Consider the following 42165-nt stretch of genomic DNA (forward strand, 5'->3'; position numbering starts at 1 on the left):
CGCGGGTTCTGCGCTTAAAGCGTTAGAAGGCGAGAAAGAGTGGGAAGATAAGATTGTTGAGCTTGCAAACGCACTTGATACTTACATCCCAGAGCCAGAGCGTGACATCGATAAGCCTTTCATCATGCCTATCGAAGACGTTTTCTCAATCCAGGGTCGTGGTACAGTTGTAACTGGTCGTGTTGAAGCTGGTATCATCCGCATCAATGACGAAGTAGAAATTGTTGGTATCAATGATACAACTCGTTCTACTTGTACTGGTGTTGAAATGTTCCGTAAGCTTCTAGACGAAGGTCGTGCTGGCGAAAACATCGGCGCACTTCTACGTGGTACTAAGCGTGAAGACGTTGAACGTGGTCAAGTACTAGCTAAGCCTGGTTCAATCAACCCACATACTACATTCACTTCAGAAGTATACGTACTTTCGAAAGATGAAGGTGGTCGTCATACTCCATTCTTCAAAGGTTACCGTCCACAGTTCTACTTCCGTACAACTGACGTAACGGGTGACGTACAGTTACCAGATGGCGTAGAAATGGTAATGCCTGGTGATAACATCAAGATGACAGTAACGCTAATCGCGCCAATCGCGATGGATGAAGGTCTTCGTTTTGCTATCCGTGAAGGTGGTCGTACTGTAGGTGCTGGTGTTGTAGCAACTATCGTAGCGTAATTATTAGCCTAGCTAATTTTTACCAAAAAACCCGAGCTTAGTCTCGGGTTTTTTAATGCCTAAAGAAAAGTGTTTAGTTTTCAGCTTGTAGTAGCTCGGTGTTAAATTTAGAGGGTTACGTTTGGCTTTAAGTTTAAGTAATTTATATATAATTAAAGTATAAAAAAGCACGACTTTAAGCCGTGCTATTAATTAAACTCTTTGACAGATCAGACAATTGAGAACTTTTACAGCTTAGTGTTTTTTCGCATATGCTTCAGCTTGCTTCCATGCTCTTAGTGTATTGCCACTTAGGATTTTTTTAATATCTGTATCGCTGTAGCCTCTATCCATTAGGCCTTGTACTAAGTTTGGATAACTAGATACATCCTTCAAGCCAATTGGTAGTGAATCGCCAACGCCATCGTAATCAGAACCAATACCAACATAATCTATGCCAATCAACTCTACAACGTGATCAATATGGTCAAGTACTTGTGCAAGGCTTGCAAACGGATATGGGTTTTTAGCACGGTACGCAGCATCAAAATCGTTGCTTAACTTAGTGCCTTCTTTTTTAGCAGACTCTTTTGTGCTTTTTAATTGCTTGCCCCAACTACCTGCTTTAGCGGTAACAAAGCTTGAGCCAAAGTTAATTTGAATAACGCCGCCATTTTCTTTAAGTGCCAATAGCATATCGTCATTCATATTACGCTCAAAGCCAGGCGTGTATTTACGAAGTGATGAATGTGAGGCAATTACGGGTGTTTTAGATATATCCATAACCTGATAAAACGCATCATCAGAGATATGCGATACGTCGATTAGCATACCCATATTATTCATTGCAGTGACTAGTTCTTTACCAAATGGGCTTAAGCCTTTCCATTTACGGCGTATATCGTAAGACGAATCCGAAATATGGTTGCTTTGCGAGTGCGCTAGCGTGATGTAGCGAATACCACGGTCGTAAAAGTGCTGAAGGTTTTTCATATCGCCTTCAATTGGAGAGCCGTTTTCCATACCCATCGCTATAGAAAGCTTACCTTGTTTAAATTGCTCTTCTATATCTTTAGTTGAGCTTGCTATAGCAAACTTATCGGGTGCGCGCTGGGCTATGGCTTCCATACTATCAATAAGTTGATTAGCTAATTGGTAGCTTTTTCCTTTACCTTCAAATTCCAAATGCGCAGGAATATAAATCGACATAAACGGGGCATTTAAGCCGCCTTTTACTGCGCGAGGGTAGTCAAAATCGCCATCAGTTGTCGCTTTAGTTACATCAGCCCACGTATCGTGAATACGGTAAGGAACATCAATGTGGGTGTCGATTAAAATGGTGTCTTTAGCGAGTTTAATTGCCTTGTCAGATGCTGTTATTGTTTGTTCTGCTTGGGCTTGGCTAGTTAAAGCTAGTGATATGGCTACCACTAGAGTGCTGAGTTTTATCATGTTTTGGCTCTTTGGGTAAAAAGCCATTGTGTACGTTCAATTCAAAAGTTACAAGTACTACGCCTTAATCAAACGACTGTGCTTGATGCTCTTCACTTTGTAGCGCTTTAAATTCGCCTTTTGAAATTATAGTTACAGACTCGTGTAATTCTGAGAAAAACACCATCGCTTCGCCATTTTTAAGCTGCAGCTTTACTTGGCTTACTTTAGATTCGATGCTTGCTTCTACTTCACCGTAGTCAGTGCCTTCACGTAGAACATAGCTTTCTATTAAGTTGTATAGCGTATCTTTATCGAGTTGTTCAAAAGGGATGATCATTACTGCTTTTTACTCGCTTTATTTAAAACATGTTCCCCAAAGTAACTGGGTACGGCTTTCTCTAGCCAAAAAATAGGCTTAAACGGATTTTTTCCACTAATGAAACCAACGTGACCGCCTTTTTCTGAGATGCGCAGCGTAACATGCTCGCTCACATCTTGCCTACTAGGCACCGCTTTAATAGAAAGCATTGGGTCATCTTTTGCGTGAATAATTAATGTAGGCACAGCAATATGCTTTAAATATGGCATCGCACTGGCTTGACGATAGTAATCGTGAGCGTTTTCAAAGCCATGCAAAGGAGCAGTTATATGGTTATCAAACTCTAATAGGTCGTCAATGTTCATTAATTGATCGGTAGTGATAGATATTTGCTGCTTAATTTGTGGCAACTTACGTTGCATCGACTTTTTCATGCGATCGAGCAAATACTTTTGATAAATTTTACCTAGGCTTTTACGAATTACATCGCTTGATGACGATAAGTCATAAGGAGCAGATACCACCGCAGCGGCGTTTAAAGGGCATGCTTGTGCTTGTTCACCTAAGTATTTAGCAAGTACGTTACCGCCAAGAGAAAAGCCAACGGCAACCATAGGTCTATTTGGATATTGTTGCTTTAGATGATTAATAAAAAAAGCTAAGTCGGCGGTATCACCACTATGATATGCGCGAGGCAAGCGATTTACTTCGGTTGAGCAATTTCTAAAGTGCATAAGCACAACTGCATAACCTTGCTTTTTTAATGCCTTCATCATGCCTTTAGCGTAAAAACTATTTATATTACCTTCAAGGCCATGAAGGACTATAGCAAGAGGTGCAGTTTCGTTATGCGGAAGTGACCAGGCAAGCTCAATAAAATCGCCATCGGGCGTATCAAGTTGCTCAAGTTCGTAGCGAGTGTGGTGAAATGGGCGGAAAAAACGCGGCATTATGGTTTGAACGTGACGGTTTGTCATCCACCATGCGGGTTTAAACTTATGGATCATGTTTGTACTACACACTTTGCAAAAACGAATCGCTAGTGTACCAAAAAGAATAAAAAGCGCCTAATTAGTAACGAATTAGGCGCTTTGTGCGTCGTGCTTAATTTTGTTCAGGAACTTCTGCATCGTGTATTTTTTTCAAAAAGAAAAAAGCAAAAAAGATACACAGAGAAACAACAATAGTTAAAAATCCAAATGACATAAATAAAACAGGATCTGTAAAAAAGTCTCTAAAAAATACGTTCATGAGTTGTTCCCCTCGTTGTTGATGGGTTAATCATAGGCCGACTTAGGAGCGATTGATGTGATCGAGATCAAGTTATTTACACAAGCAGATATAGGAGCGAAGCTAAGTTGATTTAGATCATGCTTTAAAGGCTAATAAGTTATTACCGAAGAGCTGTCTACGCTAAATAATGAACACCTAGCAATTATGCTTTTCAATTACTCTAAAAGTGTTGGCTTCTAAGCTCTATATGATCAATTGGTCTAAAGATCTTTTTACCCAAAGGGAAAAGCGTGAGAAGCAAATGAGGAAAGACGCAAAACCGCTTCTAAGAGTCTATATTTATAGCAGACAGTAATTTAGTTTTTATTTCCCTCTAAAAGCACAGCATCTCTTACTCTTTCCGTGAGTAATTTATCTACCCGTGAAACGATTTAATACGCTGATGGGTGACCTTGCAGCCCTCTATGCCGCACCTAAAGTCATGTGCGCAAAATCGGTTTGCATAGGGCTCAGTGCTTTAGCGCCTTCCAAAAAGTGTAGTGTGTTTAATTTTCCTTGGGGTCAATGGGCACGACATAGACGTACATACGCGGTGTTTTTTTATCCAGATAAGTACCTACATACACCACGTTTTCAGCTCTGTGTTTTTCTTTAAGCTAAGCAAACGAATCATAAAACAATTATCCTGGTCTTTGCTTACATTAATTTGGGGTCTGCGTTGGGTGTGTCTTGCTTACGAAAAGCGTGTGACGTTGGCAGGCGAATAGCGTCCTTGGATTTTAACTTTTGTGTTCGAAAAATAACAAAATTCATCGGTAACTCGTTGCGAAAAAATGTGAACATAGATTAATATATGTGGACTCTCTAAATAATTTTTGAAAGCTCCGCTAAAACTGTGGCTCGTACCCCTCTTAAGTCAGGTGTGAAAGGTAGCGGGAAATGGCAACGAAAAAAGATGATATCACGCAATTATGCGATGCTATTAATGTGGATTTAGAGGGTAAAAAACACATCAATTCTATGCCAGTTTAAAGAGGAGGAGAATTACGCCCCTGCAGACAAAAAAGAGGCCCTCGAAAAATGGTTAGCTTAAGAAAATAATTTAGAGCTTCCTGTTTGAGTGTCGAGAAAAAATAAATCATGAAATGCAGTGTTATTTCGCACTGACAGGATGAAAAATCACGGTTAACTCATTAAGAGCTATGTATAACACGCCTTAGTACAATGAAAAGTCGAAATGAGGGGATTTAAATTGACAGTTTCAAGCAATTCTATGATAGCTTTTACTTTTAATGGAAATAAATAACAAGGAGTTGAATATGATATGTCCAGATATCAGTGAATTGGAGTTTTCTGAACGTGGAAAATTGGCAGTAAAGGAAATAAGAAGAATAAAGGATGTTAATCAATGGCTTAGCTCTGCTATTGTAGTTGGTACCTTTGCAAATATTTTTGCCGGTAATGGTATGATAAAAAGTCATTATAACCTTACTCAAACTGATTTTAATTCTTTTAATAAGGCATTACGAGATTCCCCTAGTATTGCTAGGAAAACAATAAAAACGATATCAGGTCTTCAAGCAATTCGAGCTAAAACAGGTAAAGAAAGACAATTTTGGAAAGCCGTATATAACGGTTGCGTGGCTGCAAAATGAACTATTTAATTTGTTTTTTTCTGTGTTTACATCATTTTTTACATATGCGGATACGTCTGAGCAAACCCTTAAAGACTATCTGACTGTTCAATATCATAACTCAATGAAAGCGTATGAGCTTAAGCTTGAAAAGTGCCAAAAAACTGAAGAAGTTATAACCCCTGATGACGTAAAGCATATTTCTGATGATTGGAACGTGATTAGTGCTGTTTTATCTTATCATTATGCAAAGGTTCAAGATTTATGCACGCATGATGAATTGGAGCAATTCACAGTACTTTCTGCAAAATTGCAGGCTTTAGAAAATAGCGATAAGCTAATACTTGATAAGTATAATCAGTTAATTATGGCTATACCTCTATCCTACGAACGAACTAAGGCTGATTATTTTATTTTACCTGAAGGTGTACGCGAGCAGTTTTCAAATTTAGAAAAGCTAAACAGACCATTTAACCTGATGGAGACAATGGAAAATTTTGATTTATAAAATTAAATATTCATTTTAAATTGAGCGTTTTTTTAAATTTTAATGAGAGGGTTGCGAGTGAGCGACCTCTTTTTATTGTTTTATAACTGATTGCTAAATTACTTCTCTGGTTTAATTTATCAACTGATGCCCTGATAGCTCGACTATTTAACACTTCAAACGTTGGATGCCTATCAAAAATCTCTAGCGCAGACTTGAAATCATCAAGATAGATAACACGTTCGCCATAGATACTAAATTTCATGAGTAGCTTATACAAGCGTATTGAGTGAGATGATTGTAACTCAGCTGAATGCCTCAGTTTATATGTCGTAAATCTATTTTTAAACTACGGATATACTTAAGGGATTCATCTGTCCATGTAATAACGACAGCGCCTCTCTTTGAAACAGCTCACTTATAAGCCTTTTGCACAAAGAGAAAAAAGATAAGTTAGCCGAGCATTAGCTATGTACTTTTCTAAAGCGCAGCGCGGCTTTAAGTCATACTAATCTAACATACAGCTTAATATTATTAGACTTTATCACTTCCAACATTTCAAACTCATTTACTGCTTCAATCAATATATGTTGCTGTTGTTTTTCAAGCTTTAGCTCAGTGCTTAGTAATTCTGCGCGTATTGTGGCGTAATCACTTATTGTATTCTGGTTAGTTTTTAAATAGCTGCGTGCGGCGCGCAGGGGTTGTAATACGTGAGTATCAAACTCACTAACTACTTGCGTTAACTCATTTAGCTGCTGGGTATTAATACTTAAATTTAATGAGTCTAAATAAAGCAGTAATAAGCATAAATTGACGTTTTTTCCTTGCTGGTTTTGTAGTGCCAGCAAGGTTGTTTGTTGCTCAGGCTTTGCGTACAAGGTGCACGCAAACTGCCAAAAATGGTCGCTATTGAGCAAGTTCATCGGCGAATGCCTGCTCTTTTTCTTCCATTTCTTCAAGTGCCATAAGTAGCTCTTCTTCAACGTCGTTAAGTTTAGGCGTAAGCGTTGCTTGCTTGGCTAATAACTCTTTAAGTTTGGCTTTGTTATCGTCGTTGTAGAGTTCGTTATCACCTAAGGTCACTTCCACTTCACTTAATTCAGCGGTGAATTTATCGAGTTGCTTTTCAAGCTTTTCAATTTGCTTTTTAAGTGGCTGAGTGGCTTTTCTAAACTCAGCCTCTAAGCGTTTTTGCTCTTTACGGTTAACACCTGGATTTGCTTTAGGCTCGTCGCTTTGCTGCGCTTTAACCGCTTCTTTATTGGCATTGAGTAACCACTGGTAATACGCATCTAAGTCGTAACCAAACTGGGTTACTTTGCCATCATCGACTAGGTAAAACTCATCGGCGGTATTTTTAAGCATATGGCGGTCGTGCGATACAGTAACCATGGCGCCTTCAAAGCCTTGTAGTGCCATAACAAGTGCATGGCGCATTTCTAAATCAAGGTGGTTTGTAGGCTCATCGAGTAGTAATAAGTTTGGCTTTTGGTATACCAACATGGCAAGTACTAAACGTGCTTTTTCGCCGCCCGAAAATGGGGCTACGGGCTCAAGGGCTTTATCACCAATGAAGGCAAAGCCACCTAAAAAGTCACGTAGTGATTGCTCAGTGGCTTTTGGGTCGAGGCGTTGCAAGTGCATTATTGCACTGGCTTTTAAATCAAGAGATTCAAGTTGATGCTGCGCAAAGTAACCAATATTTAATCCGTGATGCTGAACAACTTCACCAGCTTGCGGCTCTAAATCACCAGAAAGCAGTTTAATTAGCGTTGATTTACCCGCGCCATTTCGACCTAATAAAGCAATTCGGCTACCTGGTACAAGGTTTAGCTCTATATTATTTAAAATGGTGACGTCACCATAACCCGCTTTTGCTTTATCTATTGTCATTAGTGGGTTTGGCAATGCTTTTGGCTCTGCAAACTCAAAGTTAAACGGCGAGTCGGCATGTGCTGGCGCTAGTTTTTCCATGCGTTCAAGCGCTTTTACACGGCTTTGTGCTTGTTTGGCTTTACTGGCTTTTGCTTTAAAGCGCGTTATAAACTGCTCAAGGTGCGCAATTTGATCTTGTTGCTTATCAAACATTGCTTGTTGTTGTAGTAAGCGCTCAGCTTTTTGGCGCTCAAACTGCGAGTAGTTACCTTTGTACACGTTAATAAGTTGCTTATCTACATGCCAAATTTGATCAACCACCGCATCTAAAAACTCACGGTCATGCGATATAAGTACAAGGGTGCCTGTGTAAGCACGTAAAAAGCGTTCAAGCCAATAAACGGCATCTAAATCAAGGTGGTTTGTTGGCTCATCGAGAAGTAGTAAATCGGCGTCGCGTATTAATGCTTGGGCAAGGTTTAAACGCATACGCCAACCACCAGAGAACGAGCTTACAGGGTTTTCTATCAGGTTATTGGCAAAGCCTAAGCCGTGTAATAGCTCACCTGCGGTTGATTCAATGCTATAGCCTTTAATGTTTTCAAGCTGAATATGTACTTTGGCTTGTGTGTCGCCATCGTTGTTTTTCTCGGCCTCACGCAGTGCTATACGCATTGCGTAGTATTCTGGGTGGCCTTGAAGTACATAATCAATCGCGCTTATTTCAAGTGCAGGTGTCTCTTGCTTAACAGAGGCAATAGACCAATCTTTTGGAATGCTGCAGTTACCGGCATCTAGTTGCAGTTCTGATTTTAGTAAACCAAATAACGTTGATTTTCCACAGCCATTAGCGCCAACAAGGCCTACTTTATGTTCTGGAAATAATGTAGCTGATGCGTTTTTTAATAAGGCTTTACCGCCACGAAGTAGTTCTATTTCTGATATTTGGATCATGAATGCGTTACTTTACTGTGCCCTTGTTAAGTTGGCGCTATCATAGCATAGAACTTAATGCGCTTATCAAGCGTATCAACAAGTGAAGTTATACGATAAAATAGCGGCAGTTCAAACCACAGGAAAAATGTTGTGAGACAAAAGAAGCGATTTATTGCTGGTGCATCGTGCCCTGACTGCAAAGCCATGGATACTATGATGCTATACAGAGAACATGATGTTGAAAAAGTAGAGTGTGTTGAGTGTGGCCATAAAATGGCGCAACCCGATAACGCTGTTCAGGCGTCTACTCGCCAATTTGAACAAGTAATTGGTGTATTTAAACCGGGCGACTAACCCGGTTTTTTATTACCTAATTATTACCGGCTTAGTAATGCGGTGGAGGCGGCTCAGGTACTTCAGACATCATAGACGATGATGACTGCGATTCTTTGATTTTTTCTGCTAGCAGCTCAGTTTGGCGTTTCATTTTTGCTAAAAGTTGCTGGTGCACTTTTATTTCATCATTTAAAACTTCAATCGTTTCATCTTGAAAAGCCACTTTGGCTTCAAGTTCCATTAAGCGATGTTCAATTGTGTTCATTATTCTCTCGTATAATAAATCGCTCTGCGATACCGCTGGAGCTTTCGGTTAACAACGACTTACCGTTATCTGTAAATGTCACATCTAGCACCACCGCTGATTTAGGCTTACTGCCTTCGCGCGGGGTAACCTGCCAAGTTTGAATTTTTTCACCGCTTGGTATTTGCCACAAATCTACGCGCTTATTTGGCGAGCCGGTTGCAAGCAAAGTGCCTTGTTCGTTAAAACGCACAGCAGTAAAAATTTTCTGACGCGCAATATACTTCAGTTTACTCACAAGATCACCTGTAGTCAGCTTCCATACATTTGCTTGTGCCATACTATCGGCCGTAAACGCATAGCGACCTTGTGGATCGAGCGTTACTTGGGTAACACGCGTTGGGTGATTAAAACGATGAATTACTTGCCCTGTACGTGTATCCCAAAAGTAAGCAACATAATCGTTAGAGCCACTTAAGGCAAAGCGTCCGTTAGGTGATAGGTCAACGGTGTTAACTTTATCTTGATGACCTAAAAACTCAATACGACGCCCGGTTTCTAGGTTTACAAATACGACAACGCCGTCGCTACGGCCGTATAAAACACTACGGCCTTGATCGCTAATGGCAATATCACGAATACTGGCTTTTTGTATTTTGTAATAACCTTTATTTTTGCCTGTGGCTATATCCCATACAGCAAACGTGGTTTTTTCGGCGGTAACAGCCACGCTGTTATCAAAAGCAATAGCAACGGCGTATACCAAACTGTCTTGATCTTGCTGCTGAAACCATTGGTATTTTAGTACCTGCTGTTGATTATCCCACAGGGCGACCCCATGGTTGATAGAGGAGATCAAACTGTATTTACCATCGTTTGAAAGTGTAGATGAAAACGCACCTTGCGCAGCATGTTCGTAACTTGCTACAGCGTGTTGTTTTTTATCGGTACAGGCGATGGCTAAAAAACAGCTAAATACGATTAAAAAAGTACGAAATATCGACATATTACAGGTATTTCCCCTTAACTCTTAGTGACTGAGAGGTTAGACTAGGACGCGTTAAATGCCTAGGTTGTTTGTCTAATCACTGGATATGTTTTTAGTTTAGCTAACAATGTGGAATTTAGTCATTAAACAAGCAGCCTATCATGTGGGCCGTTAATCTTTAACTAGTAATAATACATTAAAATGACAACTGCAAAGTGTGTCGGAGATTTAAAATGAAAAAGACGATTAGATTGTCATTGATTGCAGCGTCAGTTTTAGCGCTTACAGCTTGTAATCAAGAAGCAAAAAAAGAACAAGCTGAAATTAAATTAGACACTGTAGAACAGCAACAAGCATACGGTATTGGTGCATCTGTAGGTAACTTTTTAAATAAAGACCTAGCAGACAAAACAGAAATTGGTATTGAACTAGACCAAGCACTTTTAATTCGTGGTTTTGAAGATGCACTTGCTGGTAATGCAAAAATTGACGAAGAAAAAATTCGCGAAGTATTAACTGCACTAGATACATCAGTACGTACTAAGCAAGAAGAAAAAGCAAAAGTAGAGTCTGAAAAAAGCAAAGAAGCGGGTGTTAAATACCTAGCTGACAACGCTAAAAAAGAAGGCGTTACAGTAACTGAGTCTGGCCTGCAGTATGAAGTACTTAGCGAAGGCGATGGCGAAAAGCCAGTAGCAACTGATGTAGTTAAAGTGCACTACAAAGGGACTTTATTAGACGGTACTGAGTTTGATAGCTCATATGCACGTAACGAACCGACAACTTTCCCTCTTAACCGCGTAATTGCGGGTTGGACTGAAGGTTTACAACTTATGTCAGTGGGTTCTAAGTACAAGTTCACTATTCCTTCAGAACTTGCTTACGGCGATCGTGACTTAGGTAAGATTCCAGCTAATTCAACACTTGTATTTGAGGTTGAATTACTTGAAATTCAAAATGAAGAAGCACCAGCACAATAATAAGCTTAGTGTGTAAATGCAAAAAGGGACCTTAGGTCCCTTTTTTAATACGTTACTTACATGTACTAATTTTTGTGATTAGAAAACAGGTTATCAATAAGTTCATCTTCAAGCTCAAAGCGCACTTCTAATGCCTCACCAATCACAGAAAGGTCATTGTCAAACCCTACTAATAAATCCTCTTTGTCTACTTCGGCGTATTTGTCGTTAAAATCAAGTGCCACATCTGTTGTGCTTGAAATACGTGGATAGATAGAGTTTGCAAGTTCTTGACTTTGTAAGCCCTTTTTCTCACATGCTTTTGCTATATCATCATAAACTTCAAAGTGGCCTGCAGATAAGTAGTCCATTAAAAGTTGGCAGAAAGATTCAATTAGCTTTGGCTCTGGCAACGCTTGGTCTTTTTTATCGTACGGTGTAAAACCTGCAATTTTGCAATAAAGTACAATAAGTTCTTGGCGTTCGTTTAGCCATTTATCAATTACTGTGTGGCTACCACCCCATTTTTGTTGAGCTTTTTCTACACGCGTCAGCATAACTGTTCTCCTAGCTGGGTTGGTCTTTTTTAAATAAAATATTATCGGTTTCTATGCATCAAGATATATTTTATTCGTGAGTATATCAACAAGTAAAGTGCCCCTCTTGGAAGTTGCATCTTTTTAGATTAATTAAATAGAGGAAGTTTTGTTGTAGGTAAGAAAAAACCACCGATTAAGGTGGTTTAATTTCTTTCAGTGACTTGTTATGACAAGCTTTCTTATTTTTTTGAGATGATTTTTATAGTTATTATTTTAAAGCATTTATTTTTATTATTATAAGATTTTTATTGTTGTTTTTATTAACGCGGGACAAACAATAACAAGGTTTTTGTAATGTTGCAAACATATTAACAAAAGGTTTTAAATGTTATCGTTTATTGCTTTTTTTATAGTCAAAACGTATTAAAACCTTAAATTATATTGATCGATTTTAAGGTAAAGCTGTTTTCGTCTTTAAGCAATAGAGGGGCGGTGAATATGGTGGTACAATCTTGCATAATTTATAAAAGTCTTAGGATCATTTACGCCATGAGCGAATTAAAAAACGACCGTTATTTACGTGCACTTGCAAAACAACCCGTTGATGTAACTCCGGTATGGATGATGCGCCAAGCAGGACGCTACTTACCAGAATACCGCGCTACACGTGCACAAGCGGGCGATTTTATGAGCCTGTGTCGCAATGCTGAGCTTGCGTGTGAAGTAACATTACAGCCATTACGCCGCTACCCGTTGGATGCAGCTATATTATTTAGTGACATTTTAACCATTCCTGATGCTATGGGTTTAGGTCTGTATTTTGAAACTGGCGAAGGCCCTAAGTTTGAACGTCCTATTTCATCACTTGCGGATGTTAAAAAAATCCCAAAATTAGACCCTACCGATGAGCTTGGTTACGTAATGAACGCAGTAAGTACTATTCGCCGTGAACTTAAGGGCGAAGTACCACTCATTGGTTTTTCTGGTTCTCCTTGGACGCTAGCAACTTATATGGTTGAAGGCGGTAGCAGCAAAGTATTTGGTAAAATCAAAAAAATGGCGTTTGCAGAACCGCAAACATTGCATTTATTACTAGATAAACTAGCAGACTCGGTTATTGACTACTTAAATGCTCAAATTAAAGCTGGCGCGCAATCGTTAATGGTATTTGACTCATGGGGTGGTGTATTAAGCCCGCGTGATTACAACGAATTTTCACTGCAATACATGCATAAAATTGTTGATGGTTTAATTCGCGAATACGATGGTCGTAGAGTCCCTGTTACTTTGTTTACTAAAAATGGCGGTCAATGGATTGAAGCAATTGCAGCAACAGGCTGTGATGCAGTAGGTCTTGATTGGACTATTAACATTAGCGACGCTAAGCGCCGTGTTGGTGATAAAGTGGCTTTACAAGGTAATATGGACCCGTCTATGTTACACGGTACACCAGAGCGTATTCGCCAAGAAGTTGGTACTATTTTAGAAGATTTTGGTACAGGCAATGGCCATGTATTTAACTTAGGCCACGGCATTACACCAGATGTAGATCCTGAAAATGCGGGTGTATTTATTAATGCCGTACACGAGTTAAGCGCTAAATATCACAAATAATTATGAGTGCTTTCGGGCAGTAGTCATAACGCGACCAATTAGCACAACACAGCACTGGTCTGTTAATAATATTTAGTTGATTAGTGGAATAATATTAAACCAATGCAAAAATCCGATATCAGGCTTCTGATATCGGATTTTTAATGCTACAAGTTATACTAATTCTTAATAATACTTAATCAATTTAAGGGATTAAACGCAGCACTAACTACGTTAAAAATTTGCAGATTTAGAACAGCTAAGTAATAAAATTTTTGGCTCATTATCTACGTCATTTTCTTATCTCAAAATGGATAACTTAACTAAGCGAATTGGTATTTTCTTCTTCCAATTGTTTGAATTTATATTTATTTACTCAATACAGTAATGTTACTTATCCTCTAGCTACAAGTCAGCGTATATAATATTAAATTCAATTAGTTCAAACAGAAGGGCTGAGTTTACTCTGCCATTTTTATTATTTCATCCCAGTCATTTTTAGTAACGGGCATGACTGATAATCGCCCACCTTTTTTAAGTGCGATTTCAGTAATATTATCGTTTGCTTTAATAGCCTTAAGATTAACTCGTTTCTTTAAATGGCTTTGGTAAGTAACCTCAACAACTACCCAGCGTGGTTTGTCGTTGCAGGCTTTGGCATCATAGTAATCGCTGCTTAAATCAAACTGAGTTGGATCTGGGTAGGCATCATGTGTCACAACAGCAATACCCACTACGCCTACATCTTTGCAGCTTGAATGGTAAATCATCACTGAATCACCAACTTTAACGCCATCACGCATAAAGTTTCGGGCTTGGTAATTACGTACGCCTTCCCAGAGAGTCGTCTGGTTTGGTGCGTTTTTTAAATCATCAATTGAAAATCCATCGGGTTCGGTTTTAAATAACCAATATGGCATAGTGCTATTCCTAACAAAGATTTACATAGTTCCAGTCTATAGTATCATTAACTTATCTGGGGATTGAGGAAGAAATAATGGGCCAAGTATTAGATGATTTATTGTCACTATTAACACTTGAAGAAATTGAGCAAGGGTTATACCGAGGACAAAGCCAAGATTTAGGTTTTGGTGCTGTATTTGGTGGGCAAGTTATGGGTCAGGCGCTTTCTGCTGCTAAAGAAACATTACCTGAAGGGCGTATAGTTCATTCATTACACTCTTACTTTTTACGGCCAGGCGATCCGGCTAAACCCATTGTTTATGATGTGGAAACTATTCGAGATGGAAAGAGCTTTAGCACTCGTCGAGTAAAAGCGATTCAATATGGTAAACCTATCTTTTATATGACTGCGTCATTTCAGGGTGAAGAAAATGGCTTGTCACATCAAGCGACAATGCCTGATGTCCCCGCACCTGAAAAACTTCGCTCATCGCTTGAGTTTTATCAAGATAACGCTTCACATATTCCAGAGGTTATCCGTAATAAGTTTACGCGTGAAATGCCAATTGAAATGCGACCTGTAACATTTCATAACCCATTTAAGCCAGAGGTTATGGAGCCGGTTAAACATATTTGGTTTAAGGCAAATGGTGAAATGCCTGACGATCAACGTATCCATAATTATTTATTAGCGTATGCATCTGATTTTGAATTTTTGCCAACTGCATTGCAGCCACACGGTGTATCGTTTATGCAACCAAACATGCAAGTAGCGACTATTGACCATGCAATGTGGTTTCATCGTCCATTTAGAATGGATGATTGGATTTTATATTCAATTGATAGTCCAAGTGCGAGTAATGGGTGTGGTTTGGTACGCGGGCAGTTTTTTGATCGCCAAGGCAACTTGGTTGCCTCAACAATGCAAGAAGGGGTTATGCGTCAGCGCTAACCCCCTTTTATAAATGCATTGCTAGTTACACTGATCTTGAACTATATCGCTGATTGACTGCCATACGCGTGCTGGCAGTAATGCTTTAAGGTGTGCGTAGGTTTCACATAGTTGTGTGCTACCTACTAAGCCCTTATCACCTTCTGTTATTAACGACTCGCCACGTAAGTTTTCAATAAAGCTAACAAGTACTTTTTTATCAAAAAATTCAGGTGTTTTAATACCATGCAGTGTACCTAAACGCTGTGCGAGTACTTGGCTTTCTCTCTCAAGTTCTGCTTTTTCAATGCCATCACTTGTTTGAATAAAACCGATTACAATAGCGTATCGTTGCAGGGTAAAGCTAAGTGCTCGTCCAAGCATTTCTAGCTTAGCTAAGCAGTCATTACTGTTCGTTATATGAATGTTATCGCCATCAAACTCAATTAAATTTTGATCGGCAAAATTAGCTAAAATACGCGTTATATAGTTTTCATCAAGAGGCTGTAAATACCATTCTTTAGCAAACAACGGATAAAACGTTTTTACAAGTTGCTGGCATTGAGCAATAGTTGTGCTGTGTTGTTTAAATAGATGTAGTGCAATTAAGCTTGGTACTGCAAACAAGTGCAAAATATTGTTTCGGTAGTAATTAAACAGTACTTTTTCTTTATCGCTAATCGTAATAATTTCGCCAAACTCATCACTGATAACTTCAAACTTATTAAGCTTTAATGCATGCGTTAGTAATTGCTCTGGTGTTTCGTCTGGTGTAGTTACTTTATTACTGTAGCTGGCATCGCGCTGTAAGCGCAGATAAAAATCAAGCTGTGCTAATAGCTTTGGTTTACTCAATGCTTGTTTATCGTTAACCAGTAAAATCATCGCGAGTAAGTTAACCGCATTAAGCGCCGCTGCATTATTAATTTTAACCATTACTTGGTCGGCAAGTTTAGTTACTTGTGGTGCTAACCATTGTGGCTTTTGCACGTCAGTTGGGTGTATTGAATCACGCCAATTTGGTTGGTTATCGTTTAAGTATTGGTTAATAGAGATTGGATCGCCAAAGTTTAAATTACCACGACCGTAGTTTTTAAGGTTTTTGATTGCCTTAAAAATACCAAATATAGATTCGCCTTTTTTATCTTTACCATCAAGCTCTTTAAGGTAGGTGTTAATTTCCATTACGTGCTCGTAGCCAATGTACACAGGAACGATAGATATTGGTCTGTCTATTCCGCGTAGCATTGCTTGTAATGTCATAGATAGCATACCCGTTTTAGGCGGGAGTAAGCGTCCAGTTCGGCTTCGACCGCCCTCCGTGTAAAACTTAACAGAGTAACCTTTAATAAACAGTTGGCTTAAATATTCTTTGAATATGGCAGAATAAAGTTTATTACCTGCAAATGAGCGACGAATAAAAAACGCACCAGATCGTCTAAATATGCCACCGGCAGGGAAAAAGTTAAGATTTATACCAGCAGCTATATGCGGAGGTACTAAACCTAAATGATAAATAGAGTAAGTAAGCAGTAAGTAATCCATATGGCTGCGATGACAAGGCATATAAATTATTTCATGTCCTTTATCAGTTAGTTCATGAATTTGCTCTGCGTGTTTAATATCAATACCGTTATAAAGCTTATTCCATAACCAAGTTAAAAACCGCTCAGCGACACGTATCATTGCTTCAGAGTAATTAGCGGCTATTTCATCAAGTAGCTTAAGTGCATTTTGACGCGCTTCAGTTTGGCTAATATTTTTAGCGTTAGCTTCATCTTGAATTGCTTTTTTTATGGTCGGTGATGCTAATAATGAATTAAACAATTGCTCGCGCGATGGCATTTTAGGGCCAGTAGCCGCGAGTTTTTGGCGCTTAAAGTGAACACGAGCTACACGTAATAATTTATGCGGTAACTCACTTACATCTGCTTTTTCATTTACTAAAAGCGATAGGTCGAGCGGTTGGCTAAAGCGAATAAAGTTATCGCGTCCTGAGAACAGCACCACAAAAAACTTTCTAAACCAGCTAGGAGTCAAAGAGTGCGTAATTAAAGTGCGTAGTCCAGGCTTTTCTTTACCAGGATCGCGACCCCATAAAATAGTTACAGGAACCACTTGTACGTTTTGTTGCCCACTTTGTATTAAGTACTCAATAATTTGCTTACCTTGATCTAAAGCATTGGTTGGCTTTGCTTTATCACCAAATAATGGTGGTGGGTTTTTAATTCCGATAAAACGTTCTAAATTTTGAGTGCCTAACACTTGTTCATCAGTTGGGCTCGGTAAGCCATTTTTTTTACATGCATGTGCGAGGGCAGCTAAATCAAATCGTGAATTTAGACGCACTATATAAAATGTAGGGTACTTGGGATTTAGGTCATACTGTTTAATAGGGTTCTCTGGCAGTACTTTGCTTTTTACAAATAAGCGGCTGAATCCAGCAGATAGAACATTTAAACAATAATTAAAAATACGCATCGACTCACCATATTGAGAGTATTAAGGGCAAAATTAGCGCAGTAGGATACCATAATATCTAAAAATCACTTAGTTTGCGTAATTAAGGTGTTAACTTGTTTTATTGACTAACAGTAGAGGCATTAGTTCAAGTATAGCTAGTAAGCATATATGGGCGCTTATTTAATCAAATTTATAGTTATTGTATTGTTTCTAAATAGTTGTTGCATTTATCACCAATACCTCTATAATACGCAGGCTTTCAAAATTCCCCTGGGAACTAGAAAGGATAAATTAAGCTTGGATTTCAAGCTAATAAACAGGAGTTCCGATATGGAACTCAACGTAGATATAATTAAGCAGCCGGCATCTTAAGTTTTAAGATTGTTCCGGACGTTTTTTTATGCTCTTTTAAATGCTCTTTATATTGAGGTTAAGAATGTCAAATCAACGCATTCGTATTCGCCTAAAAGCTTTTGACCACCGTTTGATTGACCAATCAACGGCAGAAATCGTGGAAACTGCGAAACGCACTGGCGCACAAGTACGTGGTCCAATCCCACTACCAACACGCTTTGAACGTTTTACTGTACTAACTTCACCGCACGTTAATAAAGATGCGCGTGATCAGTACGAGATCCGCACCCATAAACGTCTGATAGACATCGTAGAACCAACTGATAAGACTGTAGACGCACTTATGCGTTTAGATCTTGCTGCTGGTGTTGATGTTCAAATCAGCCTGGGTTAATCGAAAGATTAGAGAGGTTTTAGGAAAATGGCATTAGGTCTAGTCGGTCGTAAAGTGGGTATGACACGAATCTTCACTGAAGATGGTGTATCTATCCCTGTGACAGTTATTGAAGCGACACCTAACCGCATTGCTCAGATCAAATCTGACGCAACAGACGGTTATAACGCGCTTCAAGTAACCGCAGGCACTAAAAAAGCAAGTCGTGTAAACAAAGCTAAAGCGGGTCATTTCGCTAAAGCTGGTGTTGAAGCGGGTCGCGGTCTGTGGGAATTCCGCCTTAACGGTGGTGAAGGCGATTTTGAAGTAGGCGCAGAGCTTACTGTTGAATTATTCAACGAAATCAACAAGGTTGACGTAACCGGTACTTCTAAAGGTAAAGGTTTCCAAGGTGGTGTTAAGCGCTGGAATTTCAGCATGCAAGACGCTACACATGGTAACTCTCTATCTCACCGTGCTCCTGGTTCAATCGGTCAAAACCAATCACCTGGTAAGGTGTTTAAAGGTAAGAAAATGGCCGGTCATATGGGTGCTGAGCGTGTAACGACTCAAAACTTAGAACTAGTTCGCGTTGACGCTGAGCGTAATTTGCTTTTAGTTAAGGGTGCAGTACCTGGAGCTATTGGCGGTGACGTTATCGTTAAACCAGCTGTTAAAGCATAAGTCCTGGAGATTTAGTGATGGAATTAGCAATTAAAGACGCTTCTGGCGGTCTTGAAGTTTCTGAAGCTACTTTTGGACGTGAGTTTAACGAAGCATTAGTACACCAAGTAGTTGTTGCATACGCAGCAGGCGCTCGTCAAGGTACTCGTGCTCAGAAGACACGTTCTGAAGTAAGCGGTGGTGGTAAAAAACCATGGGCTCAAAAAGGTACTGGCCGTGCACGTGCCGGTACAATCCGTAGCCCAATTTGGCGTTCAGGTGGCGTTAGCTTTGCAGCTAAACCACAAGACCACAGCCAAAAAGTAAACCGTAAAATGTACCGTGGTGCGATTAAAAGCATCTTATCTGAATTAGTTCGTCAAGAGCGTTTAATCGTTGTTGAAAGTTTTGCTCTAGCAGCACCAAAAACTAAAGAACTAGTTGCTAAGCTTAAAGAACTTGAGCTTAAAGATGTTCTTATCGTGACTGAAGAAGTAGATGAAAATCTATTCTTATCGGCACGCAACCTTTATAAGGTTGACACGCGTGATGTAGCTGGTATCGATCCTGTAAGCTTAATTGCTTTCGACAAGGTACTTATTACAGCCGCTGCTGTTAAGCAACTTGAGGAGGCGCTAGCATGATTCGCGAAGAACGTCTTTTAAAAGTGATCGTTGCTCCACATATCTCTGAAAAAAGCACAATTGCAGCTGAAGAAAACAATACTATTGTTTTTAAAGTAGCAACTGACGCAACTAAAGCTGAAGTTAAAGTAGCAGTTGAGAAGCTTTTTGAAGTAGAAGTAACGGGTGTTCGCACACTTAATGTTAAGGGTAAAACAAAACGTACTGGCGCACGTTTCGGTCGTCGTAACGACTGGAAAAAAGCTTACGTTACTCTTAAAGAAGGTAGTGAACTAGACTTTGTCGGCGGCGCCGAGTAATAAGGGGATAGAATTATGGCACTTCAAAAGTGTAAGCCTACTTCTGCGGGCCGTCGTCACCTAGTTAAAGTGGTTAACTCTGATCTACATAAGGGTAAGCCATACGCACCACTTTTAGAGAAAAACTCTAAATCAGGTGGTCGTAATAACAATGGTCGTATTACGGTTCGTCATATCGGTGGTGGTCATAAGCAACATTACCGTTTAATCGATTTTAAACGTACTAAAGATGGCATTCCAGCCACTGTTGAACGTTTAGAATACGATCCAAATCGTAGCGCAAACATCGCTCTTGTATTATATGCAGACGGTGAGCGTCGTTACATTATCGCACCTAAAGGCTTAAAAGCTGGCGATGCAATCCAGTCTGGTGTTGATGCACCAATCAAACCTGGTAATGCATTACCAATGCGTAATATGCCTGTAGGTTCGACTGTTCACAACGTAGAATTAAAACCAGGTAAAGGTGCTCAAATCGCACGTTCTGCTGGTGCATACGTTCAAATCCTTGCTCGTGATGGTCAGTATGTAACATTACGTCTTCGTTCAGGCGAAGTTCGTAAAGTTGAATCTGATTGTCGTGCGACTCTAGGTGAAGTAGGCAATGCTGAGCATATGCTTCGTTCACTTGGTAAAGCAGGTGCAAATCGCTGGCGTGGTATTCGTCCGACAGTTCGTGGTGTTGCCATGAACCCGGTAGATCACCCACACGGTGGTGGTGAAGGTCGTACATCTGGTGGTCGTCATCCTGTGTCTCCATGGGGTAAACCGACTAAGGGTGCGAAGACGCGTAAGAACAAGCGTACGGATAAATTTATAGTACGTCGTCGTACTAAGTAATATTGAGGAATAGCCATGCCACGCTCTCTCAAGAAGGGTCCTTTTATAGACCTACACTTGCTGAAGAAGGTAGAGAAAGCTTTGGAAAGCGGTGAGAAAAAGCCAATTAAAACTTGGAGCCGTCGTTCAATGATCATACCTAACATGATCGGATTGACCATTGCTGTCCATAATGGTCGCCAGCACGTACCAGTTTTCGTTTCTGACGAAATGATCGGTCACAAACTAGGTGAATTTGCACCAACTCGCACTTACCGTGGCCATGCTGCGGATAAGAAAGCGAAGAAACGATAAGAGGGGAAGATAAATGCAAGCATTAGCTAAACATAAATTCGCCTCTGGTTCGGCGCAAAAAGCACGTCTAGTTGCAGATCAGATCCGCGGGTTACCTGTAGATCGCGCACTAGAAATCCTGGCGTACAGCCCGAAGAAAGCGGCTGTATTAGTTAAGAAAGTACTTGAGTCTGCTATTGCTAACGCAGAGCATAACGAAGGTGCTGACATTGATGAGCTACGCATAACAACGATTTTTGTGGACGATGGTCCAACAATGAAACGTATTATGCCTCGTGCTAAAGGACGCGCAGACCGCATCCTTAAGCGTACAAGCCATATCACTGTTATGGTTTCAGATAGCTAGGAGTATAAGTAATGGGACAAAAAGTTCATCCTACTGGTATTCGCCTAGGTATATCTAAACCTTGGGTTTCTACCTGGTACGCGAGTTCAAAAGATTTCTCTGCACAGCTTTTTGGCGATCACAAAGTACGTACATTCCTTACTAAGGAATTGAAAACGGCTTCTGTGTCTAAAATCGTTATTGAGCGTCCAGCAAAATCAATCCGTGTAACAATTCATACGGCTCGTCCGGGTGTTGTTATCGGTAAAAAAGGCGAAGACGTAGAAAAATTACGTCAAGCGGTAACTAAAATCGCTGGTGTACCTGCTCAGATAAATATTTCTGAAGTACGTAAACCAGAACTAGATGCACAACTAGTAGCAGACGGCATTGCCTCTCAACTAGAACGTCGTGTTATGTTCCGTCGCGCTATGAAGCGTTCGGTACAAAATGCAATGCGCATCGGTTCTAAAGGGATTAAAGTTGAAGTTAGCGGTCGTCTTGGCGGCGCTGAAATCGCACGTTCAGAATGGTATCGTGAAGGTCGTGTACCTCTACATACTCTTCGTGCTGATATCGATTACGCAACTTCTGAAGCCTTAACCACTTATGGTATCATTGGTGTTAAAGTTTGGATCTTCAAAGGCGAAGTTATTGGTGGTTTACCACTAGTACAAGAGCAAGAGAAGCCAGCTAAACGCGCACCAAAGAAAGCCAAGAAAAGTGCTAAGTAGAGGTAGCGAGTAATGTTACAGCCAAAACGTACAAAATTCCGTAAAATGCACAAAGGCCGCAACCGCGGTCTAGCGCAAAACGGTAACAAAGTAAGCTTCGGTACTTTCGGATTGAAAGCAACTGGCCGTGGCCGTATGACTGCTCGTCAAATCGAAGCAGCTCGTCGTGCTATGACGCGTCACGTGAAACGTCAAGGTAAAATCTGGATTCGTGTCTTCCCTGACAAACCGATTACAGAAAAACCTCTTGAAGTTCGTATGGGTAAAGGTAAAGGTTCTGTTGAATATTGGGTTGCTGAAATTCAGCCTGGTAAAGTACTTTACGAAATGGAAGGTGTTTCAGAAGAGCTTGCTCGTGAAGCGTTTGACCTTGCTGCTCGTAAACTGCCATTCAAAACAACTTTCGTAACTCGGACGGTAATGTGATGAAAGCTAGCGAACTAAAAGACAAAAGCGTAGAAGAGCTTAATGCTGAACTTCTAGGACTACTTCGTGAGCAATTTAATATGCGCATGCAAGCTAGCACTGGTCAGTTAGCTCAGACACACACGCTAAGAACAGTACGCCGCGATATCGCGCGTGTAAAAACAGTTATTAACCAGAAGGCAGGTCAATAATGAGCGATAAAATTCGTACTCTTCAAGGCCGTGTAATCAGCGACAAGATGGAAAAATCTTTCACTATCGCTATCGCACGTTATGTGAAGCACCCAATTTATGGGAAATTCATTAAACGTACGACTAAGTTACACGTACATGACGAAAATAACACAGCAAAAGCGGGTGACGTAGTTACTATCCGTGAATGCGCACCAATTTCTAAGAATAAATCTTGGACTTTAGTAGACGTTATTTCTAGTCCAAAACAAGCTTAATTTTTTAATTAAGTTAGTTTTGAAAAAAAGCCCCGGCATTAGCTGGGGCTTTTTGCTTTTAGTACTGCAGTAAAGCCACTTATTGATGGTTTTTAACCTAATAACAGTGCCTCCCTAAATGAACTAAACCTGCCTAATTATACTCATAGAATAAACTGTTCACAGGGAGCGGATGTGTTTAAAGGTAACTATAAAGCGTGGGGTATATCAATTGGTTTGCATGTTGTTGTTATTTATTTGATTTCGAGGCAAACGATTGAGATAGCACAACCCCCTACAGGCAAAGTAATAAAAGCTTATGTAATGGTGGACCTTGCAACATTAACTAGTAATAAAAATAGTAAGCAACCCAGTGCTTCATTCTCTGAAAATAATACTGATCTTGATGCAAGTGAGTTAACAGCTAAGCCGCTTAAAGAACGTGATTTTGAAAACGACAAGCAATTAGAATCAGATTTACCGGATGGTGCTATTACAGCAAATGGAAATACGGCCACAAGTACCGATGGAAAAAAGCATAATGTTGATAAGGTAGTTATTGATAATATAAAGAGTAAGGTTAATTCAAAAGCTAAACAGCAGTCATTTAAAAAGCTTAACCCTTACGCATTGATACCTCAGTTTTCAACTTCAAATAAGGCCATTGTATCGTTTGATTACACGCAAATAGCAACTTTGCCAAATAGTAAAAACCACCAACAAATTACGGTTCCTATTGAGCATTCTAGTGATTTAAAATCAGTGATATTATGGCAAAACGCTGATGGAGGTAAGCGAACGGAGATGTATAAAGGTATGTGTTATGACATCGATTTCAATGGTGTGATGGGGAAAGTAGGGTTGCCGCAAGGATCACCAAGGCCATGTAAAAATAACGATGCTATTTTATTCGATAAAATAATGGATAAATGGAACGTTAAAAAGCAAATTCGGTAGTGGGTTCATAATTTACGAAACTTATGTGTTTGCGATAAAACGCCTATTACGACTGACACTAAAATACACAGCACAGAGCTTACAATTAAAAAGCGGTTTTCAATCCGGCTAACTTGTCTTTCGCCCACAATTTGGTATGTAACATCCCCCTCTATAAATCGCTCGCCTTGATATTGCTGAGTCACATTAAACGCTAAAAAATCCCTTAGCTTTGCTTGATAGGTGAAGTAGGTTTCTGGATAAAAAATTTCATATGTTGCACACAGCCATATTACAAGACTAGTGATAAACAGGAGCAAACTCATAAGCGGCATTTTTTTAAATGATGTGTGTTGTGATGGTTTTGAGGGTGAATACTTATCTAAACACGCTTCGCCATAGCAAAGTTCGAGCTTTTCAATTACCTCAGTGGAAGGAATAAATTGTCCATTTTCGAGCTTAGATAAGTAAGACTGCTGGATACCAATTTCACGTGCAGCAAATGCTTGGGTCCACTTTTTGTTTGCTCTAATGCGTTTTAATTCTGTTCCTAATGATGACATGTTTCCATACTCTAATTGTTTACTTACCCGCGCATTATCGCTAAAAATGAGTTTTTTAAATAGCCTGCTGAGTTATATTCATGGCGATGAATAAAAAGAATATCATGAATATTAGTGAGTTATATATTAATTAGGTGTTTTTTAGTTATGCTAAGCAGACTTATTAATAAAGGAGTATAACTAATGAAAACGTATTTTTATAAAGCAGTAATCTGTATTACCTTGGGGTTTTTATCCTCAGCATGTATTGCAGAGCCAGTATTTGCGATTAAAGCAACTATTTATAAATTAGAAAATAATATAACCATAGACAGCCAAGTAGATGAAACACTAAAAAATCTACAACCCATTCATCAACCTCAACTATTAGCCAGCTTAAACAAAAGTGCATTAATAGAAATAGGTGACGATGAGCAGTTAACAGCCCTTGAGATTAAAACAAATAAAGAAGGCAGCTATTTTAACGCGAGTATGAAACTTAAAGAAAAAGTAGACAGCCAATGGGAGTCTATTACGTCTTTTATGCCAAATATTCCAAATGGGCAAACGGTGTATTTTAGTCGCACATTTGCAGACAATGTATGGGTGATTAAACTAACAGGGCAGCGCTATGAGTCTATTGCGCTTGGTCAGGCGAGTTTTAAATAGCTTCAGCCTTGGCTGAAGCTATATTTCTCTACCAAATCATTTCTACAAATTCAGGGTAGTCGATATAGGGATTACGATTACCTTGAAATTCAAACGCAGCTTGGTTTCGGTCTATTTCCATTTGGCTCACAGGGTCTGCGTTATGCCAATTAAGCAACATAGCAACAACCCAGCTTTCAAATACTTGGTTACTTGACCCATTAAGTACCGCATTACTTGCAGTGGTATTATTTTGCCAAGAGCCGATTACGTTTTCATAACGTGTAGCCATATAAAAATAAGCGCGAGCAAAGTCACCTTTAAATTCATCAATCGGTTCAAATACTGTACCTGAGTAATTAATTGCGCTACTTGCAGAGCCTAGTTTGCTGCCATTGGTTGATCTAAACGTAGCGCTTGCCACTTCACCAAACGGAAAGTTGCTACGTTTAGAATTTACATAACCATCGGTTGCATAAATGTGGTGAACATCTGAGTTCATAGGCTCATTTGTGCCGCCAAACCAACTTTTAGGGAATGAATGCTCGCGGTTGTAACATCCGCCTTCGCCACTATAGTTACCACACTGATCGCTTATTGCTGTGTATGTGTAGCTATCGTTGCCGTTTGGCTTTTCGCTGTACATATCTAAAATACTATTATCGTTTTCAAAATATATATCGCGAGCCGATGAATCATAAAAATTCCAGATTGCAGAATATCCCTGCGAACTATGATTATTAATAATGTTATAAAGCTCAGTTTTTAGTGCGTAACCGGTTAGGCCTTGTGCTGTAATATAATAACCTGTTGGTGTAGTTGGGGTGCTGCCAGAACCACTGCCCAGCGTAAATGAGGTGCTTTCAGCGTTGCTGAAGCTTTCGCCACTTGCAAGTGTTGACCCGTTATTAGTAAGTGCGTAACTACCGCTGCCAAAACTACAACAAATACCATCACCGTAGCTGTCGTTAATAGTAAAGGTGTAGGCGCCATCAGCTAAACACAGCGCTTCGTTATATTGCGTATTAGACGCATAGCCACTACCACTGGCAACCGTGCTACCTTGGTTATTATTAATAGCCCAGCTTGTTTCGCTACCATAATTGTCTGTAGTCAAACTAAAAGAGAGGCTATTGCCCGAACAACTCACTGAGCCGCTGTCGTTACTTGTAGGTAAAAAATTATCTACATAAACAAGTTCACTGCCATCAAAGCCACTGACATCATAAAATCGTAAGCCAACACTAATGGTTTTATTACTACTTGCTGTATAGCTATGGGTAATTGTTTGCCATTGATTGGTTTGCGTATTATTAGAAAAGCCTTGGTAACCATCTACAAATAAACGTGCTTTTATTTTTCCTTCTGTGTGGTAAACATCAGCTGAAAATGCATAGGTTTTTCCTGCTTCTACCGTTATTTGTTGTAATAAATCGGTATTAGCCTGTGAGCCTGTTGTTACATTAATTGCTGCAGCGCTATTACCTGTTTTAACAATGATTGTTGAACGCGATAGGCTAATGCCACTGTCTATCGTGCTCCACGTGTCAGGTGTATTGCCTGACCACTGCTCAAAGCTGCCATTTGCAACATTTGCCATTGATGGTAATGAGCCGAGTAACAATGCGATGCTAAGTAGTTTGTGTTTGTATGTCCGGCGTAACATGGGTGTTCCTATTTTGTCTTTAGCGAATAATATACATTAAATCATTAAGGTTACAAAATTGTTAATTTAAAGTTCAATTAAAAGCAATAATTGCTTTTTAATCTATTTTTTTTGGTTTATTTTAAAATTAATAACTAAATGGAATATCAAAGCAGATTCTATTCTTTTTTTATACTCGCCTAGCCCGTTATCCTGCATACTTAGAAAACCTCGACAGACACTTTCTGGATGAGGTAAAACTCATTTTTTAACGATACTTATAATGTATTGTGTCTAATTTTCAGGGTTATGGGGAATCGATTCATGTTGTTAGGTCAACTTAATGCTGCGGCAAGCCCGCTATCGCAAGAACAAGTACAAAAACTGCAAGGCTTAGTAGCTGAACTAAATCCAATACAGCAAGCGTGGGTAAGTGGTTACTTAGCTGCAAATGCTAATTCAGCTTCGTTAAGTGGCGTTACTGCGGGTGTATCAGCGACAGGTGATGCCTCACCACTAACCATTTTATATGGCTCGCAAACAGGTAATGCAAAAGGCGTAGCAACTAAGATGAAAGAGCAGGCTGAATCACGTGGTTTAGCTGTAAAGCTAGTAAGTATGTCTGATTACAAACCAACAGCCCTGAAGAAAGAAAAGTTTTTAACCATTGTTGTATCTACTTACGGCGAAGGTGAGCCACCTGAAGACGGTGAAACACTCCACGAATTTTTGGCAACTAAAAAAGCGCCTAAATTAGACGCTTTAAAAATAGCGGTTATTGGTTTAGGTGATTCTAGCTATGAGTTTTTCTGTCAAACAGCAAAAGATTTTGAAGAGCGCCTAAATAAGCTAGGCGCAGAGTCAGTTTATCAACGCGCTGATTTAGATGTAGATTACGAAGAAGAAGCCGCAACGTGGATTCAAGGTGCACTTGATGCATTTGAACCAGATATAAAAGCGCAGCAGGGTGGCGCTAACGGTCAAGCAATAACAATGCCTTTTGGTGCACCAGCTACCGCTTCAAGCCAATATACAAAACAAAATCCATTTGAAGCAGAGCTATTAACAGTACAAAAAATTACGGGTCGCGACTCTAGCAAAGATGTACGCCACGTTGAAATTTCACTTGAAGGCTCAGACATTACTTACACACCGGGTGACTCATTAGGTGTGTATTTTTTAAATGATGATTTATTAGTTGATGAAGTACTTACACTTACTCAAATTGATGCAGCGAGCATTGTAAAACTAGGTAATGAAGAGCTAAGCATACGTGATGCACTCATTGAAAAATTAGAGTTGACTCAGTCATACCCAGGTTTTGTAGAAAAATACGCAATAGCAACAGGCACGCCTGAATTATTAAAGCTTGTGGAAGATAAAGCTGCAATGCGCGCATACATTGAGCCTCGACAAATATTTGATGTAATTCGCCAAAACCCTGCAAAAATTGATGCGCAAATATTAGTAGATTGCCTGCGTAAACTACAAGCTCGTTTGTACTCTATTGCATCTAGCCAAAGCGAGGTTGAAGACGAAGTGCATTTAACTGTTGGACTTGTTGAGTTTGATACTTTTGATAGCGAGCATTTAGGTGGCTGTACTGGTTACTTAACTCGTCGTGCAGAAGAAGGTTGTAAAGTTAAAGTATTTAGCGAACACAACGACAATTTCCGCCTACCCACTAACGATGATACACCTGTGATTATGGTTGGCCCAGGTACGGGTATTGCGCCGTTCCGTGCATTTTTACAAGAACGTGATTCGCGTGAAGTACAAGGCAAAAACTGGTTGTTTTTTGGTAACCCACATTTCACTCAAGACTTTTTATACCAAGTAGAAATACAGGGTTATTTAAAATCGGGTTTACTTAACAAAGTAGATGTTGCATTTAGCCGTGACCAAGCAGAAAAAGTATACGTACAAGACAAATTACGCAGTAACAGTAAAGACGTGTTTGAGTGGTTAGAAGCTGGCGCTCACTTTTATATTTGTGGCGATGCAAATCGCATGGCAAAAGATGTACACAACGCCTTGCTTGATATTGTTAAAGAAAACACAGGCAAGAGCAATGAAGACGCAGAGCAATATTTAAAAGATTTGCGTAGCGCAAACCGCTATCAGAAAGACGTGTATTAATCACGTTTCTTATTTTATTTAACAGCTAACAGCCGTCACTGTAACAAATTTAGGATTTAAAATGAGCGAACAAGATAAAAACGTAAAACTTTCTGATAACGAACGTTTGAAAAGAGAAAGTAACTTTTTACGTGGCACCATAGAAAAAGATTTAACAGACGAAATTACTGGTGGCTTTACAGCCGATAATTTTCAGTTAATTCGTTTTCATGGTATGTACCAACAAGATGACCGCGATATACGTGGTGAGCGTGCAAAGCAAAAGCTTGAGCCATTACATAATGTAATGTTACGTGCACGTATGCCTGGCGGCATTATTAAGCCAGAGCAGTGGTTAGCAATCGACAAGTTTGCAGATGACAAAACTAGTTACGGCAGCATTCGTTTAACAACGCGTCAAACGTTTCAGTTCCATGGTGTATTAAAGCCAAATATTAAAGGCATGCACCAAATGCTTAATAGCGTGGGTATAGACTCTATTGCTACAGCAGGTGATGTTAACCGTAATGTGCTTTGTACTACCAACCCAGTCGAGTCTGAGTTACACCAAGAAGCGTATGAGTGGGCTGCAAAAATTTCTGAACACTTATTACCAAAAACTAAAGCGTATGCTGAAATTTGGCTAAATGGCGAAAAAGCAGAAACCACAGAAGAGCCAATTTTAGGATCTAATTACTTACCGCGTAAGTTTAAAACAACGGTAACTATCCCACCTAACAACGAAGTTGATGTGCACGCTAACGATTTAAACTTTGTGGCAATTGCTGATAACGGCAAGCTAGTTGGTTTTAACGTATTAGTGGGCGGTGGCCTTGCCATGACGCATGGCGATACAGCAACTTATCCGCGCAAAGCCGATGACTTTGGCTTTATTACGCTAGAAGATACCTTAAAAATTGCAGAGCATGTTGTATCTGTGCAGCGCGATTGGGGTAATCGTTCAAACCGTAAAAATGCAAAAACTAAATACACATTAGACCGTGTAGGTGTTGATGTATTTAAAGCAGAAGTTGAAAAGCGCTCAGGCGTTACGTTTGCACCAAGCCGTCCGTTTGAGTTTACTCATCGTGGCGACCGTATTGGTTGGGTTGAAGGCATTGATGGTAAGCACCACTTAACGCTATTTATTCAAAGTGGTCGTATTTTAGACTACCCAGGCAAACCGCTTAAAACTGGTTGTCGTAAAATTGCAGAAGTTCACCAAGGTGACATGCGTATGACGGCAAACCAAAACTTAATTATTGCTGGCGTACCTGCAGATCAAAAAGCCGTGATTGAAGAAATTGCTCGTAGCCATGGCCTGATTGATGACACAGATTCGCAGCAGCGTAAAAATTCTATGGCGTGTGTTTCACTGCCAACGTGCCCACTTGCAATGGCCGAAGCAGAGCGTTACTTACCAAGCCTAGTAGAAAAAACTGAAGCATTACTTGCTAAGCACGGTATACCCGATGACAGCATTATTATGCGCGTTGTAGGTTGCCCTAACGGTTGTGGCCGCGCAATGCTTGCAGAAGCTGGTTTAGTGGGTAAAGGCCCAGGTAAGTACAACGTTTACTTAGGTGGTAATTTAGAAGGCACACGTATTCCTAAATTGTACCTTGAGAACGTAGGCGAAGACGTTTACCTAGAAGCATTCGATAAGCTAATTGGCCAATGGGCAAGCGAGCGCAATGACGGTGAGTGTTTTGGTGACTTTGTTATACGCAAAGGCATAGTTGCTGAAGTAAAAGTATCAGTAACCGATTTTCACGCTTAATTAAATACCAGCGCTTTGGCGCTGGTGAGGTTTGGAATTTACCATGAGTGAATTTAAAAACATTTTACAGCTAGATAAACAAAGCCAAACGGCTATGTTAGCTGATGCTAATGGTTTACTAGCGAATATGAGCGCAGAACAGCGTGTTGCATGGGCGCTTGATAACTTGCCTAATACGGCTTTTTTATCATCTAGCTTTGGTATTCAAGCGGCAGTAATGCTGCATTTAATGACCTCACAACGTCCAGATATTCCCGTTGTATTAACTGATACAGGCTATTTATTTCCTGAAACGTATCAGTTTATTGAGCAAATGAGTGAGCGTTTATCACTTAACTTAAAGGTGTATAGAGCGCCGCTTAGCCCAGCATGGCAAGAGGCTAAATTTGGTAAATTATGGGAGCAAGGCGAAGACGGTATTAAGCAATACAATCAGCTTAATAAAGTAGAGCCAATGACCCGCGCGTTAAAAGACATAAAAGCAGGCACTTGGTTTAGTGGTTTGCGTCGTGACCAATCATCTACGCGAGCTGACAAACAGTTTGTAGAAATTAGCCGTGGCACAGTGAAGGTATACCCCATTATTGAGTGGTCTAACCGCGACGTGTATCAGTATCTTACAAAGCACGATTTACCTTATCACCCATTATGGGAGCAAGGTTATGTGTCGATGGGTGATGTACATACAACACGTAAATTAGAGCCAGGAATGACTGAAGAAGAAACGCGCTTTTTTGGTTTAAATCGTGAATGTGGATTACACATTGATGGCGATGGTATTTAACTTTCTAAGCGTGTCGTTAAATTGTAAATAAAATCCGATATTAGCTTTTCTAATATCGGATTTTTAGTATCGTTAATCCATATTTAAAAATTGTAAATTAGTTACTTAAATAAGCGATTTAAACCATTTAATGCCGCAACACGGTAAGCCTCAGCCATGGTTGGGTAGTTAAATGTGGTATTTACAAAGTAGTCGATATTATTGCCACCATTTTTTTGTTCCATAATGGCTTGGCCAATGTGAACAATTTCAGAGGCACGTTCGCCAAAACAATGTACGCCAAGTACTTCTTTGGTTTCGGTGTGGAATAATATTTTTAAACTACCTACTTCAGTGCCCGCAATTTGCGCGCGAGCCAAATGCTTAAACTGAGCACGGCCAACTTCATATGGTACTTTAGCGGCTGTAAGTTCTTGCTCTGTTTTACCTACTGAGCTCATTTCTGGGATGGTATAAATACCGGCCGGAATATCAACAATCAGTCTGTCGTCACAGTTACCACACGCAATTGCATCAGCAGCTATACGACCTTGGTCAAACGCAGCACTAGCAAGGCTTGGATAGCCAATTACATCACCTACAGCGTAAACGTTATCAATTTCTGTTTGGTATGTTTCGTTAACTTTTAATTGGCCACGGCTATCGGCTTTTAAACCAATGGCTTCAAGGTTTAATGTATCTGTATTACCAGTACGGCCATTAGCAAATAAAATACAGTCAGCTTTTACGCGTTTGCCTGATTTTAAATGCATAATAACGCAGTCGTCACGGGTCTCTATTCGGTCAAACTCTTCGTTATGACGAATAACAATACCGCTGTTCCAAAAGTGATAGCTAAGCGCGTCAGATATTTCAGCATCCATAAAAGCAAGTAGTCGGTCGCGTGTATTAACCAAATCAACTTTAGCGCCTAAACCTTTAAATATAGAAGCGTATTCACAACCAATTACACCAGCGCCGTATATAAGTACGCGGTGAGGGTCGTGTTTAAGACCTAAAATAGTGTCGCTCTCATAAATACGAGAATGCGTAAAATCGACTTCTGGTGGGCGATAAGGGCGTGAGCCGGTTGCTATAACAATCGTTTTAGCAGTCAGTCGCTCAGTTGAACCATCATTTCTTTTTACTTCAATCGTGTGCTTATCTACAAAGCTCGCATCACCTTGAAACATATGAATGCGGTTACGATCGTAAAAGCTACTACGTAAATTAGATTGCTTAGAAATAACAGAACTGGCATGACGTAAAATATCAGGAAATGTTAAGCAGCTAGGGCGCTCACCAACATTAAATAACGGATTTGCTTTGTATTCAATATAGCGGCTAACAGAGTGGCGAAGCGCTTTTGAAGGAATTGTTCCCCAATGTACACAACCGCCACCAACTGATTCTTGGCGTTCAATAACCGCTACTTTTTTGTCGTTTTTTGAAAGGTTCATGGCGGTACCTTCACCGCCAGGACCCGTGCCAATAATTATTGCATCATATTGGTATGTCACGGGTACTTTTTTTTGTTCTGGTTGTTTGGCCACAGCCACTCCTAAATTAATTAAAAGAGGCTTTTAATAACCTCGCATTAAGTGCTAGCCATGCCTGTTTTTGATTTTCCCAGGCGGCTTCCAGCTCATGGTATTGTGCCATTAATGCTGAGCGTTCACACTGCTTTGCCATGTTATTTTTTTTAACTTCTAACACTTGTTTTTGTAGTGAACAATAATTTTGCAGTTTTTTCAGCAGTAAATCGTACTCTTGTTGTAATAATGTAATCTTATCTTGTGCTAAAGGCAATTTTGCAAGACGCGTTTGCGTTTTGCTCATGAGCGTTTCGGCCTTTGCTTTTTCGATACGTTCAACAGGTGTACGCTTTAGTTTATTAGCTAAACCAACAGCTGCTAAAGAGCGGATCATCCATTTTGTTGGGTCGTAATGAAACCATTTAATACCGTTACGGTAGTCGCTTGCAAAAATATGGTGGAAGTTGTGATACCCCTCACCGTATGTAAATAACGCTAAAAAGCCGTTATCGCGTGCCGTATTTTTTTCGGTGTATGGGCGAGAACCCCAAATATGTGCAACTGAGTTTATAAAAAAGGTAAAGTGTTGGCTTAGTACTAAGCGTAGTAAACCTGCAAGAATTAACATACCCCACACATCACCAACTAATAAACCAAGTGCAAGAGGCAAACCTACGTTCATAGCAAGTGCTAGTTTCAAGTAGTGCTTATGTTGCCACATAACGACTTTATTTCGTTGTAAATCACGACAATTACTATAATCACCGTAGCTATCGCCTTGGTAGTCACGTAACATCCAGCCGATATGGCTATACCAAAAACCATTGGTCGCCGCGTAAGGGTCTTTTATTGGGTCGTCAACTTGACCGTGATGTATACGGTGATCGCTACTCCAATGCAAAGCACTGTTTTGTAGTGCAAAAGCACCGCCAAGCGCAAAAATAAATTCAACAGCAGGGTGTGCGTTATAGGTTTTATGTGCCCATAATCGATGGTAGCCGGCAGTAATTGATAAGCCTGCATAAAACATGCAGCCAACAAAAGCAATCCAATGCGCGCTGGTAAATCCGTAGCTAATGGCGTACCAAGGTACAAGTGTGGCAGCCGCCAAAAAGGTTAGGCTAAAAAATAGGACGTTTGTCCAAATAATCGGTGGTTTATTCATAATTCTCAATCTCAGCGTACAACTGTAAGCTAAAATAGTATTTCAAACTCTCGTCGTCAAGTATTAGACTGTACAATTGAGCTAATATCACTAAATATTCATATAAAATAATTCAGGGAGCTGTTGATGTCGGGTGTTAGAGCGCAACAGAAACAAAAAACACGACAGGCGTTAATTCAAGCGGCATTTAATCAGCTGAGTGCTGATCATAGTTTTTCGAATTTAAGTTTACGCGAAGTGGCACGAGAAGCTGGTATTGCCCCAACTTCTTTTTATCGTCATTTTAAAGACATGGATGAGCTAGGTTTAACCATGGTAGACGAAGCAGGCTTAACTCTTCGCCAACTAATGCGTCAAGCACGCAGACGAATAGCAAACGATGGCGGCAGTGTTATAAATACCTCAGTGGTTACTTTTATGGAGTTTATTGATAACTCAAGTAACCAATTTAGGTTGTTGCTGCGAGAACGATCTGGGACTTCTAAAGCATTTAGAGCCGCTGTAGCCCGCGAGGTAAAGCATTTTATTTTAGAGTTGGCTCACTATCTAGAAAGCGAAACTAAGTGCAACGCTATGCATGCCTATATTCAGGCGGAATCTATGGTAACGCTCGTATTTAATGCGGGTGCAGAAGCGCTCGATATAGAAGGATTGCAACGCGACGAATTGATTGAGCGCGTTATTTGGCAGCTGCGTTATATTACTCGTGGAGCCGGACATTACGTAAGAGAAAACACTGAACAAAGTTAGCAAATTTAAAAATTCATTGTAGATTTTTTGTGCCTATTTCTTTATATTAACGCACTATAATAACGGCATACCTTTTAGCCGTAACTAAATAATAAATAAGTCTCTTATTAAGAGAAAGCGAGGATGCAAATGCTCACCAAGGATCCGGTGAACTTAAATTACCCCCCACTATTTGAACAACCACATAATGAGCCTGAAAATTCAGAGCCTGTGGTTACATTCTCTTATTTAAGTCGTGCTCAGCTTTGCAAACTTCCTAAAGTGTTGCAAAGGCAACTGCAAGACAACCTGTTTGGTGCGCTAGATAAACACCAAGCTGCGCGATTACGCGACGACACTCGGTGCCAATATTGGGCTAAAGACAAAGAGTGGAAAAAGGTACCATATTCTCTGTTTAAGCAAGCTAGTACACGCCTAGCTGTTTACCCAAAACAAACTCAAGCACCAACAAAGTACTCGGGCGCGGTTAATAATGGTTCAATTACATCATCGCAAACAGCGTTGCAAAACAATACTTTTATAAATAACACAGTAATGACGCCAAGCACTTCTGCATTTATAAACAGCCAATCAGCTGCGCAAAATAGTCCGCAATTTATAAATCAGCAAAGTTATAATCAAAAACCTAAAAAAGCGGTGCAACCTATACAACAACATGCGCCCGCTGTACGTATTTATAAGCCAGAGCTAAACAGCACAATGCTACTAAAAGCGTCTCACACTGTTAGGCAAAATTTTACAACCCACGTACTTAGCGCCGCCGAAACCGTAGATCAATTAGCACAGCAATATACCGGCTATAAAAATGCCAATTTAATTTACGATTACAACCTAGGTTATAGCGAGCGCAAACCTGCTAAAGCAGGCACAAGCTTAACAGTACCCAGTGGTTGGAAACTCAATATAGAAGGCTCATGCAGTAACAGCCGCAGTGTAGTTATTCAGTGGCAAGGGCCAACTAGTGGGCAAATAACGCTACAACTAGAAAAAAAGCGCCCCGACGAAGTCTCGTTTTGGCAGCACTACGCTGAAGTAAAACCGGGTCTTTATAATGTTACGGTAACGGCCAGTGGCGCAACCGACACCACCACATTTACTGTTGAACAACCCACTCTAGCCTACGAAATAGAACTACTCGACGAAGCTGGCGAGCCACAAGCCAACATGGGCTACAAAATACGCCTACGCAACGGCCACATTATTACCGGGCAGCTAGATCAAAACGGTTATGCCAACGTATCAGGCCCCGACTTTGAAAACGCTAAAGTCAGCTTTTTTGAACTCGACAGCGAAGATTGGTCTGTAGGCAAAGTTTAAGGATACACAATGACCCAACAACACACCGTAGCCCAAGGTGAAACGCTATTGCGCATAGCTAAGCAATACGGCTACCAAACATCTAAAGCGCTTTACAACCACCCAAGCAACGCAGAGTTTAAAGCCCTACGCCCAGACCCAAACTTAATTTACCCGGGCGATAAAATTACCATTCCGCCAAAAAAAGAAAAGTTTATACCGCTGCGCACCAACAGTATTAATAGCTTTGTTGTACAAAACGAAAAAGAGTACTTTCGCCTGCAAATTATTCATGAAGATGGTGACGATATTACGGGTAAGCGCATCGTAATTACTATTGGTAGCCAAACAATAGACACTGTATTGCCGAGCGATGGTTTAATAGAAGTTGAGTTAAACGATAACGATTCACTCACTGGGCAGGTTGATTTATACCTCAAGGAAGATCAAAGCTCACCTAGTGAAAGTTTTACTGCACAAGTTGGTCATTTAGATCCCGTTGATACACTTTCAGGTGTGCAAGCTCGCTGTAATTTATTAGGCTTTGACTGCGGTACAGTTGATGGAATTAACGGCTCAAAAACTAAAGCCGGTGTTAAGGGGTTTCAATTTGTACATGGCTTAGAGGTTGACGCAATAGCAGGGGAAAAAACAAAAGCTAAGTTAAAGCAAGTTTATGGTTCTAAATCTAAGGAATAGAATGAATACAGCAAATAATGCCTTACCTATGGCGGTTAATAGCATCAATAAAGTGATAGTTGATACTGAAGTGACACCTATTTATCCCGTGCGATATGCCTATGCCAATTTTTTTGAAGAAACATTACATGAAAATGCGCTACCTACAGATTTGAATACGTTATTACATGCAAGAACGATTAAAGATGGGCAGGGTTATATTGTTCGTTTACTGCGTGAAGGCTGGGTTTATCTATTTGATGAAGATAATCCTGCAACAGATTTACTGCATATTTTTAAATATGAAAAACGCAAAAGTGATAAAGGCGTAGCGACTGAACACTTTGTTAAATACAAATTTAAAAATGGTGTCGATGCTTCTCAAGGTATCGAAGTGGATACACGTAAAAAGTGTAAGCTTTCCGATGATGGTAGCTATGGTTTTGTATTTGCCAGTAGAGAGGTAAAAAAAGTCTCTATTGTTTATACCGAGCATGAATTAGCGAAGGAAGTAATTGATAAGCTGCAAAGTCAGCAAAGCTTTCGTCGCGAATGCATGCAGTTAATTGACCTTCAAAAAGAAGACGGGCAGGACTTTGTTCCAGCAACAGAAATCAACTTGTGGAAGCTTGTTGAGGATTACAGAGAGCGTAAAGAGCGTTTTCTAAAGTTTCAAGCAAGTACAGAGGCTGATCAAAATGAAATTAGTTTAGATGTACTAACTACGGATGACTCCTATGAGCTTGATGCAAGTTACATTTCCTTACTTATTAATCACACATTGAGGTTTTCTAAACAATCTAAAATTGTTGCGTTATTTGATCCTGTTGGACGACAAAAAGATATTGCACTTGCCCATGCTCAGCTGTGTATTTTACAGCAAGCCGAATCCGCTCAAAACATTTATCCCTACACAATAGGCGCGTTTGTACAAGCGCTTCGTAGTAGTAAAGACGAAGTTATTAAAGAAGCCTTAGCAGAAAACATCAACTGGCAAGAGCATGGCCGCTATTGGCAAGCAATGGATAAACGACAGCGTACATACTTAGCACGCCAGCAAGAGTTCGTCGATTTGTATAGCGCATTTATGGAAGCTGCGCCGCATCAAAATCAAGTAGGGAGTTTGAATACCTACCTGCAAAGTTTTTTTGCAGAGCCCCAACAAGATGCTGGGAAGGAAAGTGAACTTGTTAAGGTGTGCGATATCTATACTGATATGTTTGCCGGAATGTTAGCGTCAGCACCGGGAAATAAAGCCTTTGAGCAGTTGTTTATTGCAGGGGCTGAACAGGCCGACAGCAACAGTAATACGTCACCAATCGCCATATTTTGGCACTATTTTTTAAGGCCAATTGTTACGCAACCACAAAAGGGCACTGACTTTACTGCAAACACCCTAAGAGCCTTAGATAGACTGATGGTGACGATAGCCCCGCTTATCTCTAAGTTATATTCACCAACAAAGGTGAGTTTGGACTACGCAAAAAAACTATTTGGTGTAAGTGCAGGGGCGGGGATTAACTATATCGCCAACAAAGTAGTCCCCGCTATCTTAAACGCGTATGGCATACAAATACTCGATAAAACAGTTTCTCTCACTGAGCCACAGCTAGAGAAACTGCTTAACCAAGTCATCAATGACTCAAACTTAAACCACAACTTACATGTAACTAACCCGCAAACAGCAGAGCGTTATGTCGGCAGTGCTGAGCGCAAAATTAAACTAGGGCAAGCGGCATTTGACTGGGTTGAAGGCGTAAAAGACGCTAAACTCCCCACCCTGATTACCCTATCAGAAATTCAGGTTGATGCTCGTCATTACAATAATTATGAGTTTGTACATAGCCCTTACAGTGAAGCGAGTAAAATTGCGCTTTTAGTAGATGGCAGCTTTGCTGGTTTAAGTGCCTTTTTTAATCTTTCAGCAATTAACGACCTAATCCACCAAAATCGATTTGATATAACAAACCCACTCAAAAACCGCTCAACATTTCAATCAGTGATGACATGGACGAGTGTGCTCTCAGCGCTAACGGTTGATATCGCTACCATAGGAAGTGACACACTAAAACTAGGTGCTAAGGTGCAGCCTAAGTTGTTACAGCCACAAGCAATGCAAAAGTTATCATCGCAGGCAACACGTTTAAGTAAATCACTAAGCGAGTTTGTTACGGGTAAAGTGGCTGCTCGGCTTATTTTAGTGGCGAATATTACTGGTGGTATTAGTTCATCAATAAGTAGCTTACATGCATTTAATATGGGCAGTGATGAGGAAGGGGTTGGCTACTTAGCTATTTCAGCAGGCTCTTTTATTTTGGCAGGGCAAGCGATGCTTTATGGTGCCGGTGGAACAGCAGCAACTGGCGCCTTGCCAATAAGTCTTGTTTTAACTGTTGTGGGGTTAATTGCAATCGGTGCTGGTGCGACAGTTGCATTTATCCATGGTAAAAACGATGTAGAATTATTGCTCTCTTGTTGTTTTTGGGGGAGTAGTGAAAAGTATCCATTTTGGGACAAGGGTAGTAAATATAATCCGTTTGATTCATCGGATGCTAGGCCGGCTATAAATAAAAGATTACCTATGGCTTATACGGTATATGATGATAAAAAAATAGCCGATGCTTACAAAGTGGAATTGCAAGAATTTGAAAATTTATTTAATCGTCCGGTATTAGCGCTTGAGCATAAAACGGGGCAATCAGATTTTCATTTTACGTTACCTAATTTTAAGCAGGGAATATCGCAATTGCATTTTAAAATCATGGTAAATAGGTTAGAACAAGCTGATGATGTGGCGACGATTGCATCACAAAAAGGGGGGAGCGAAATTTATACAGTTGTACCTGAAGAAGCCTCTGCTTTAACTAAGCAATTAAAAGAGCAGCTAAACGCACTAAAAAGCGATTTAACATCAGGGTTGGCAACATTTATGTTAAGTTTACAGCATGAGCACAAAAACAATGTGACTTTGTATTGGTACTATGAGCCTAGCCCTAATAGTATTGTGCCTAAGCGTTACTTAGTTGAAAACGAAGTCCTTGATGATGCAATTATTGGTATGATTGATAATGACTTTATGCCTAACTGAAATTTATAAAAAGAGGCCATAATGGCATTAATAAAACCAATTTACCCAGTACCATTAATCAATAAGATAAAAGCGTTGCTGGCATTTAAATTACCTAGCGAAAAGATGCCACCACAGCCGATCACCTATGTTGATAATGATGTCTGTAAGCTTAGCAACAACTCTATTAAAGCCCGTAATATGGGCATTATCCCTATGTTATTCATGGTGTCATTTATAGCGTTTTACCAGATAGCGGATTTTTATTCTATGTGGAAATCAACGGAAGAGAGTATGATGAAAATGGTTGATTTCTATAAAAAAAATATGGAGAAGATTATTTTTTATCCTCAAATGTTGAACCAGTTCATAAAAGTTTTTACGATATGTTTGATGAAAATGGCAAAATGTCATTAAGTCGTTATATGCATTATCACTATTATGAAACCGCTGATGTGGGCGGTACGCGCAGATTAAAAAGAGATGTTATCATGTCGGTATTTTACATGCTGACACTTCCTCCCTTATTGTATTTTCTAATCTTTTTTAAACGCCAAGCGCCGATGGTGTTTGACCGTAATCGGCAAATTGTTTATCACTGGTATAAGGGCAACGTTCGCGCCCAGCATTTTAAAGACCTACGAATACATGAAGACTCTCAAATGATGCGCATTCAAACGCGTAGCTTCGGTAAACGCGGGGAAATGCAATGGGCAAATTTTATGGTGCAACCGCGCCATAATCCTTATTACAACGGTAAAGATGCGTACGAGCCAGTATTTGCGTTTATTTGCCAATTTATGGAGTATGGCCGCGAGCATGTAATGTCGCAGTGCAAGCAATGGCAATCAAATGACAAACCCTTTGCATTTTTTGATGATGAAAAACCAAAAGATTTTGCGCAGCAGCTAAATGCGGTGTTAACACATTTATCAGAGAACGATACAGATATCCCGCTTGATAAAGACAATTTACCCTTATCTACAGGGATGGACATGAGCATGAGTATGCGCTTAAGTAGGGCCGAGAGTCGAGAAAGTAATAAGGATGTGGACAAGAGTGAATAAAGGATTTGTTGAGATAAATGGCATTAATTATGGACAACCTCATAAAATGTCTCACCACACTCACTTTTACATTATTTGCTGTAGGCTGTTCGTCAACAGGTAAAATTGATTACATGGTCGCAGGTGTCGGCACCGAAAATGGCAATGCAATTTTGGGGCGCTCTGTAGTATTTGATGATAAGTGGGGAATACCGTCAGGGGCAATTGGGTGCTGCTATGGTGAAACAAGAGCGACGGTAAGTGTTTACGATCAAAAATTCCCAGAAAAAGTAGCTGTTGAATGGTTAGATAAGTCAGAAAATAGAATTTACTTTGGTGAAGTGGCAATAGACAAAAAGGTTATAAATTAGCTAAAGACTTACCAAGATATACCGTTGTAAGTACAGGTCGTAAAGCAAAAGAGATTATCCCTTATTTAATAATTGGTATGAGCGAAACCGGTGACATAAAAGTATGGTTATCAAATGCGCCATCAGGTAAAAATAGAGTAGATCATGTATTACACGAACTAGGCTCAGGGCAAGCACAGTGGCGTGAGAATAGTCAGTGAAATGATTGTCGTCCGTAGCTTTGGATAATGGTACTACAAGCCAAGTAGCTATTTATATTACCTCGTAAATAAGTGCATGTAGTAAAAGGATAATTTTAATGACGTTTTTAAAAAATCACAGGATGCTTTGCGCCCTCAGCGTTTGTTTTAACTTATTGCTAAGCGGTTGCTCAGAGCCATCATCGCAAAGTTCACCACAAGTAGAAGTTGATGTTGCTAAATACCCATGGGCTAAAGAGCACAAAAACCATCCAGAGTGGCCACTAGAAATACGCGAAGAGGTGTATGGCGATGCAGATACATTTTCAACCCCGCGGTTAATGTTTTGGAATAAATATAAAGGCAGTGAAGTGCGCACGCTGTGGTCATCACGGTTAGATGGCTCAGACAGGCGTCGTATTATTCCTGAAAAAATATTTACCCAAATGGAGCCTGCCGGATTGCATCCACCAGCACGCTCACCAGATAACCGTTATATTGCTATTTCGGGCTATATAAATGATAGAGCAACTCGTCAGCTTTACGACACCAAAGAGAGAAAACTAATCACCATGTCAGCTGGAGGAGGAGTCCCTCATTTTAATTGGACGTCGGACAGTGAAAACGTCATTTTTTATGCCAATGGCGAGCATTATAATTACCATGTACCCACTAAAAAGCTCAGAGAGCGGCCAATTATTAACTCCAATGGCTTATATTTATTACCAGATGGTAAAA

General features: G+C 40.0%; 47 protein-coding genes and 2 pseudogenes. 32 read left to right on the forward strand and 17 right to left on the reverse strand.

The features are described from left to right. A partial coding sequence (locus P20652_RS17090; RefSeq protein ID WP_033016860.1) for an EF-Tu/IF-2/RF-3 family GTPase occupies positions 1 to 673 on the forward strand: 673 nt, incomplete at its 5' end. A 234-nt stretch (positions 674 to 907) separates the two neighbouring features. On the opposite strand, the gene P20652_RS16780 is transcribed toward P20652_RS17090, so the two are convergent. The 4 genes from P20652_RS16780 to P20652_RS20450 all read right to left on the reverse strand — a co-directional run bounded on the left by P20652_RS16780 (position 908) and on the right by P20652_RS20450 (position 3656). Then, positions 908 to 2104, reverse strand: a complete 1197-nt coding sequence (locus P20652_RS16780) for a dipeptidase (protein ID WP_008165331.1) — start codon at positions 2102 to 2104, stop codon at positions 908 to 910. Between the two features lie 64 nt (positions 2105 to 2168). Further along, positions 2169 to 2423 (reverse strand): YheU family protein, encoded by a 255-nt coding sequence (locus tag P20652_RS16775; RefSeq protein WP_008165333.1) that lies wholly within the window; start codon positions 2421 to 2423, stop codon positions 2169 to 2171. Continuing rightward, positions 2423 to 3412, reverse strand: coding sequence for a hydrolase (locus P20652_RS16770; protein ID WP_008165335.1), 990 nt, complete (start codon positions 3410 to 3412; stop codon positions 2423 to 2425). Before P20652_RS16770 ends, P20652_RS16775 begins: the two co-directional genes overlap by 1 nt. Positions 3413 to 3509: 97 nt before the next feature. Beyond that, positions 3510 to 3656 carry a hypothetical protein gene (locus tag P20652_RS20450; RefSeq protein WP_008165338.1) on the reverse strand — a complete coding sequence of 49 codons (147 nt, stop codon included), beginning with the start codon at positions 3654 to 3656 and terminating at the stop codon, positions 3510 to 3512. A gap of 1301 nt (positions 3657 to 4957) precedes the next feature. Between P20652_RS20450 and P20652_RS16765 the strand changes: the two genes are divergently transcribed. Beyond that, the gene (locus tag P20652_RS16765) at positions 4958 to 5293 is read left to right on the forward strand and encodes a hypothetical protein (RefSeq protein WP_008165340.1); all 336 of its coding nucleotides are present in this window, start codon (positions 4958 to 4960) and stop codon (positions 5291 to 5293) included. Between the two features lie 22 nt (positions 5294 to 5315). After that, entirely contained in the window at positions 5316 to 5780 is a 465-nt protein-coding gene (locus tag P20652_RS16760) for a hypothetical protein (protein ID WP_139048192.1), read from the forward strand. A 10-nt stretch (positions 5781 to 5790) separates the two neighbouring features. Here the strand turns inward: P20652_RS16760 and P20652_RS16755 are convergent, their stop codons facing one another. The 4 genes and pseudogenes from P20652_RS16755 to P20652_RS16745 all read right to left on the reverse strand — a co-directional run bounded on the left by P20652_RS16755 (position 5791) and on the right by P20652_RS16745 (position 8591). Then, complete coding sequence (locus tag P20652_RS16755; RefSeq protein WP_008165346.1) at positions 5791 to 6024, reverse strand: replication initiation protein; 234 nt, start codon at positions 6022 to 6024, stop codon at positions 5791 to 5793. A 9-nt stretch (positions 6025 to 6033) separates the two neighbouring features. Next, positions 6034 to 6093: pseudogene (locus P20652_RS21390) on the reverse strand (hypothetical protein); the annotation flags it as partial. 169 nt (positions 6094 to 6262) lie between these two features. After that, complete coding sequence (locus tag P20652_RS16750) at positions 6263 to 6685, reverse strand: TIGR02444 family protein (protein WP_008165348.1); 423 nt, start codon at positions 6683 to 6685, stop codon at positions 6263 to 6265. After that, positions 6669 to 8591, reverse strand: coding sequence for an ATP-binding cassette domain-containing protein (locus P20652_RS16745; protein WP_008165349.1), 1923 nt, complete (start codon positions 8589 to 8591; stop codon positions 6669 to 6671). Before P20652_RS16745 ends, P20652_RS16750 begins: the two co-directional genes overlap by 17 nt. Positions 8592 to 8723: 132 nt before the next feature. On the opposite strand from P20652_RS16745, the gene P20652_RS17095 reads away from it, so the two are divergent. Beyond that, positions 8724 to 8927 carry a YheV family putative zinc ribbon protein gene (locus P20652_RS17095; protein ID WP_007378899.1) on the forward strand — a complete coding sequence of 68 codons (204 nt, stop codon included), beginning with the start codon at positions 8724 to 8726 and terminating at the stop codon, positions 8925 to 8927. Between the two features lie 31 nt (positions 8928 to 8958). Here P20652_RS17095 and P20652_RS16740 read toward each other — a convergent pair whose 3' ends face one another. Together P20652_RS16740 and P20652_RS16735 are read right to left on the reverse strand one after the other, a co-directional pair. Further along, entirely contained in the window at positions 8959 to 9174 is a 216-nt protein-coding gene (locus P20652_RS16740; protein ID WP_004335946.1) for a SlyX family protein, read from the reverse strand. Further along, positions 9161 to 10159, reverse strand: coding sequence for a WD40 repeat domain-containing protein (locus P20652_RS16735; RefSeq protein WP_008165356.1), 999 nt, complete (start codon positions 10157 to 10159; stop codon positions 9161 to 9163). Before P20652_RS16735 ends, P20652_RS16740 begins: the two co-directional genes overlap by 14 nt. Before the next feature lie 215 nt (positions 10160 to 10374). On the opposite strand from P20652_RS16735, the gene fkpA reads away from it, so the two are divergent. Next, positions 10375 to 11121, forward strand: coding sequence for an FKBP-type peptidyl-prolyl cis-trans isomerase (gene fkpA / locus P20652_RS16730; protein WP_008165357.1), 747 nt, complete (start codon positions 10375 to 10377; stop codon positions 11119 to 11121). 65 nt (positions 11122 to 11186) lie between these two features. Here the strand turns inward: fkpA and P20652_RS16725 are convergent, their stop codons facing one another. After that, positions 11187 to 11657, reverse strand: coding sequence for an Rsd/AlgQ family anti-sigma factor (locus P20652_RS16725; protein WP_008165360.1), 471 nt, complete (start codon positions 11655 to 11657; stop codon positions 11187 to 11189). A gap of 531 nt (positions 11658 to 12188) precedes the next feature. Between P20652_RS16725 and hemE the strand changes: the two genes are divergently transcribed. Further along, positions 12189 to 13253 (forward strand): uroporphyrinogen decarboxylase, encoded by a 1065-nt coding sequence (hemE, locus tag P20652_RS16720; RefSeq protein WP_008165361.1) that lies wholly within the window; start codon positions 12189 to 12191, stop codon positions 13251 to 13253. Positions 13254 to 13693: 440 nt separating this feature from the next. On the opposite strand, the gene P20652_RS16715 is transcribed toward hemE, so the two are convergent. Beyond that, positions 13694 to 14152, reverse strand: a complete 459-nt coding sequence (locus P20652_RS16715; RefSeq protein ID WP_008165362.1) for an EVE domain-containing protein — start codon at positions 14150 to 14152, stop codon at positions 13694 to 13696. Between the two features lie 77 nt (positions 14153 to 14229). Here P20652_RS16715 and tesB point away from each other — a divergent pair, with 77 nt between their 5' ends. Continuing rightward, the gene (gene tesB / locus P20652_RS16710; protein ID WP_008165365.1) at positions 14230 to 15087 is read left to right on the forward strand and encodes an acyl-CoA thioesterase II; all 858 of its coding nucleotides are present in this window, start codon (positions 14230 to 14232) and stop codon (positions 15085 to 15087) included. 21 nt (positions 15088 to 15108) lie between these two features. Here the strand turns inward: tesB and plsB are convergent, their stop codons facing one another. After that, positions 15109 to 17547 carry a glycerol-3-phosphate 1-O-acyltransferase PlsB gene (gene plsB / locus P20652_RS16705; RefSeq protein WP_008165367.1) on the reverse strand — a complete coding sequence of 813 codons (2439 nt, stop codon included), beginning with the start codon at positions 17545 to 17547 and terminating at the stop codon, positions 15109 to 15111. Between the two features lie 418 nt (positions 17548 to 17965). On the opposite strand from plsB, the gene rpsJ reads away from it, so the two are divergent. The 12 genes from rpsJ (at position 17966) to P20652_RS16650 (ending at position 23865) form a co-directional block, all read left to right on the forward strand. Next, complete coding sequence (rpsJ, locus tag P20652_RS16700; RefSeq protein ID WP_002957900.1) at positions 17966 to 18277, forward strand: 30S ribosomal protein S10; 312 nt, start codon at positions 17966 to 17968, stop codon at positions 18275 to 18277. Between the two features lie 27 nt (positions 18278 to 18304). Next, on the forward strand, positions 18305 to 18940 hold the full coding sequence (gene rplC, locus P20652_RS16695; protein WP_002957898.1) for a 50S ribosomal protein L3: 636 nt from the start codon (positions 18305 to 18307) through the stop codon (positions 18938 to 18940). Between the two features lie 17 nt (positions 18941 to 18957). Next, positions 18958 to 19563, forward strand: coding sequence for a 50S ribosomal protein L4 (rplD, locus tag P20652_RS16690; protein ID WP_002957897.1), 606 nt, complete (start codon positions 18958 to 18960; stop codon positions 19561 to 19563). After that, complete coding sequence (rplW, locus tag P20652_RS16685) at positions 19560 to 19862, forward strand: 50S ribosomal protein L23 (protein ID WP_008165370.1); 303 nt, start codon at positions 19560 to 19562, stop codon at positions 19860 to 19862. Before rplD ends, rplW begins: the two co-directional genes overlap by 4 nt. A gap of 15 nt (positions 19863 to 19877) precedes the next feature. After that, entirely contained in the window at positions 19878 to 20702 is an 825-nt protein-coding gene (gene rplB / locus P20652_RS16680; RefSeq protein ID WP_002957895.1) for a 50S ribosomal protein L2, read from the forward strand. Between the two features lie 15 nt (positions 20703 to 20717). Next, on the forward strand, positions 20718 to 20996 hold the full coding sequence (gene rpsS, locus P20652_RS17100) for a 30S ribosomal protein S19 (RefSeq protein ID WP_004588689.1): 279 nt from the start codon (positions 20718 to 20720) through the stop codon (positions 20994 to 20996). A gap of 13 nt (positions 20997 to 21009) precedes the next feature. Further along, positions 21010 to 21342, forward strand: coding sequence for a 50S ribosomal protein L22 (gene rplV / locus P20652_RS16675; RefSeq protein WP_002957892.1), 333 nt, complete (start codon positions 21010 to 21012; stop codon positions 21340 to 21342). A gap of 11 nt (positions 21343 to 21353) precedes the next feature. Then, positions 21354 to 22055: a 30S ribosomal protein S3 gene (gene rpsC / locus P20652_RS16670; protein WP_002957891.1), complete on the forward strand. Its 702-nt coding sequence runs from the start codon at positions 21354 to 21356 to the stop codon at positions 22053 to 22055. Between the two features lie 12 nt (positions 22056 to 22067). Then, positions 22068 to 22481: a 50S ribosomal protein L16 gene (gene rplP / locus P20652_RS16665; RefSeq protein ID WP_002957890.1), complete on the forward strand. Its 414-nt coding sequence runs from the start codon at positions 22068 to 22070 to the stop codon at positions 22479 to 22481. Further along, positions 22481 to 22672, forward strand: coding sequence for a 50S ribosomal protein L29 (rpmC, locus tag P20652_RS16660; protein ID WP_002957889.1), 192 nt, complete (start codon positions 22481 to 22483; stop codon positions 22670 to 22672). Before rplP ends, rpmC begins: the two co-directional genes overlap by 1 nt. After that, positions 22672 to 22929, forward strand: a complete 258-nt coding sequence (gene rpsQ / locus P20652_RS16655) for a 30S ribosomal protein S17 (RefSeq protein ID WP_002957888.1) — start codon at positions 22672 to 22674, stop codon at positions 22927 to 22929. The genes rpmC and rpsQ overlap by 1 nt, the downstream gene beginning before the upstream one ends. Before the next feature lie 174 nt (positions 22930 to 23103). Further along, on the forward strand, positions 23104 to 23865 hold the full coding sequence (locus P20652_RS16650; protein WP_008165374.1) for a hypothetical protein: 762 nt from the start codon (positions 23104 to 23106) through the stop codon (positions 23863 to 23865). Between the two features lie 5 nt (positions 23866 to 23870). On the opposite strand, the gene P20652_RS16645 is transcribed toward P20652_RS16650, so the two are convergent. Further along, entirely contained in the window at positions 23871 to 24407 is a 537-nt protein-coding gene (locus tag P20652_RS16645; RefSeq protein WP_008165375.1) for a helix-turn-helix domain-containing protein, read from the reverse strand. A gap of 183 nt (positions 24408 to 24590) precedes the next feature. Here P20652_RS16645 and P20652_RS16640 point away from each other — a divergent pair, with 183 nt between their 5' ends. Then, entirely contained in the window at positions 24591 to 25055 is a 465-nt protein-coding gene (locus P20652_RS16640; RefSeq protein ID WP_008165378.1) for a hypothetical protein, read from the forward strand. 28 nt (positions 25056 to 25083) lie between these two features. Here P20652_RS16640 and P20652_RS16635 read toward each other — a convergent pair whose 3' ends face one another. After that, positions 25084 to 26700, reverse strand: a complete 1617-nt coding sequence (locus P20652_RS16635) for an endonuclease (protein ID WP_008165379.1) — start codon at positions 26698 to 26700, stop codon at positions 25084 to 25086. Between the two features lie 303 nt (positions 26701 to 27003). On the opposite strand from P20652_RS16635, the gene P20652_RS16630 reads away from it, so the two are divergent. The 3 genes from P20652_RS16630 to P20652_RS16620 all read left to right on the forward strand — a co-directional run bounded on the left by P20652_RS16630 (position 27004) and on the right by P20652_RS16620 (position 31361). Further along, positions 27004 to 28818, forward strand: coding sequence for an assimilatory sulfite reductase (NADPH) flavoprotein subunit (locus tag P20652_RS16630; protein ID WP_008165380.1), 1815 nt, complete (start codon positions 27004 to 27006; stop codon positions 28816 to 28818). 61 nt (positions 28819 to 28879) lie between these two features. Continuing rightward, complete coding sequence (cysI, locus tag P20652_RS16625; protein ID WP_008165381.1) at positions 28880 to 30577, forward strand: assimilatory sulfite reductase (NADPH) hemoprotein subunit; 1698 nt, start codon at positions 28880 to 28882, stop codon at positions 30575 to 30577. Positions 30578 to 30620: 43 nt separating this feature from the next. Continuing rightward, positions 30621 to 31361, forward strand: coding sequence for a phosphoadenylyl-sulfate reductase (locus tag P20652_RS16620; RefSeq protein WP_008165382.1), 741 nt, complete (start codon positions 30621 to 30623; stop codon positions 31359 to 31361). A gap of 101 nt (positions 31362 to 31462) precedes the next feature. Here P20652_RS16620 and sthA read toward each other — a convergent pair whose 3' ends face one another. Together sthA and P20652_RS16610 are read right to left on the reverse strand one after the other, a co-directional pair. Beyond that, positions 31463 to 32893, reverse strand: coding sequence for a Si-specific NAD(P)(+) transhydrogenase (sthA, locus tag P20652_RS16615; protein ID WP_008165383.1), 1431 nt, complete (start codon positions 32891 to 32893; stop codon positions 31463 to 31465). A gap of 13 nt (positions 32894 to 32906) precedes the next feature. Next, positions 32907 to 34040 carry a fatty acid desaturase gene (locus P20652_RS16610; RefSeq protein ID WP_033016864.1) on the reverse strand — a complete coding sequence of 378 codons (1134 nt, stop codon included), beginning with the start codon at positions 34038 to 34040 and terminating at the stop codon, positions 32907 to 32909. 126 nt (positions 34041 to 34166) lie between these two features. On the opposite strand from P20652_RS16610, the gene fabR reads away from it, so the two are divergent. The 9 genes and pseudogenes from fabR to P20652_RS17115 all read left to right on the forward strand — a co-directional run. Next, a complete protein-coding gene (gene fabR / locus P20652_RS16605) occupies positions 34167 to 34790 on the forward strand; it encodes an HTH-type transcriptional repressor FabR (protein WP_007582233.1) in 624 nt (207 codons plus the stop codon). A 129-nt stretch (positions 34791 to 34919) separates the two neighbouring features. Next, positions 34920 to 36107: a hypothetical protein gene (locus P20652_RS16600; RefSeq protein ID WP_008165385.1), complete on the forward strand. Its 1188-nt coding sequence runs from the start codon at positions 34920 to 34922 to the stop codon at positions 36105 to 36107. 9 nt (positions 36108 to 36116) lie between these two features. Further along, positions 36117 to 36785 (forward strand): peptidoglycan-binding protein, encoded by a 669-nt coding sequence (locus P20652_RS16595; protein ID WP_008165386.1) that lies wholly within the window; start codon positions 36117 to 36119, stop codon positions 36783 to 36785. Position 36786: 1 nt separating this feature from the next. Then, on the forward strand, positions 36787 to 39852 hold the full coding sequence (locus P20652_RS16590; RefSeq protein ID WP_008165387.1) for a toxin VasX: 3066 nt from the start codon (positions 36787 to 36789) through the stop codon (positions 39850 to 39852). Positions 39853 to 39873: 21 nt separating this feature from the next. After that, entirely contained in the window at positions 39874 to 40248 is a 375-nt protein-coding gene (locus P20652_RS17105; RefSeq protein ID WP_033016868.1) for a hypothetical protein, read from the forward strand. Further along, positions 40239 to 40898, forward strand: a complete 660-nt coding sequence (locus tag P20652_RS16585; protein ID WP_139048193.1) for a hypothetical protein — start codon at positions 40239 to 40241, stop codon at positions 40896 to 40898. The genes P20652_RS17105 and P20652_RS16585 overlap by 10 nt, the downstream gene beginning before the upstream one ends. A gap of 29 nt (positions 40899 to 40927) precedes the next feature. Continuing rightward, positions 40928 to 41248 carry a hypothetical protein gene (locus P20652_RS20620; RefSeq protein WP_237707082.1) on the forward strand — a complete coding sequence of 107 codons (321 nt, stop codon included), beginning with the start codon at positions 40928 to 40930 and terminating at the stop codon, positions 41246 to 41248. Between the two features lie 77 nt (positions 41249 to 41325). Next, positions 41326 to 41448: a hypothetical protein gene (locus tag P20652_RS21295; protein ID WP_008165390.1), complete on the forward strand. Its 123-nt coding sequence runs from the start codon at positions 41326 to 41328 to the stop codon at positions 41446 to 41448. Between the two features lie 98 nt (positions 41449 to 41546). Beyond that, a pseudogene (locus tag P20652_RS17115) lies at positions 41547 to 42165 on the forward strand (hypothetical protein); the annotation flags it as partial.

Origin of the sequence: Pseudoalteromonas sp. BSi20652 (assembly GCF_000239855.1) — a bacterium.
Classification (GTDB): domain Bacteria; phylum Pseudomonadota; class Gammaproteobacteria; order Enterobacterales; family Alteromonadaceae; genus Pseudoalteromonas.

Coding starts and splice junctions, on each gene's coding strand:
- rplC (WP_002957898.1), top strand. CDS start 18,305: ATGGCATTAGGTCTAGTCGGTCGTAAAGTGGGTATGACACGAATCTTC.
- P20652_RS16630 (WP_008165380.1), top strand. CDS start 27,004: ATGTTGTTAGGTCAACTTAATGCTGCGGCAAGCCCGCTATCGCAAGAA.
- P20652_RS16750 (WP_008165348.1), bottom strand. CDS start 6,685: ATGAACTTGCTCAATAGCGACCATTTTTGGCAGTTTGCGTGCACCTTG.
- hemE (WP_008165361.1), top strand. CDS start 12,189: ATGAGCGAATTAAAAAACGACCGTTATTTACGTGCACTTGCAAAACAA.
- P20652_RS16755 (WP_008165346.1), bottom strand. CDS start 6,024: ATGAAATTTAGTATCTATGGCGAACGTGTTATCTATCTTGATGATTTC.
- P20652_RS16775 (WP_008165333.1), bottom strand. CDS start 2,423: ATGATCATCCCTTTTGAACAACTCGATAAAGATACGCTATACAACTTA.
- rplB (WP_002957895.1), top strand. CDS start 19,878: ATGGCACTTCAAAAGTGTAAGCCTACTTCTGCGGGCCGTCGTCACCTA.
- rplV (WP_002957892.1), top strand. CDS start 21,010: ATGCAAGCATTAGCTAAACATAAATTCGCCTCTGGTTCGGCGCAAAAA.
- rpsC (WP_002957891.1), top strand. CDS start 21,354: ATGGGACAAAAAGTTCATCCTACTGGTATTCGCCTAGGTATATCTAAA.
- tesB (WP_008165365.1), top strand. CDS start 14,230: ATGGGCCAAGTATTAGATGATTTATTGTCACTATTAACACTTGAAGAA.
- P20652_RS16725 (WP_008165360.1), bottom strand. CDS start 11,657: ATGCTGACGCGTGTAGAAAAAGCTCAACAAAAATGGGGTGGTAGCCAC.
- P20652_RS16780 (WP_008165331.1), bottom strand. CDS start 2,104: ATGATAAAACTCAGCACTCTAGTGGTAGCCATATCACTAGCTTTAACT.
- P20652_RS16770 (WP_008165335.1), bottom strand. CDS start 3,412: ATGATCCATAAGTTTAAACCCGCATGGTGGATGACAAACCGTCACGTT.
- P20652_RS16595 (WP_008165386.1), top strand. CDS start 36,117: ATGACCCAACAACACACCGTAGCCCAAGGTGAAACGCTATTGCGCATA.
- fabR (WP_007582233.1), top strand. CDS start 34,167: ATGTCGGGTGTTAGAGCGCAACAGAAACAAAAAACACGACAGGCGTTA.
- P20652_RS16635 (WP_008165379.1), bottom strand. CDS start 26,700: ATGTTACGCCGGACATACAAACACAAACTACTTAGCATCGCATTGTTA.
- rpsJ (WP_002957900.1), top strand. CDS start 17,966: ATGTCAAATCAACGCATTCGTATTCGCCTAAAAGCTTTTGACCACCGT.
- P20652_RS16640 (WP_008165378.1), top strand. CDS start 24,591: ATGAAAACGTATTTTTATAAAGCAGTAATCTGTATTACCTTGGGGTTT.
- P20652_RS20620 (WP_237707082.1), top strand. CDS start 40,928: ATGGACAACCTCATAAAATGTCTCACCACACTCACTTTTACATTATTT.
- P20652_RS16620 (WP_008165382.1), top strand. CDS start 30,621: ATGAGTGAATTTAAAAACATTTTACAGCTAGATAAACAAAGCCAAACG.
- P20652_RS16600 (WP_008165385.1), top strand. CDS start 34,920: ATGCTCACCAAGGATCCGGTGAACTTAAATTACCCCCCACTATTTGAA.
- P20652_RS20450 (WP_008165338.1), bottom strand. CDS start 3,656: ATGAACGTATTTTTTAGAGACTTTTTTACAGATCCTGTTTTATTTATG.
- P20652_RS16585 (WP_139048193.1), top strand. CDS start 40,239: ATGTCATTAAGTCGTTATATGCATTATCACTATTATGAAACCGCTGAT.
- P20652_RS16745 (WP_008165349.1), bottom strand. CDS start 8,591: ATGATCCAAATATCAGAAATAGAACTACTTCGTGGCGGTAAAGCCTTA.
- P20652_RS16645 (WP_008165375.1), bottom strand. CDS start 24,407: ATGTCATCATTAGGAACAGAATTAAAACGCATTAGAGCAAACAAAAAG.
- P20652_RS16610 (WP_033016864.1), bottom strand. CDS start 34,040: ATGAATAAACCACCGATTATTTGGACAAACGTCCTATTTTTTAGCCTA.
- P20652_RS16740 (WP_004335946.1), bottom strand. CDS start 9,174: ATGAACACAATTGAACATCGCTTAATGGAACTTGAAGCCAAAGTGGCT.
- rpsQ (WP_002957888.1), top strand. CDS start 22,672: ATGAGCGATAAAATTCGTACTCTTCAAGGCCGTGTAATCAGCGACAAG.
- rplD (WP_002957897.1), top strand. CDS start 18,958: ATGGAATTAGCAATTAAAGACGCTTCTGGCGGTCTTGAAGTTTCTGAA.
- P20652_RS21295 (WP_008165390.1), top strand. CDS start 41,326: ATGAGCGAAACCGGTGACATAAAAGTATGGTTATCAAATGCGCCATCA.
- fkpA (WP_008165357.1), top strand. CDS start 10,375: ATGAAAAAGACGATTAGATTGTCATTGATTGCAGCGTCAGTTTTAGCG.
- rpsS (WP_004588689.1), top strand. CDS start 20,718: ATGCCACGCTCTCTCAAGAAGGGTCCTTTTATAGACCTACACTTGCTG.
- P20652_RS16715 (WP_008165362.1), bottom strand. CDS start 14,152: ATGCCATATTGGTTATTTAAAACCGAACCCGATGGATTTTCAATTGAT.
- P20652_RS17105 (WP_033016868.1), top strand. CDS start 39,874: ATGGCATTAATAAAACCAATTTACCCAGTACCATTAATCAATAAGATA.
- rplP (WP_002957890.1), top strand. CDS start 22,068: ATGTTACAGCCAAAACGTACAAAATTCCGTAAAATGCACAAAGGCCGC.
- rpmC (WP_002957889.1), top strand. CDS start 22,481: ATGAAAGCTAGCGAACTAAAAGACAAAAGCGTAGAAGAGCTTAATGCT.
- plsB (WP_008165367.1), bottom strand. CDS start 17,547: ATGCGTATTTTTAATTATTGTTTAAATGTTCTATCTGCTGGATTCAGC.
- P20652_RS16735 (WP_008165356.1), bottom strand. CDS start 10,159: ATGTCGATATTTCGTACTTTTTTAATCGTATTTAGCTGTTTTTTAGCC.
- P20652_RS16590 (WP_008165387.1), top strand. CDS start 36,787: ATGAATACAGCAAATAATGCCTTACCTATGGCGGTTAATAGCATCAAT.
- rplW (WP_008165370.1), top strand. CDS start 19,560: ATGATTCGCGAAGAACGTCTTTTAAAAGTGATCGTTGCTCCACATATC.
- cysI (WP_008165381.1), top strand. CDS start 28,880: ATGAGCGAACAAGATAAAAACGTAAAACTTTCTGATAACGAACGTTTG.
- P20652_RS16765 (WP_008165340.1), top strand. CDS start 4,958: ATGATATGTCCAGATATCAGTGAATTGGAGTTTTCTGAACGTGGAAAA.